Here is a 56,724-nt window from a genome sequence, read left to right as displayed (position 1 = left end):
TGGACAAATCCTATCTTCTAAAAATGTAGGTGCTGCACTGCTGCAACAAAACATTCAATTTACCGAATTCCGCATATCTCCTAACTTTGCACTTGATAGCACCATTTTAGGTGTTACACGAACGAGCACTTACATTTCAACCGACAGAGGATCGACCTGGGCGCTTGCAGGTAAAGTTGAATGGTAGTGTCAATCCTAAAAATGTTATTTCCAAGTAAATTTTCAGTTAAACCGAAACAGTGTGATTGCAAAGTTTAAGCTAGTGTTGCCTTTTCTAGAGCCGCAAAAGCCACTTGTGTCAAATCTCGACAATCAAGATGACGACTAAGGTTTAATAAATTACCCACGGCGGCATGGTTCTCCAAGAATTGCTGAGCCTGTTCCGTCAATTTGAACCGATACCATGGCTCGTTCACATATTCGAGTTTATTGGTGAGAAAGCTCAGCGTAATTGCTGATGTACTGAGAAGTGATGTGAATCGTTTCAGGGAGAAATCTACGGTGGGTAATATCGTAACCACTCAATTTATCCCAGATTTCCCATTAGGTTTGATTTCTAATGGTTTCCATTAGAAATCAAACCTAATGGGAAATCTGGGTTAAAGGCAAGAATTCCAGCGTTGGATGCGCTATGAAAGCTAACTTGGCAGTACCTTCATGATGCATCCAGGCGGTTGCTTACAATCCTTCTAAATGTTAAATTTACTCTAGATGTATGTACTAATTTGGATGGAGGTAATCTATGAACCCAGTGGTTTTGGGTTGTTCCTTTCATAACTAAAAGGCTGCCATGACCAAGCATAAGCGAAATCGTCTGCTTGTCCTTTTTATGCTTAAATGAAAATTTCCTTACCGCTCCGAAGCTTAAGGAACCAATTGCACCATCTTTCTTTAAATCCTTTTCCTCATCACTGTGCCATGCCATCCCTTCAGAGCCGTCATGATAAAGATTGAGCAAACATGAATTGAATTTCTCACCACTAACCTGTTCGACAATAGCCTTCAAATCAAGTAAATCCTGTGTCCAAGGCAAAGCCCGCCTGGTAATTTTCGAATAGGTATATTTAAACGGCAAATCCGCATACCATGCGGCAAGACGTTTGGTGAAAATGTGTTTGCCCATAATAATCGCCTCATCAGGCTTCCAAGCGATATTTTTCAAAAGCGTCGATAAAAAATTATCCGATTCCTCTAGTGATAAAATCGGCCCGTAATAATTCACCTCACCGTCTTTGGGTAAAAGGTTTTCTGGAGTAACTGGAGCGTGTGTAAATAAATCCATATCCTTATATTCTTCGGTGGGTATTGCCAAATTAACTCTAGCGGGATGACTGAGATACTAAATTTACTGAACTTAAGCTACCGTTATCTTTTTCCAACACGCAAAAACACCTTGTCTCAGATTCCAGTAATGACTAAACAACGGTCAAGATTAAATAGATTGCTCACAGTCGCATGGACGACCAATAATCGTTGTGCCAGTACCATAGACTTGAATCAGCGCATACTACTTTCTCTCAACCAGTCATACTGGGTACTGAATAACATCAGATGGGAATCGATGGCATTTGTATAGAGTCGATGAATTTTTCATTCCTCTATTATCGCTCAGGTACAGTTAACTTAGCGGGGCTCTCGCATACACGCTAAACACAGCAAGATATATTGCAGCATAATTCTATTTCCTATGAATCCCATCGCATCGCCGCCATTAATATCTGGGATACATAATTCAATATGAGACAAAGACAAAAATTAGTTGTCAGTTACCGAAGAGTGGGTTAGTTCCAGTTCTATCAACAATGATAATGAGAATTGTTTGTAGTTAGGCAATTTCTCTTGTAATATGCCAACTGTTCATCAATTATGTGATTTGCATATCGCAGCAGTCGCATTCCTTACGCGATCCGGGTGATTGTAAATTTCAGTTTTGCTCTTCCTTGCGTAGAAATAAGCCCTCACGCACCCTCACCCAGTACATTTGTCTCTCTTACTTTTAAATGTACTGGGTTTCTTTTTTCTGATATCTGCTTTTCAATGCCTAATCTTAGGCAAGAATATTGCGATTCTCCTAAGGTTTTATGCTGCCGAATCACAACATCCACCTGGACTCATCTTGCCTGCGCTTACATCTTTACGTTCAGGTGTTCATGAAGACTACTTACTGTAAACCATAGAATTTCGGATGTAGCAAATTTACCGTTACGATCCACCATATTGCGCGATCTTTTTTCGCGTTTCCCCAAGTCATATTAGTTAAATCTCACAGAATGGTTTCCCGCGATACTTAAAGTAGAAGTGTGAATGTTTTTCGATTTGCGCTTCTAATGCGGCTATTGCATTATATTCATCGAGAAACAGCTCGGCGTGTCTTTTTAGTACGATTCAATCATGCAGTGCGCCGCGTTGCAATGACGCGGTTCCTTCGACTCCGAAAATCTCACATGCCCGGTAATCCGTTGTCGGGGTAAAACGTATCAATGTAGCCAAATGATCCGGAAAAGCGTCTATCAACTGATCTGCTTCTTTCCCTGACTACGAGCGATTCCGTTTCATTTTTACATCGCTATTTGCAAGCTGCACTCAAAATAGCATATTATATATCATCAGCTGAAATAATAGCTTATGTCGCTTGATTAAAGATAAAAATCCCAAAAAGAGCCGTGGTGATTAAATTCCTGAATTTAAAGTAGACTTAGACAGGCTCTTAGGCAAAAAAACTTTTAATTAGGTCTGATTGGGTATCTATGACATCGATTCTCAAGAGCACGCTGACTTGTCAGTTTATGTTCCGTTTCTTACGCTTACTTATACCCTTAATTTTAATTTTGGTCGCTGTGTTATGGTATCTTTATCGTACTCATATGACTGCAACCCTGATGATAATGCAAGTCAGCGAGCAGCAATCGATACAGCTTGCAAGCCAGACTGTCGATGCTGTATTCAGTGTATTACACGGCGACGCATTGTATCTTGCGGAAAATTCGTCACTACAGCAATGGCTGGATACTGGAGATTCTATCTCTCGATCCCATCTAAACGCCGATTTTCTGGCGTTTACCCAAAGTCGGAAATTGTATGATCAAGTTCGTTTCTTGGATGAACACGGACAAGAAGTTGTGCGCGTCAACTTGAATGAGGAGCAATCTGAAGTTGTTACAGAAGGAGAACTCCAGACAGAAAATGATCGTTACTATGTAGAAAATACACTTGCTCTGAATGAAAGAGACGTCTTTATGTCATCATTCGATCTTAATATTGAACGCGGCACCATAGAACATCCAATAAAACCGACGATACGTTTAAGCACACCGGTATTCGACAACAAGGGTCAAAGACGCGGTCTTATCGTGCTTAATTATCGGGGTCAACGTTTGCTCAACCATCTGCGCGTGATCGCAGATAAGAGCCCCGGCAGTCTATGGCTCCTCAACAAAAAAGGCTATTGGCTACTTGGCCCACACCCGAACATGGAATGGGGGTTTATGTATCCGGATCGTCAAGAGATGCGTTTCGATCATGAATATGGAGAAACCATTTGGCTGGCTATGCTGAATGGCCCTCAAATTAGTCACTGGTTGGACGAAAAAGGATTGTTTACCTATGCTCGAATAACGCCGACCACATCTAAGCTAGCGTCGAAAGAACCAGAAAATTTTGTAGGGAACGAACAATGGATAGTTGTTACTTATATTCCGCCTTCAAACATTAATGCAAGCACAATTGGACACGTTCGCAATCTGATCAACGCATTCGTAGTGTTGGCGCCTTTGCTTGCGCTATTGAGTGGAATAATTACCTATCACGACATACGCCGACGGCAAGCTGAAGCGGATGCGCGAAGCAGTGAAGCACGCTATCGCGGACTGCTCGAATCAGCTCCGGACGGCATTGTCATCGCAGATGAAGACGGACACATTACCATGGCTAACGTCCAGGCCGAAAAGTGGTTTGGTTATACTCAAAATGAATTGATCGGACAACCAATAGAAAAATTGATACCCGAGCGATTCCGTGCAACACATCCCTGTCACCGGAAAAATTATCTTGCAAATCCAGTTGCTCGCCCCATGGGGGCTGGCCTTGAATTGCATGGGAGACGCAGCGATGGTAGTGAATTTCCAGTTGAAATCAGCTTAAGTCCGTTGGAAACGAATCAGGGGTTGTTGGTAACAAGCATTATTCGAGATATTACTGCACGCAAGCAAGCTGAAAAAACACAAGAACAGACCAAGTTGCGATACGAAAAACTGGTTAACAATCTGCCTGTGGGCGTATATCGTAACAAACCCAATAAGGAAGGGAAGTTCTTAGAAGTAAATCAGGCCATGGCGGATATTTTTGAAGCAGAATCTATTGAACAATTGCTTGCTCACCCCTTCAGCGAATCGTATTGTAATCCTGTTGATCGAAAAACATTCATTGACACGGTGATATGTCATGGCCATATCCACGATCACGAAGTACTTTTGAAAACATTGCAGGGACGAGAATTTTATGCTTCGCTAACTGCCGTAATGAAGAAAGATATCACCGGAGAGATCTATTTTGACGGCATTCTGCAGGATATTAGCGAACGTAGAGAAGGTAAGCGTAAAATTGAACAACTGAATGAAAATCTGCACACTCGCTCAATGAAGCTGGAGGCAATCAATCAGGAACTCGAAGCGTTCAGTTATTCTGTTTCTCACGATTTGCGTGCACCATTACGGGCCATTGATGGTTTTAGCCGCACATTACTCAACGAATATGCTGATCGTCTAGATGGCAAAGGGCAGGATCGGCTTTCCAGGATACGCGCTGCCGCTCAGCGCATGGCGAATCTCATTGATGACCTGCTCAAGTTGTCGCGGGTTACCCGCACAGAACTCAAATGGAAATCAGTTGATCTTACGCAACTGGCAAGCGAAGTATTAGAGGAATTGCGTCAGGATGAGCCAGAGCGTATGGTGCAGTTCTCAGTGCAGCCTGGAATGATTGCTCATGGCGATGCTCATTTGCTGCGTATAGTTATGGATAATCTACTGAGCAATGCCTGGAAATTTACCAATCGACACTCCGACTCCGAAGCTAGGATTGAAGTGGGCTTTAATCTGGATGACAATTTAACCTATTTCGTACGTGATAACGGTGCTGGTTTCGACATGGCTTATGCGGATAAATTATTCGGAGCTTTTCAACGATTACATGATAACAGCGAGTTTTCTGGTACCGGTATCGGGCTAGCAACTGTGCAACGTATAATCCATAAACATGGTGGGCACATCTGGGCCAACAGTGCTGTCAATCAGGGCGCGGTTTTTTATTTTACATTGAACGAGAGAGAGATAGCAAATGAGTGAAAAGGCGATACTGCTGGTAGAGGACAATCCAGATGATGAATTGCTGACACTGGAGGCGTTGGAGGCAAATCGAATCGGGAATAATGTAATTGTAGCCCGTAACGGAGTTGAAGCACTCGACTTCTTATTTGGGGAAGGCGCTTACGCAGGACGCGATGTTATGGATTGGCCAGCAGTCGTGTTACTGGATTTAAAACTTCCCAAGATTGACGGACTGGAAGTGTTGCGTCGTATTCGGGCTGATGAACGCATCCGGCAGTTGCCGGTGGTCATCCTGACATCGTCCAATGAGGAAGAAGATCGGCTCAAAGGTTATACGCTCGGAGCCAACAGCTATGTACGAAAACCAGTTGATTTCGATCAGTTTGTAAGAGCAGCAGGGCAACTGGGGCTCTACTGGTTATTGCTGAATGAAACGCCGCGTGGCTAACATAAAACAGGAAACGTATTCATGTCGAATACTCAGAATCACGTGACGCCCTTGCGTATATTGCTCATTGAAGATATGGAGGATGATGCGCAATTATTGATTGACCATCTTCAGTCAGAAGGATTGATGCTTGAATGGAAACGGGTTGATACTGAAAGCGATATAAATATGAGGCTACAGGAATCATGGGATATCATTGTCTCGGATTTTTCAATGCCGAGTTTGATCGGGACTCGCGCACTCGAAATCGTTCGTCAGCACGATCCCGATGTTCCTTTTATTTTCGTTTCTGGAACTATCGGTGAAGACACCGCTGTAAAAGCCATGAAAAGCGGCGCACAGGATTATATCATGAAAGAAAATCTGAACCGTCTGCTACCTGCGATTGAACGTGAACTACGTGAAGCACAGGCGCGTCGAGAGCGCCATCAAGCAGAACAGATACTGCGCAAGCTGTCGTTAGTAGTAAAACAGGCAACTGACAGTGTTTTTATTACCGATTCCAAAGGACGTATCGAATATGTCAATCCGGCTTTTGAAAAGCTTACCGGCTATGCGGCTAATGAAATACAAGGACGTACACCTGCTGTTCTCAGTTCTGGCCGGCATGATATTGTTTTTTTTCAAAAGTTATGGCGCATCATTAACTGTGGTGAGATTTTCAAAGGCATATTGATCAATCGCCGCAAAAATGGAGAATTGTTTCATGAAGAGAAAGTGATTACGCCATTGAAAGATGTGCAGGGTCACATTACGCATTTTGTGTCCACAGGTCGAGATATCACTACCCGCATGCAGGTTGAGGAAGCAAATGCCCGACTGATTTCTATTCTGGAGGCGACACCTGATCTAGTTGCTATTTTTGAACAAGAAGGCTGTCTTCGCTATTTGAATCAAACGGGGCGTCGCCTTCTAGGTTTGAATTTCGAAGAAGATATCAGTACGTATTATATGCAGGATCTGGTGCTTAATGACGCATCGCAACGGCACATCTCTCAAGCCCTGTTAGTTGTCCGCGAGTATGGCATCTGGAATGGAGAAACAGTTTTACGGGGTGCTGGAGGAAAAGGATTGCCGGTTTCACAGGTGATACTGGCACACCGGAATACTGCTGGCAGTATTGAGTATCTGTCGACTATCATGAGAGATATCTCTGATCGGAAACATTTTGAGGCTGAACTGTGGCATCAGGCTAATCATGATCGATTGACCGATTTGCCAAACCGTTTTTTTCTTGTTGACCGGTTCACATCAGCGCTGGAGTATGCAAAACGGCAAGGCGAATACGTTGCCTTATTATTCCTGGACTTGGATAATTTCAAGAGAATCAATGATAATCTAGGCCATGCAGCCGGTGACTTCTTGTTGCAACAATTTGCTGAGCGGCTAAAGGGTTGCTTTCGGTCAAATGACACGGTTGCACGTCATGGCGGCGATGAATTCACCATTGTAGCCACTGATATCAAAAACACGGAAGATGTGCTTAGATTGTTACAAAAGCTACATACCGCTTTTGAGCGTCCAATAGTTATTGGATCACAAAACATCTATGTCACTTTCAGTGTCGGTATTGCCTTGTATCCTCACGATGGCGATCAGATAGAAGATCTTTTACATCACGCCGACATTGCCATGTATTGGGCAAAATCAAGCGGACCCAATCAATATCGTTTTTATGCATCCGAAATGAATGCGCGCGGCCATGAATTATTAAAGTTAGAGGGAGATTTGCGCCTGGCTTTAAAACGTGAGGAATTCTTGCTGTATTACCAACCTCAATTAGATTTACGCAGTGGTCGCATTATCGGCATAGAAGGATTGATTCGCTGGCAGCATCCATTGCGCGGATTCGTTTCACCTGTTAATTTTATACCTCTGCTGGAAAATTCAGGCATGATTATTCCTGTCGGCGAATGGGTGCTGCGTCAGGCTTGTAAAGCCCACCGCATTATCCGCGAAGCGGGATTTGATAATTTTCGTGTTTCCATCAATGTTTCTGCCGTCCAGTTTAATGATGAATATTTGTATGAAAAGATAAATCGAACGTTACAAGACGAACAGATGCCCCAACAAGCGCTAGAACTAGAGATTACGGAAAATATTCTCATCAAAGATCCGATGAGTGCCGCCGAAACGCTGAGAGCGATACATGCATTAGGTGTGAGGATCGCGATTGATGATTTTGGGACCGGGTACTCGTCGCTGGCGTACTTAAAGCGTTTACCGCTTAATGTGCTAAAAATCGACCAGACTTTCGTGAGAGATCTGATCAATGATCAAAGCGATGCTGCGATAGCGGAAGCAAGCATCTCACTGGCACATAAACTTGGTCTTGAGGTGATTGCTGAGGGTGTTGAAACCGTGCAACAATTAGAGTTTTTGCGTACTCATGACTGTGACTTGGTGCAGGGATATTATATTAGCAAACCTTTACCCTGGCATGAATTGATGAAATTTTTACAAACAAAATTGCTTCAACATGAATAGAAATCTGTTACAAATAATAACGATGTTAACGTTGTAGTAGCTGAAAATAATTACTGCATAACATGATTTCTGATAGCTATCTCATTTGAATCGGCCTGGCTTTTCCAGATAATTTTTAGTTTGAGTCAGGCTGCATCAACTGACTTCTCCAATAAACGATCGTATCCCGTCAGCACAAGTTGGACAAAATGGGCTAATTGTCTTAGTGAAGATACCAGGTCAGCGTTCTTGTTACCATTTTTCCTCCAGTTAAGACTATTTTCTCTTAACTGAGTTGTCCGAGTCTATTAGACCATGCCAGCCGGGCTAGGCTAGTGTCATGTTCAAATACAAAAGGAGATTTCACTCACTCTGATCCAGAAAAGCACAGTATTCTAACTAAAGACCTTAAATGGATTATTAGGTATAATGAAAAGCCAGTGAATGTACATTTTATTAATTGATTTCAAGAGAGATTGTTATGCTTGCTAAGTTTAAATTTAACGCGATTGCAATAGCATTTTTTGCTTTTTCGTCGACTACTTACGCAGCTGATTATGTCTACCAGACGAGTCAAGATCCATGGGAAAATAAGACAAACGATAGCGCGATGTCAGCAGTATTCGGTGCGACCAACTGGAGTAAGTCCGGGTATAACATCGCTGATTTCAGTGGGGCGAAATTTGTATTTCTTGATGGAAGCGACAACAATGCAAACGAGCTTTCGTCATTTATTGGGGGCAATCAAAGCTTCCTTGAGAACTATGTTGCAGGAGGTGGCCATCTATTTATCAATTCTGCCCCTAACGAAGGAGAAACATTTTCATTAGGATTTGGTGTTACTCTGCATTATGACTCTGCTCAGTCTACTCACAGTTCTGTTGCAACTATCAATACCGCTGGTGTATCAGCTGGGCTCACATACGGCGGTATTGCAACCGAATACACAGGAAGCTTCTTTTCTCATGCAACGGTAACCGGTCCTCTCACAAGTCTAATTGACGGGTCTGCAGGAAGTATATTTAGTGTCATGGATTGGGGTAGCGGATTCGTTGCCTTTGGCGGGCAAACAACAACAAACTTTCACTATCCCGGAGTTGATGCAAGGGGGCTGTTGGCCAACGAGCTGGCATACGTTGCCTCCGTTCCTTTTGTCTCTCCGCTTCCTATTCCTGAACCAGAAATTTATGCCATGTTATTAGCTGGACTGGGGCTGTTGGGTTTCGTAGCGCGACGCAGAAAAGAATCAGCCATTTAAATTAGTTTCAGATTTAAACCAGAATGGAGGTTTAGGCCCCCGGTTATATTAGTTATTTACGCTCATTCCGATACAAATGCTTTAGAAGGTCTTGCAAGCGTATGCGAATTATTATTTTTTATGCTACCGCTAGAAATTTAACAGACCACTGCGACGTTACTGATAAAACAATAGCTTTTCCTCGCAGTATTATTCAACGATCGAGCTAGATCCATTATTAGTTGGGCAATAAGTTAAGACAATACCAAGCTATCTCTCGCACGATCGCTATGCAGCACAGCATGAATATTGCTGCAAAAACTATTTTAGGAATCGCCCTCTTCGACTTTTCTAAACGATTGGTTGCAATATTAAAGAAATAAAGAAATCTTCCGATATTTTTAAATTTGGCAAAAGGTGCTTCAATGAAAATTATAGTCAACGCGGTAGTCATAATAGTAATAGTCGCCTTAAGTGGTTGTTCAGGTATGTCAACACGGGATAGAAACACAGCTTTAGGAGCGGGTGTCGGAGCTGTCGGTGGCGCCGTCCTTACTAATGGTAGCACTCTGGGAACGATTGGAGGTGCAACTGTAGGCGGTGTTATTGGTAACCAGATGGGTAAGGGCAAGCACAAAAAGTAACGATTTCAATCAGTATTCGCAAGGTTGCTTAAAGGATCAAGGTTAAAGGTGTCCGCTTTTCGGAGACTATGTAAGATATAGATAGAGCGCCCGTAGCTCAGTTGGATAGAGTACTTGGCTTCGAACCAAGTGGTCGTGGGTTCGAATCCTGCCGGGCGCGCCATTCTTTCTTAATGCTTTAGAAGAAGTCACACTGAGAATTCCATTTCAAAGTGATGCCCTGGGCAAATTGACTAGGGATGCTAATCTTATTTCATGACGTACATAAAATATCCCACTCTCGATTTCTCAATTTCATCAGTAAAGCATTGATCTGCCCCCTTTGGTTTACGGTGTTTATTTGCGAGAAGTGATTGCACCGGTGATGATTGTTTCAAATAATTGGCAGGTGACTTTATAGGTGCATCCACGCAAGTATTAATTGACACTAAAATTACAAAAGATTTTGTCGATAACATACTTCAATTTTATTCACTGAGGATTTGCTATGCGTTATCAGGGTAAGATAACAAGTTGGAATGACGATCAAGGATTCGGTTTTATTACTAAACATAGTGGTGTTGAGCAGGTGTTTGTTCACATCAATGCATGTACTAATAGAAAGCGGCGCCCTACCGAAAATCAAATTGTGTCCTACGAGTTAAAAACTGATCAAAAGGGTCGCATGCGAGCTGAGAATGTAGCATTCGTGGTTGGCCGCTTGCCTGCCACCTCTTCTACGCAAGACAGAAGGTCTATTTCGCTTGTGTGGGTCATTCTTTTTGTTATTTTGGTGGCAGCCTCGGTGTTTGCTGGAAAGCTACCTACTATCGTTCTAGGTTTTTATCTTAGTGCAAGTATCATGGCATTTGCGGCCTATGCACTGGACAAATCAGCAGCACAGAATAACCATTGGAGAACCCCAGAAAGTACCTTACATCTTCTTGGACTAATAGGCGGTTGGCCTGGAGCATTACTTGCTCAAAGGTTTCTGCGCCATAAGTCAAAGAAACAGTCGTTTCAAATCACTTTCTGGGCAACCGTCATAATTAACTGTGGTGGGCTTATTTGGTTGCATACAGTTGAAGGCTCTGTTGTTCTGCACTCCATTCTCAATGTCAAAGTGTAGTAATAATTTGGCGGAAGATGAAGTCAACACATTTCCAAGGCAGTTAACACTCGATGGAGTTTCTGACTATTAATCCGCAGCTCACACTAAATAGAGAGTCATTTATAAATCATGTCTTTATATCAATGGCTTAGTTATTTTGATCCAAAAATGCTATTTTCTTGGCTTTGGTGACAATTACCTTCAGTATTCCACGAATACTCAACCAGCTACCTCTACGATCTTTACCCAATTGCTGAACTCAATTATGCAGAACTGCTTACAGATTGATTCACAGTATCACTGTGCAAATGGAATTGCCACCCTGGAGTGTGTTGACTGGTTCAACAATCGCCGGTTACTGGAACCGATTGGAAATATTCCACCGGCAGAATTTGAAATGACATATTATCGCCAATTAAAAGGGTCAGTTGATGCAGCCTGACTCAAACAAAAAAGTTTCCAGAAATATCGGGACGATTCGTTATCTAGTGAAACATCAGCTTATTACTTTTAATCTTTTATATTAAGGAAAGTGTTATGGCAGATCCAATTGGTGAATTATTAATTAGAGAACGACTCATATCAGCGGCACAATTAGTTCAGGCAAAGATCAACCAGAAACAGAGTGGTGGAAAATTAGAAGATAGCTTGGTTTCATTAGGCTTTTTAACCCCTGAACAGATAAAGAAAATACTTCATCCGGTTCCGCCTATACCGTTAAAAATCATCAGTACAGGATTAAGTGAGGCGTTTCTTAGCGACCTTTTATTAAAGGCTGTTTATCAAGAAGCGGGGACTTTTACCTTGCGTCAAATTATTAAGAAGCTCTGCCTCCCCTTTAGTGTTATCGATGAGCTCATTGAACTACTTAAGGCCGATCAATTGATTGCTATTCGCTCAGCGACGAGTTATGGACGTGAAAATGTTAATATCTTTGTTTCAATTAGAATTAGAACCTTTTGCGAAATTGATAACTCTCGCTTTTTTGCAAGTGATATGCTGATTAGATCGAAGCTTTTACAGGGAAGACAGTCAATAAATTTTGTCAATACACAACAAATTGAACAAATTGAACAAATTGAACACACAATTTATCAATTTTCTTTATCAGAGTCTGAATATGCTATTACAAGGAACAACTTCAATAAATAAGATACTACTTTTTCCGAATCAATAGGTAGCACTGTTATCTGCCAGCTGGCGATTCATTCAATCTCAGCTACTGTATATAAAGCACTACCACTAAGCACTTCGATATCGTTCGGGATTGCAGGCACTCATTTCATTATTTCTGTATTTAAAAACCTCTCGATCTAATTGGGTATTCAATGCAACTTTTGCAACAAATTAGAAATAAAGTATTAAAACCAATACCTTTAAAATAAAATTATTTTTCTTCTTTTGTTCTCTACGAAATAATTGTTGGATTTTCTCCAGACTCCCTTAATTGTAATCATTTAACGATTTGGTTACAGAGGATTCTAATTGTTGAAAATGCTGCTTAGCGTAAGCAAATAAGCTGAATCGATTTTTGACCCCCAACTTGCTAAAAATAGAAGTTAAATGGTTACGCAAAGTATGTTCACTCATACATAATTTTGCAGCAATTTGCTTGTTTTGTTCTCCACCAGTGCCATCTGAGAATGCTCTAAGAATCATACATTCCTTACGAGTAAGCATTGTAATCTTATCAGTGCTAGTATCGGGAGGCACCTTCCCCCTCATACGTGAGCTTTGGAGAAAAATGCGACCAGTTGTTATTCGATCAAGCCATAACTCTCCCTCATGAATTTTTTCTATAGCTCTGAGCATCGTTTCCATCGATTCTTTTCTGTGCACAATACCTCGTGCGCCGCTTAATACAGCGCGATCAATTACTTCTTTATCTTGTGTATCGGTGAATATCATCACTCGCGCATTCCCTTCACTAGAAAAAAATGGAATATGCTTTACACATTCAACTTCATCCAAGTATATATTTAATATAATAATATCCGGCATTTTATCAACGACAAGTTGTTTGGCATCAGAAATATTTGTGGCTGTGCCAATAACTTCCATTCTTGGATGCTTGCTATTTATTAATTTCTCTAAGCCCCACAGGACAATTTGCTGATCATCAACCAATAAAACCTTGATAGGTTGCTCTGCAGGCAGGTTAACATTATTAGTAATATCAATACCGAGACGTTGACAAAAACAAGACTCAAAATCAGCATATTGCTTCTCTGTATTATATTTATTAATATCACATCCTATCGCAGAAGCAAGCATCGTTGTACGTTGTACAATTGAATCACTAGCATATGCTGTAAAATATATGCAAAGATTCGAATTGTCTGATTGCAAATTCAAGTGTTGTGTAAAATATATTCCATCACAATCATTTAATTCAATGTCAGTAAGAATAAGATGTGGCTTATCTTCATTTATTCTTTCCAAAGCTTCTTGACTTGATGTGCAAATTCCAGTGATATTGTATTCCCATTCTTGAAGTAGATTCTTTAAGGTTTGACCAGAAACATATTTGTCAACGACAACCAGAACTCTGGTAACATCCGGACGTTTATGCGCAATTCTCGCAATTACATGTTCTGCTTTGTTGGCCATTATCTTTACCTTTAGACAGGTTTACTACAAATTATCTTTTAACATACTACCTTTCGGCTTGCTGCAAGAACAATTTAATGAACTTATTGAATTAAGAATAATTAATTATGCTTACGTGAACAAGCTTTATATAAAATTCTTAACCGCAAATGTATATTTATTTATAGAAATATAACATAATATTCTTCAATTACTTATCATGTAAAACTTCATGAATGTGCATAATCAAGTTTATATGCTTAGATATGACTCCATAAAAAAATAATCATTAAAAATTTTCTTTTCTACCTCGTATCAAGTCAGTGTTCTATCCTCTAATAAAGCAGAGTTATATTCGGATTATTTCTAAATAACTTTAAATATTTTTAGAATTATTTAAAGTGAATTGTAAGAATCTCTGCAGAGATTAATGTTAGGCACAAATTCTACCGCAAGATCGCGTTGGTACAATTTCCTCCACCCTACAGTTTATTTTAAGACCAAAAATATCCAAGAATAAAATGGAAAGATCACTTATAATACATTAATTATTATATTATTTATTCACTTCCTATTTACATAGGGATCGTTCATCAACTTAATCGATTCGGTTACAGCCAATAAAATATAATCACGATCAAACTCTCTTATTTCATTTTATATTACATCAAAACTTTAAATTGCTGATTAATTCTTACAAATTTTATGCTTAATTTCATTTCGATATTAACAAAAAATATACAATTTATATGTGACAAAATTCACATAATCAAACCATTCCAGATAATACTTAATGCTTCACTCAAACATTAGAAATTTGTTGCATAAATCACAACTTCACGAAATAGTGTCTCAAAATTGGACACGAATTAACAAACACTTTCTTTTCAGGCTTTAACTGCTTGTGCCACTTCTGAATTTACATCCAAACACCTATCATAATCATTTTTAAGTCTTACTCCGGATTATCAAATGTGCATCGTTATTATCCATATTTCTTCCGATTCCGCCGCCTCCGACTATGTGCGCGTTTTGCTTCTGTCTCAGTAGGAGGAGCTGGTTTTTTATCAGCATAAGGATTATGCCCAACTTTAAAATCAACCCGTAATGGAGTACTCCATAATTTAAATGTTTCCCGAAATGTATTTTCCAGATATCGTCGATATGTTTCTGGCACATGATTCAGCATACTTCCATGCACAATAATCAATGGTGGATTGGATCCGCCTTGATGAGCATAACGCATTTTGGGGCGTGACATACCGCCGCGAGGGGGTGGGTGTTTTTCAACCGCAGCAATCAAAACACGCGTCAGCTTAGGGGTCGACAAATCGGCCATAGCAGCCGCATAAGCTATATCAATCGACGGCAATAAATTATTCACCCCCGTGCCATGCAATGCAGAAATATAGTGCAATTGTGCAAAACTCAGAAAAGCCAATTTGCGATTCAAGTCACTCTTAATAATAGTACGCTGATATTCATCCAAGCCATCCCACTTGTTGACCGCAATCACTAACGCGCGTCCTGTTTCCAGTATAAATCCAGCAATATGCGCATCCTGATCGGAGATCTCATTTCTAGCATCTAAGATCAAAACCACAACATTAGAATCTTCAATAGCTTGAAGTGTTTTAATCACTGAGAATTTTTCAATAGTTTCGTGCACTTGACCACGACGCCGCAATCCAGCTGTGTCAATCAGTGTGTACTGTTTATCTTTGTGCGTAAAATCGATATAAATGCTATCTCGGGTTGTGCCAGGTTGATCAAATGCGATTACTCGCTCCTCTCCAAGCAACGTATTGATAAGTGTAGATTTTCCAACATTTGGACGCCCAACAATGGCAATTTTTGGATATTTATTTAAGGATTCTTCTACGATTTCTGGAAAATCAGTCAATGCTAAATCAGCTAACTCTCCGATATTATCGCCATGCATCGCCGAAATCGCGCAGGGATCACCCAAGCCCAGTTCAAAGAATTCTGCTGTGACAACGGCTGTCGCCATACCTTCGGTTTTATTTACGACCAGTAGAATTTTTTGCCCAGACTTGCGCAACTGCTCGGCAATAATTTTGTCATGCGCGGTTACGCCCTGACGACCGTCGACAATGAACAATACTTTATCCGCTTCGTCAATTGCCTGCATTGTCTGCTTGGCCATAGCATGCAAAATGCCTTCTTTAATAACAGGCTCAAAACCGCCGGTATCCATGACCAAATAAGGCTTTTCTCCCACTCTGCCCGTACCATAGTGCCGGTCTCGCGTCAAACCTGGGATATCTGCAACGATAGCGTCACGAGTACGCGTCAACCGGTTAAACAAAGTAGATTTACCGACATTAGGCCGGCCAACCAAAACAAGTGTGGGTTTCATGAATTTTTGCAGCTATTGTTCACGCAAAGTGACATTAATTAAGAATATCGCCGAATCCTTAGACTCTAGGCAAATTTTGAAAACCTCTAAAAGTTTGTACTATAAGCGTACACGCCACCCTTCGCCGTTTGAACTGCAAATCCGTCCGGCAATGGAGAAGCAGGATTCTGAATCATACTGCCATCGGTAGCAGAGCGGGCGATTAAAACGCCGTCATAGTTTCGCAGCAAATTAACATATCCTTGATCATCTCCAACCACTATATACTGCCCTTTGATAGTGGGCCGTGTTAATCTCTTGCTACCAAGTCTACTTTGTTTCCATACACTGGCCCCACTGAGCAAATCATATGCAGCAACGATGCCTTTATCTTCAGTCACATAAACATAGTCATTATCCATCACCAGTCCCGCGCTGCTAGAAGAGTCACGTGCCCATATTTGGGTGCCATCATTAATCGCAAAGCAAGTAACACGTCCTTGATATGCAGCAGCACAAACCAATCTATTATTAACCACAGGTGCGCTTGTAATATCTGTCATGCGCTCAAGCTCTGTGACACCCCGTGGATGCGAAACAGCTGCTTCCCAACCAATATTGCCATTAAACAAGCTCATCGCCACCATTTTTCCACCAGGGAAGCCCGCAAATACAGCACCATGAGCGAGTGTTATGCCTGCTGTGCTTCGCACCGTCAACGAAGGAGTTGCGCCCTGATAAATCCACTTACGCTTTCCATCAATGGCATCCAGTCCAAATATCCGACCATCGACAGTTCGCACAACCACAATATTATTCTGCGCTTGTGGTGGACTTAGAATTTCACTAGTTGCTGATGCTTGCCATAACATGTGCCCAGATTCGTTATATGCAAGCACTTCCCCTTTAAATGTTCCCACCAGAATAAGCCCGTCTCCGACACCTACTCCAGCCGAAAACTTATGTTTAGTTTTGACCTGCCACAACTCCTTACCGGTTGCCACTTCATATTTTGTAAGCTTTCCGGCCTCATCTGCTACATATAACGCTTCATTTTCATATACAGCATAGAATGAAGCAATTTCATTTTCACTGACTTTACCTTTCCATTTTAATGGAATGCTATCAACCGATTTTAAGGCATCTAGCTCTTCCTTCTCATAAACGACGACGTCATCAGCAACAAACATATCAGACAATTGCGTACTCATTGCTTCAATAATACGCATATCAAATGGATTCATCGTACTACCACAGCCTTGCAACAAAAAAATAGATATTACCCAGAACCCTAATAATCGTCTGAGTTCAGCAAGATTCGATATAACAATAGTTAAAAGATTATTCAGAATTGCCCAGTCCATCCAATTTCATTTGTACAATATTGTAGTAATTATTACCTTTATTAAGCTTATCAATGGCTGCCTGATAGCTTAAACGCGCTTCAGAAATTTTCTGGGCAGCTACCTGAATATCTCCTTTGCGATCCAAATACAATCCAGCAAAAGTTTCACCATGCCCCACATCCAGAAGCCTTAGTGCTTCGTCATATTTTCCTTCATCTAACAAAATTCCTGACATTCTCAATCGTGCCAAATCATGCATCTCGGTTTCTTTTGCATGATCAAGAATCCATTGTAAATTCTGGATCGCACGCTTACTATTCTCGGCATAAACATCAGCTTGAGCAGCAATCAATGCCGCACGTGGAGCATATCCACTGGATGAATATCCTTGCGTAAGCAACTGTGCTGCGTCGTTAATTTTTTCCGAATCATTGCTCGATTGCACCTGTTTTAACAACGTATATAAATCTGCCGCATGCTGTGCTTGCTGCTGTTGATAATACTTCCAGGCTTTCATAGCCCCGAACGTTGTCACCATCACTGTCAGAACGATAGTGATTGCAGTACCATATTTGCTCCACCAAGCTTTAAGTCCATCGACTCTGTCTTGATCTTCATGATTATAAGTTGCCATGGTATTTTCCTGGTTAATTCTGAATTATTATTAATACGAATTGATTATTTCAGTAACACTGTCTAGTTTTACGCTTGCCTGTTCAATCAGTTCACGCAATGGTTTAATGCTTACTTCTTGTGCTTTAAACTCATCATCCCCGATAATCAGTGCATAAAGTGCACCAGATACATCGGCTTTTTTCATCTGTGATTTAATGCTGCCACCACCACAATGCAAAATGACGTCAAGCCCTTCATCGCGGAGAAATTCAGCACACTTCCAAGCATAATTCATAACCTGCTCACTGCCTTGATGCACGATATAAATATCAGGTACAGGCTGCTTGATTTCTCTTCCACACTCTTGCATCAATGCCAGCAGCCGTTCTACTCCCATAGCAAAACCACAAGCTGGAATAGATTTCCCGCCCACCTGCTCAACTAAGCTGTCATAGCGTCCGCCTGCACAAACTGTTCCCTGTGCTCCTAATTTATCGGTGACCCATTCAAATACAGTACGGTTGTAATAATCCAACCCCCTTACTAATCGCAAATTAATCTCAAAATTAATGCCTTGCTCGCGTAATATCCTTTGCAAAGATTCAAAATGATTGCATGATTCAGCATCCAAATCATCAATCAATTTAGGTGCATTCTCAATAACTTGCTGCATTCTCGGATTCTTACTGTCAAGTATGCGCAGTGGATTGGTATACAAGCGCCTTAATCCATCTTCATCCAATTCACTACGATGCTGTTCAAAGTATTTGAGCAATCGCGAGCGATGCAATGCACGTGACTCGACGTTCCCTAATGTACTAATTTCCAGACGCAAACCCGAGATTCCCAATAATTTCCATAAACGGACACACATCACGATTAGTTCAGCATCGATATCGGGTCCCGCATAACCCAACGCTTCTACACCTACCTGATGAAATTGCCGGTAACGTCCTTTTTGTGGACGTTCATGACGGAACATCGGACCGGCATAATATAGTTTCTGCGGTCCTGCATACAAAAGATTGTGCTCAATCACAGCGCGTACGCATGAAACAGTGCCTTCTGGACGCAATGTCAAACTATCATTATTGAGATGATCAACAAAAGTATACATCTCTTTCTCAACAATATCAGTTACTTCACCGATAGAACGAACAAACAAATCGGTTTGTTCAACGATAGGGGTGCGGATATTCCGGTATCCATAAACCGCAAGCCATCGCTGCACCGTTTGTTCAAAATATTCCCAGAGGTAAGATTCGTTTGGGAGGATATCATTCATCCCACGAATTGCTTTAACACCATTAGTCATCAGACAACTTTTCTTGGATACTTTTCACTTACATATTGATCGACAATTGCACGGAATTCGTTAGCAATATTATCGCCTTTTAAGGTTACTGTTTTTTGTCCATCAACAAAGACTGGTGCCACCGGAGTTTCACCAGAACCTGGCAGACTAATACCGATATTAGCGTGCTTACTCTCTCCTGGCCCATTTACCACACAACCCATGACAGCCAGTGTCATATTTTCAACTCCATCATATTGTCCTCGCCATACAATCATCTCGTCACGCACATACGCTTGTATACTTTCGGCTAATTCTTGAAAATAAGTGCTAGTTGTGCGCCCGCATCCTGGGCAAGCTGCTACTAATGGAACAAACGCACGCAACCCCATGGTTTGTAGAATTTCCTGGGCAACAATCACCTCGCGAGAACGGCTTCCTCCTGGCTCCGGAGTTAATGAAATCCGAATAGTGTCGCCAATGCCTTCCTGTAACAGAATAGCCAAAGCCGCTGTAGACGCCACAATGCCTTTAGAGCCCATACCAGCCTCAGTCAATCCTAAATGTAACGCATAGTCGCAGCGTGCAGCCAAATCTCGATATACCATAATCAAATCCTGCACACCACTTACTTTACAAGACAATACAATCTTATTGCGATTAAGCCCAATTTCTTCTGCTTTTGCTGCACTTTCTAAAGCTGATGCAATCAGTGCTTCTCGCATTACATACTTAGCATCTTGTGGATTACTAGAAGCCGCATTTTCATCCATAATACGCGCCAACATTTCGGGATCAAGACTCCCCCAGTTCACCCCGATGCGCACAGGTTTATCATATTTACAAGCTGTTTCAATCAAGGTAGCAAATTGTTCGTCACGTTTCTTGCCATGGCCAACATTTCCGGGATTGATACGAAATTTTGCCAAAGCTTTTGCACATTCGGGATAACTAGTAAGCAGTTTATGGCCATTGAAATGAAAATCACCTACCAAAGGCACATGACATCCCATCTCATCCAAACGCGCGCGAATTCCCGCTACCGCTTTTGCAGCTTCCATTGAATTGACAGTAATCCGAACCAATTCAGAACCAGCTCGTGCTAGCTGTGCAACTTGTTCTACAGTAGCGACCTCATCAACCGTATCGGTATTAGTCATTGATTGCACAACGACCGGCGCACCACCACCCAGCATTATAGAACCAACCCGAACACCCACACTGGATCGGCGATTTATCGAAAAATTATTCTCAGACATAATTAGTTGTATTAAGATCTAAAGGTTGTAAACAAGCTTATTCGAGCGTAAAACGCGCAGTTCCGTCTTGCTTTTTATAGGAAGATATATCAATTTTCTTGTCATTATATGTGAGAATAACCCCTGATGTATTACCTATAACAATCGATAGCGGTCTTTTGCCTACGATAATTTGCTCACTACCACCCTTCAAAAGTTTTTCAATCAAAGAAACACCTTTAGCATCTACTACTTTCACCCATGAATCTGCACTCAATTTAAAATATAAATTCCCTGAATCTTTGGAGATTGCATTCTTCATATCAGAAGATTGCGCAATAAGTTTCGCATCTGCTGGAAAATCTTCAGTTTTTACTTCTAGCTCAGCTGCGGTATTAGACTGATTATTAACCTCATTGTTATTTTTCGGTGTTATTATTGGCAAGTTAGCTGTAGATGTCGACATCGGCAATTGAATTTCCATGGATGCTGTGCCAGATTCTGAATGAACTGCACTGCTCATCGAGTCGGTATCAGAATTCCTGTTCCATCCACTATTTTCAAAAACAAAATATGCGCCCAAGACAATGAGAACCAAAATAACTATAATCACTAATGAGTTATTGCCAGAACTTTCTCGACTCGAAGAAAATGATAGTTGCTTATTTTTAAACGGCGTACGTTCATATGTTGATATTATTCGAGTAGATTCTGGAAGCAATTGCAGCAACGGCATTGGATCCAGTTGCACCAGATTGGCATAGTTGCGGATAAATCCACGTAAAAATGTTGTTCCCGGCAATTTCTCAAAATTCTCGTTTTCGATTGCTTCAATCTGCTGTACTGAAAGTCGCAATTGCCGTGAAACATCCTCAACGCTCATATTTCTCATAATTCTTGCCTTGCGCAGCAAATGTCCAACACTTTGCACAATGCCCATCGAATCAATATCATTCAATTCATTCTGAGTTTTTATATGTTCATGGCCATAAACAACAAAGCTATCTTGGGGATCACCTGTTTCGATATGCTCATGCTGATGTATGTTTAAATTAGATGCAATAGAATCGAGTTTGCCGTGCTCAGATAATTTATTCTTTGCTAGTGCTTTTAAATCCTGAATAGCGGGTTCAATATTCTCAACAATTTTATTTACATGGTTTTTATTCTCTTCATTATTATTCGTCATTTGATCCTTCCTTCTCGAATCGCCGCGGCCTCTTTGGATTCAGGAAAATGCTTCTGCAATTGAAAATTATAACTGTCAACAGCTAATTGATTACCCAAGGCTCGCTCAATTTTTATTGCCATCAATAAACTCTCAGCTGTAGATGTATTATTTTGCAGAAACTGTGAAAGTTTAGATTTTGCATCCGTTAAATTTCCTCGCTGAAAATCAATATCAATTAATCCGATTATCGCAGGCGAATAACTGGATTTAATCGATAATGCGTTTTGAAAAAATAACTGTGCTTCAGTATATTTTTGACGTTTGGTTTCACAGACCCCAGCATTGGTGAAAGACATTTCAGGCGTTGGATAGAGTGGATCTTTAGCAGCCACCATAAAGTGACTGATGGCATCATCCATGCGCTGAGGAAAGCGCTGACACAAGAACCACCCGTAATTATTATGAATTTCAGAGTTTCTCGGTGCCATTCGAATAGCTCGTTCAAAATTTTCCAGAGCTTTGCCGTCTTCATTTAAATTCATATTAATAAGTCCTAACACACTATATGCAGGCGCATAATTTGATTGTGCTTTTAACGCCTCATTAACCTCCTCAATTGCAACTTCTAATTGTCCCCGATAATAATATTCAGCTGCTAACTCGGTATGGATTCTCGCACTTTGAAATGCGCGATCTGCCCTATCTTGAACCGGCATTCCATTCTCTGCATGTTGCTGTACACAACTGCTCAGTCCTGTAAAAGATAACAATAAAAGAAATCGTGACAAATGATTTTTCACTGGATTGTATCTATTTTCAATCGAGTCAAGCGACGTGTTTTATCTTTAACCTGACCGGCAAGCTGACCACAAGCAGCTGCTATATCGTCACCACGTGTTTTTCTGACAGTAGTGACAACTCCTGCCTGAATTAACACATCACAAAATACCCTTATAGCTTCAGTTGATGAACGCTTAAACCCGGAATCTGAAAAAGAATTAAACGGAATCAGATTAAACTTACAGGGAACATCCTGTACTAATTTTACAAGCTCGCGCGCATGGACCACACTGTCATTTACACCATTAAGCATGACATACTCAAAGGTGATAAAATCTCTGGGTGCAGCCGGAAGATACCGTTGGCACGCGGCCAACAACTCTTTAATCGGATATTTTTTATTGATTGGCACCAGTTGATCACGCAATGCATCATTCGGAGCATGCAAAGATACGGCCAATGCAACTGGACAATGCTCGCGCAACCGGTCAATAGCTGGCACTAACCCTGAAGTACTCACCGTTACACGACGCCGAGAAAGACCATAAGCATGATCATCCAGCATTAAATTTAATGCAGTTACAACATTTTCAAAATTGGCTAGTGGCTCACCCATACCCATCATAACAACGTTAGTAACCGCTTTTTTTGTATGCGGCATAATATCATTGCCAGCATGGGTTTGAAGCAACTTATTTGCGATCCATAACTGCCCAATAATCTCAGCAACTGTTAAATTTCGATTAAACCCTTGTTTCCCCGTCGAACAAAAGGTACAAGCCAATGCGCAGCCAACCTGACTTGAAACGCACAAAGTGCCACGGCTCGTTTCGGGAATGAAAACAGTCTCTATGCTATTCCCCGCATCAACCGATAACAACCACTTACGCGTTCCATCGATTGCCTCATGATCAGAGATTATCGATGGCAATTCTATAATTGCCTGTGTAGCCAACTTCTCGCGCAAACTTTTTGCCAGATCACTCATTAAATCAAAATCAGCTATGCCAAACTGATGAATCCAGCGCAATAATTGCTTCGCACGAAAAGGTTTTTCGCCTATTCCAATGCAATAATCAACTAAGCCTTTACCATCGTAATTCAGCAGATTAATAGTCACGATTTAGATACAAGTAATTATTAACGAGAATAAATATTAAGTGTGGGAAAAAAACAAGCAATTTCAACTATCGCAGTCTCCAGCGCATCTGAGCCATGCACCGCATTAGCATCAATACTATCAGCAAAATCAGCGCGAATAGTTCCTGTTTCCGCTTTTCTTGGATCGGTCGCCCCCATTAAATCGCGATTCTTCTTAATAGCTTCCTCTCCTTCCAGAACTTGCACCATTACAGGTCCGGATGTCATAAACTTAACCAAATCGTTAAAAAATGGTCGTTCACGATGCACTGCGTAAAATTGCTCTGCGTCAGATTGTGATAAATGTATCATACGCGCGGCAATAATCTTCAGCCCACTTGATTCAAAACGAGAATAAATTTGCCCAATCACATTCTTTGCAACAGCATCCGGCTTAATAATTGATAAAGTTCTTTCAATTGCCATTAAATACTCCAATAAATTAGTAAATTAAAAACTATATATTAACAAAATACTTACCCGCTTCGCAAAAACACAAAGCTTCTGCAATAAGATAGCCAGATTAATTTTGATAAGATTTGTTTAGAAAGATTCTCTTAATCGATGGAAAAACTATGGTTCTAATGCAAACACTGGATAACTCTTTTGCTTCCAATCTGTTATACCTTCACGGTAATAAAAAATATTTGTCCATCCCCACTCAATTGCTTTTTTTATCGCAATTGAACTACCTAGACACGAGGAACCATTACAATAAATTACAGCAGGCTGAGCTTTGTTTAATATTGCACTCAATTTCTGCTCATCAAAATCACATCTTACTGAAAGATGGTACGCGCCAGGAATATGTCCCACGCTATAATCTTCCAAGCCCCTGACATCAATAAATAAATATCCCTTATTGAAAAATAATTTAGCAGTTTCAGTGCTAATTGTACGGGCACCTTTTACACTTTCCGGCGCCAAATCATCCGCCCGTGATGTATTGACGATAACAAATGATAAGATTAATAACACCAACAAGGTTTTTCTCATTCTAATTCCTAGTACTAGTTGTAGTATATGCGATTCAGAATAAAACTGTAATTCTCATCATATTTACTTAGATTTACAACGCTCGCGAAAATATTTCTTATTTTCATAATAAGACTCACAGCAATTACCCGCGTCCCATCCTGGGTAACCTAGTACTGGAACTGGTGTCAAATCAGTACTTGTGGATAATGCACAAAGCAAAAATTGCTCTAACATTACATCGACTGAATTGAGTTGGCCTAATAATTCTTGCAAAAAGAATTCTTTCCTCACTTTGAAGATAATTGCTTTACCAGTCATACCTACATAAGGGTTTAATGCTTTTTCATACATTCCATGGCCAAAAATAATAAATCGCATTGATGATAATACGGCAGTACGCTGCCGCCAAAACAATTCTTTCCATTCAAAGTCTTTTATCAACTGGATCAAAAACTCCTGACTGCTGATAATAACTACGCCAGACTCATCAAACAGTGTGGCCGCATCTCTTAACGGAGATCTATTCAAAGCTTCAGTTGTCAGCTCGAATAATTGCGCTTGATAATGCAATTGATTGAGCGCCGATTTAGCACGTGGAAATAGTTGCCAAACTAAGGCATTAAAAAAATCATGCCAATTACTTGCTCTAGTTTGCACTTGACCAGTCAAATAAATTTTCGATTCATAATCCTGTGTTTGATGACGTTTTCCAAGAACCTGCGGTATAAAGCAAATAGATTTACCTGAACGAGTATAAATTTGCTGATGTCGTAAGGAACATAACTTATTAAGTTCTTCATGTTCTGGCCAATGTTGAAAATTTGAGAACTCCTTTTTTAAATACAACAATGGCTCGAACAAGGGTGAAAAATCCATAAAGTTCGAATCCCAATTGCACATGCTCACGATTGATTAAAAAACTTGATCACAAGAAGAAATTTGCTTGAATATTGAAGACTAATTTTTATTGATTGATAATTTATTTTGCCACTTCTTCCGTGCGCAAAAGCTTTAGATGCTCTAAGCCAAAATGAATAAATGCAAGGGCGGTGAAAATTGGAGCCAATAAATTAAGAAAAGGTATAAATTGTATCAAACCTGTTAACAGCCCCAATCCCCATAATGAGTATCTGTTTTCCGCACAAATTCTTTTAATTTCATGCTTAGTAGCATGCTCCGATAATGCATCATAACGAAATAACTGTTGATTCATAAAAGCAGCTGCCACGAATGGAATGACGATTCCTACACCAACTGCCCATAGTGGCAATGAAACCACCCAGATAAGTACAAAAGTAACACTGGCGATTATTGCATTGATAATACTCCCGGTAATAGAACCTCCATTTTGGCGCTTCAAATCTGGATAGAAACGTCCTGCTACCAGGTTGATTAATGCCGGCATCACAAAAATAGCGGTAATTAACAGTGTAGTAACTATTACAAGTGGAATAAGCACTAAAAGATCAAATAAACCTAGAACTATCGATGCAATCCAATCTGGCTTTAAATTCTGCAACCACTCTCCAATACCAATCCTGTCCAGAATCTGGTAAATTATTTCAGAAAATTTATCCTGAAAAATGAATCCGACTATCAACCAGAACAGAAAAGAAACCAGGACTGGCCAAACTATAGTCCATGCGATTCTTAAACGGAACAAATCACGAAATGCGCTCACTATTGCTCTTAATATTATAGACATATAACTATTAACAAAAAGTATACATATATTCAGGATGGGAGATAATAGCAACATGGCTAACGAGAGGCCAGTTGCAGTTGAATGGACACTAACACTAAAAAATATATTTGCGTTAAATTTCCTAAGATTCACACCAGCGAGCGCCGTAATAACCTAAACTAAGTCATCATGAATTATTTATTCTAATAATACTCCAGTGCCCAAGCAAAATCTTTTTTTCTAAAGTTCTGACTAAAGATGTCGATAAAGCACTCCATGAATTCGTTATGAGGTAAAAAAATGAAAATAGATAACTCCTTACAGTCAGTATCAACTGTATCTGTTAATGATGGAAAAAGGCGTGCAGATATCACCCCGAACCCAAGCACAAAGCAAGAAAATAGCGTCCATTTAAGCCCTAATGCTGCGAAACTACAATCAATTGACAGTAGTTTTGCAAGTGGCTCGATTGTAGATACAGCACGTGTTCAGGAAATAAAGCAAGCGATTAGTGAAGGAAATTTCCACATTAATCCGGAAGTTGTTGCCGATCGACTGCTAGAAACAGTTAAAGAGTTGATTCAATCCAAGAAAGGTGCTGCGTAATGCCTTTGCAACAAAATATTGCAAGCTTCATGGAAGAATTGGAAGCTGAGAGAAACGCATTACATATTTTTGTAGAAATCCTTAAAAAAGAAGAAAGCGCTCTCATTCAAGGAAAATTAGAAGAAATAGATTATCTTGCTTCCGACAAAACAAAATTAATTCACGAATTAATACAACGTGATGATCGTCGCAACGTTTTTTTTCAGAAATTAGGCCTATCTTTAGAAAAAAAAAGCATAAACTCTTGGCTTAATGAATTGACTGAACAGAATTCCAATTTGCACGAAGTAAAAGCTTTGTGGAATGAATTGTTAGATCTTGCCAAAACGGCACAACAATTCACTCATTCTAATGGATTAATTATTTCAAACCTGCTGCAGCACAACCTGAGGTCTTTTGCAGCTCTCCATGGAGCTGCGGGTAATGTCGCTCTCTATGGACCTAAGGGCCAGACTTATATTTGATGGCAAACTCTCACAATGTTATTCTAATTTTCAGCGATTGGAATTTCAGTTACTTTGCCTGGATCTGCTGATAAAATCAGAATCGACACGCGACGATTTCTTTTTCTTCCTTCAAATGTCTCATTGCTTTCCATTGGTCTATTTTCACCATAACCAATCGCAGTAAGTCGATGAGCATCAACGCCCTTTTCGATGAATAACCTGATCACACTGCTTGCACGTGCAGATGACAATTCCCAGTTTGATGGAAAATTTTCAGTGTTAATAGGTAAATTATCTGTGTGGCCTTCAACATGAATTTCGTGTTCGTGTCCCTTGATTACATGTGCAACCGCCTGAAGTGACAAATTCGAGCTTTCAGCAAGCTTGGCTTGTCCTGGTGAGAAAAGAACACTGGCATTAATTTCAACGGTAATTCCCAAAGAATTTTGGGTCACTCTCACCTGACCATCCTTAACTAATGGTTCCAGCGCATGTAGAATATTCTTAGCCATGCCTTTCATTTTCTCTTGTTTTATTGCTTTCTGAGAACTGAAATTATCTATCAGCTTGATCGGATTAGCCTGATTTGAATACTCATTTTTAAGCGGTAAAAACTCCGCTGTCTGTTGAGATGCGGAAGTAGCTGGGCTATTACTTTTAAACGCGCTAACCAATGAAGAGCTTAGAACACGATACTTACCTTCATTTACCGACGAAACAGCATACATTACTACGAACAAAGCGAACAGCAATGTTATAAAATCTGAGTATGAAACAAGCCAGCGCTCGTGATTTTCATGCGGCTCGTCATTTCTTTGTTTTCTTCTTTTTATCATTCAATGAATTAACAGTGAAATTAATACTTGATGAGACTAAATATAGTATCCCTTCAATCGGCTTTCTATTAACCGGGGATTTTCACCATTCGCAATAGCAACAAAGCCATCCACCATCATCTCTTGCATTACAACATGCTCGCCAATAATATTTTTTAGCTTATTTGCAATTGGCAAGAAAACGAGATTGGCCAAACCAACGCCATAAATCGTTGCAACAAAAGCCACCGCAATGCCGCTACCCAACAGACTGGGATCCGATAAATTTTCCATCACATGAATTAAACCTAGCACTGCACCCAGAATGCCAATGGTTGGAGCATAACCACCAGCTGCTTCCCAAATTCGAGCTGATTGCCGTTGATGTGTTTCTAAAGCTAAGATATCAATTTCCAAAACTTCACGTAATTTTTCCGGAGTACTTCCGTCAGCAAGCAATTGCAATCCTTTTTTTGAGAATGGGTCTTTAGCCGTCGGTATATGTAATTCAAGAGCCAATAATCCTTCTTTACGTGAAATATGAGACCAGTTAATAATTTGCTTAATTAAATTTTGTGGAGAATTCTCAGGTGGATAAAATACCCAACTGGCCATTCTGACTCCATTGACAAAAATTTTGACCGGACTTTGTAACAAAACTGCGCCAACAGTACCTCCCATAACGATCAGAAAAGCTGCTGCTTGCAATAAAGAGCCGACATGCCCACCTTCAAGAACTTGACCACCGATAATTGCAACAGAAGCTAATAAAATACCGGTAACACTATTCACATCCATTTTTGTTCTTTTATTCATCTCAAAATCCAATTAGATCACTGGATAATCAGCACTTCTTGCATCTCAAAGATTTCTCAAACGACTGCGAAGCCTTGCAATGGCTTGAGTATGCAGTTGGCAAACGCGGGATTCACTGACTCCGAGCACTTCGCCAATTTCTCTTAAATTCATCTCCTGTTCGTAATGCATCCCCATCATCTGTTTTTCCCGAGGAGGTAGATTATCAATCGCAGCAATCAATTGACTGCGAAAATTTTCATCCAACAATGCATTTAAGGGATCTCCCTCAGAATCGATGAATAATCGATCCAAGAAAGGCTCTTCGTCATCTTGTTGAAAATCCTCATAATAAATTAATTGTGCGCCCCGTGCATTCTGCAAAGTCTCATGATATTCATCCAGTGACATATCTAATTCTTTAGCCAAATCCAGTTCGTTGGGCGCACAGCCATTGCGCTGCTCTAATAAATTAACAGCTGCTTCAATACGGCGCATTTTCTTTCGTATACTGCGCGGCAACCAATCCGCCTCGCGCAACTCATCCAAAATTGAACCTCGTATCCGCTGCGCCGCATAACTTTCGAATTGCCGTCCGTATGAACCCTCGTATCGATTGATGGCATCCATCAAACCAATCATGCCAGCTTGAATTAGATCATCAACCTGAACACTTGCTGGCAGTCGAGTCATCATGTGGTACGCAATGCGTTTCACTAGTGGTGTAAATTCAGCTATAAACTGATCTTTATCAATTTCTTTAGTTCCGGTCGCAGTATACATATCAATCACACCATAAAATTAGCCATACTAAGATGGCTTGTCTGAATTAATCGTTGCATAAAATTATCGATACCCCCGTGATATTTATCTGGACAAGTAGATCGTAAAATATTCTGCGCCACCTGCCCAAAGCAAGTTGCAGCCTGTGAAGACGGGTATGCTTCCAGTACAGGCATGCACAATTGTGTTGAGCTATGTAATTTTTCGTCGCTCGGAATATAACCAGCATATTCAAGCGTCACCGACAAATATTGACGGGCCACTTTGTATAAATTCTGATAGATAGCAAACGACTCAGCTTCCGAGCCAATGTTATTCACCAATATGAGAAAATGCCTCCTCATATACTCCTGACTCATGATTTTAATCAACACATACGCACCCGTAAGAGATGCGGCTGATCCTGAAATCACCATCATGATTTGCTCCGAAGCCAAACTTAGCGGCAAAACATGTGTTGTACCTGCCATTGCTGTGTCTATCAGAACAATATCAACAGACTTAGTTAACTCTGAAAAACTTCTGACTAACCAATCTTGTTCGAGTGGATTCAATTTGTTAAGCGCATGAATACCCCGCATGGCGGATAATATGGCGATATTTTCCGGGCCCCGCAAAATTACCTGGTCCAGTCTTTTATCCTTATTAATTACGTGGAGTAAATCGAAGCGCGCCTGCAATCCGAGGCTGGTACAAATATTGTTATGGCAAGGATTTTCGTCAATCAGTAATACGCGCTGACCTTTTCGGGCCAAGGCAACAGCCAGATTCACAACAATACTGGTTTTTCCAACCCGGGATTTCCCTCCCGCGATAGTAAAGACACGCGCAGAATCAGGTGCCTGGAAAGCGGCCAGACTACGCAGGCCCGTCGCCTGATCGTGCAGAATCAATTTAGTCATAAAAAAGCCCTGTCGATGATTTTTTCGCAGATTGCTCAATATCAGTGCTATTTTTGGTCGCCATTACCAAAGCAAACTCGGCATCCTGCAGAGTAAAAGCAGAATCGCCCGAAGTGGGTTTAAAAATACGATGCATTAAATAACGTGCATTTGCTGCATGAATATCTTCTGGAACTTTCTGTCCGTTTGCGACGTAGTGCAGCACTAACTTCCTGCGGATAACAGCATCCAGCGCCACACCCAAGCTAGCAGCTTCATCCATCTTTGTAATAATACAACCGCAAATACCGTTCATCTGGTATGCGGAGATCACCTCATCCAGAGTTTTTCCATTGGATGCTGCACTTAATATCAACATACGTTTTACTTCGGCCCCACAATTACTTAACATCGCAATCTGTTCCGCAACCATTTGATCACGCTGACTCATTCCGACAGTATCGATTAGCACCAGATGCTTATTTCTAAGCTCTGACAGCGTCAGTTGTAGATCTTCCGTATCTTTAATTGTGCGCACAGGAATACCTAGTAATCGCCCATAGATTCTCAGTTGTTCATGACCACCGATACGATAGCTGTCGGTGGTAAGTAATGCCACCCTATCAGCGCCATGCCGAATCACACCACGAGCCGCCAGTTTTGCAGTGGTAGTAGTTTTACCAACGCCGGTGGGTCCGATCAATGCATAAATGCCACCTTTTTCTATTATTTCATCGCTGGCAGCAGTATGTAGATTAGAGACTAATGCAGACATTGCCTGTTTCAGGCTTTTCTCATAATCAACCTCATTGGTGAGCTTTTCTACCAACCGGCGGGATAATAACGGGCTAAAACCTGAATCCAGCAAAGTGCGAAGCAGCTTTAATTTTTCCGGTCTACGTTGCGTGAAATTTCCCCAGGCAACAGCATTCAACTGATCTTCCAGCGTGCTTTTCATGGCTTGAATTTCGGCAATAATGTCGCGAGCAAATGAAGCAGTCACTCCTTCATTTGTGGTTTTCCTGACCTCTTCCTGGTCATTCGCTAACGAAAGTAGGTTTGAGTATGACTCAACAGATCCGGCTTCTTTATTCAGTTTTTTATTCTGCTCATAATAAGCGGCACTCGCTGAGTTTGATGTAAGCAATGGCTGTGATGGCACTAGATTAGACATATCAGAATCGGCCAACGCCATGATTTCCACACCGTCTCTGGTTTTTCTATTCGACAGTATGACGGCATTGTCACCCAACTCTTCTTTAACCTGACGCATTGCTTCTCTTGATGTAGATGCAATATAACGCTTTACTTTCATTTGTTACCCCCAACAACGGAAGTGATTTTGATTTTTCTTGAATCGGGAATCTCAGAATGAGCTAATACTCTTAATTGAGGCAGTGCTCGACGCAAAAATCTTGCCAATAAGAAGCGAATAGAACTCGGAGCAAGCAATACCATCGGCAATCCGAGTTTTTCTTGCTGCTGTGCAGCGCTGTGGGCTTCTCTTAGCAACGTATCGGCAAGCCCGGGTTCAATTCCAGCACCTTGCGCCCCGCCAGTTTGCATCACCTGAGTAAGAATATTTTCCAAATCTTGATGCAAACTCATCACTTGCACTTCAGAACCTGCAGGATAATATTGATCGACGATGGCACGCCCCAGGGCTGTTCTGATGATAGCAGTCAGCTCGATTGCGTCCTGCGTTTGCGCAGCGTACTCAGTCAATACATCGATGATGGTGCGCATGTCCCGAATATGTACACTCTCTTCCAGCAAGTTATGCAACACCTTTTGTACTGTGGATAGTGGTAATAATTTTGGAACCAGATCTTCAATAAGTTTGGGAAATTGTGTATTAAGATGATCCAGTAGTTTTTGTAATTCTTGTCTGCCCAATAATTCGGCAGCATGCGAATGAATCAAATGGTTGATATGCGTAGTAACCACAGTACTGGCATCAACCACGGTATAACCATGCAGTTGGGCCTGTTCGCGAAGTGCGGCTTCAATCCATACTGCTGGCAATCCAAATGCCGGATCACTGGTTGCAGTGCCAGGCAACTGCATCGTGACTTGTCCTGGATTTATAGCCAGATACATACCGGAATATGATTCGCCCTGACCAATCACAGAGCCTTTTAGCGTGATGCGATAAGCGTTTGGTCGTAACTCCAAGTTATCTCGAATATGTATTACAGGTGGTAGAAAACCGATTTCCTGCGCAAATTTTCTGCGTATGCCATTAATTCTTTTTAGCAGATCTCCTTGCTGAGCTTTATCAACCAAAGGAATCAGCCGGTAGCCGACTTCTAATCCCAATGTGTCAATTGGAGTTACATCATTCCAACTGGCATCCGTTTTTTCGATAGATGGTATTTCCGGAACAATGGGTGCATCTGGCTGTGCGACTGGACTTCCTTTCTTCCAATAGGCTATCGCACCTAAAGCAGAAGCGATAAAAAGGAATACAAAATTTGGCATACCTGGAATTAATCCCATCACGGCTAAAATTCCAGCAGTAATTACCAATACTTGGGGTTGACTAAATAACTGACTTAAAACTTGTTCACCCAGATCCTGATCGGTCGTCACGCGACTCACTACCATGCCCGCAGCAGTAGAAATAATCAGCGATGGAATTTGCCCAACCAAGCCATCACCAATTGTTAACAAAGTGTAATTCTTCGCTGCCGATGCTAATTCCATGTCGTGCTGCATTACACCCACGATCAATCCACCGACAATGGTAATCAGCATAATCAATATACCGGCTATCGCATCACCCCGTACAAACTTACTGGCACCATCCATAGACCCATAGAAATCGGCCTCTTGTGAAATGACCTGTCTACGTTTCCGCGCATCTTCCTCACCGATCAATCCAGCATTCAAATCAGCGTCAATAGCCATCTGTTTGCCTGGCATGGCATCGAGCGTAAAACGTGCACTGACCTCAGCGATACGTCCTGCGCCTTTAGTAATCACGACAAAATTGATCACTACCAGAATGATGAAGACCACTAGCCCGACGGCATAATTCCCACCCACCAGAAAATGGCCAAATGCTTCGATCACTTTACCCGCAGCATCGGGGCCAGTATGTCCTTCAAGCAAGACAACCCGAGTTGAAGCAATATTTAACGATAATCTTAATAAAGTTGTAATCAGCAGAATTGTCGGAAATACTGCAAAATCGAGTGGATTCCTAGTGTACAAGCTCACCATGAGCACGATTATGGCTATCGCAATATTGAAGGTAAACAGCAGATCCAGTATAAATGGCGGCAATGGCAACACCATCATGGCCAGGATCATAATAATCAAGACCGGCCCCGCCAGAGTCCTGAAATTATTGATATCCGCTAAGGATGACAACGTAACCGCATTATTCATAGTTTCGAAATATAAAACTTAGAGAAGAATTCATTTAAAAGTCACCCGCACAGCTATACCGCAAACTTGACCTGATCCAGTTCAGCCGGAACAGGCACATCAATCGGAGGCTTCGGCTCTGAACCACCATACTCGTTATATCTTCGTAACTGAAAAACGTAAGCCAGTACTTCAGCCACTGCGGTATACAGCTTTTCCGGTATCTCACTTTCCAGCTCCGAATGATGATACAAAGCTCGCGCAAGCGGCGGTGCTTCAAGGATTGGTATACGGTGCTCTGTAGCAATCTCTCGAATTCGTGCAGCTAGTAAATGCACGCCTTTGGCAACCACTTTGGGTGCACGCATACTGTTACTCTGATATCGCAATGCCACCGCATAGTGTGTCGGATTGGTAACAATGACATCTGCCTTTGGAATTTCAGACATCATGCGACGACGTGCGGCTTCACGTTGCAGATTACGGATACGTGATTTGACGTAAGGATCACCTTCGCTTTCCTTATGTTCTTTACGAACTTCATCCTGAGTCATGCGTAATTGCTTCGCATGCTGCCAGAGTTGAAATGGCACATCGATCCCAACAATCATGATCATTGCACCAATGATCAGTAGAAAACTCGTTGCCAGAAAGTCGCCGGTACGGCTAATTCCCAAATCAATCGACACTGTAAGCAGCGCCATTACAGATTCTTTGTTATGCCAAATAACCCATACTGCGACTCCACCAATAATTATGGTTTTAAGAATGGCCTTAACAAGTTCAATCAGACTGCGCATTGAGAAAATACGACTGAAACCTTTAATAGGGTCAATGCGCTTGAAATCGGGAATAACCGCCTTTGCACTGATAAGCCAGCCACTCAACAGCATCGGAGCAAAGAAAGCCACGACCAAAAGCAGAAATAACATGGGTGCCATCGATATCAAACCTTCGATAGCAAGCTCGTAAAAACGATTGATCATTAATTCAGGCTGAAACGCCAATTCTCGTTCCATTTGCATACCGGATTGCATGATTTTTACTAGCTTATCCATAAGAGCTGCGCCCATCATCAATATCCCGACAGCTGCCGACATCAATAGGGTAAATGTGGTAAGTTCTTGAGAACGCGCAACCTGCCCCTCTTCCCGCGCCTTCTCCAAGCGCCTGGGCGTAGCCTCTTCGGTACGTTCTAAATCACTTTCTTCAGACATGGCAAACTCCAAATTTCTATAAATGAATTATCATTGGAATTATCTGAATCCGATATTGGGAATAAAGAAGGAATCATCCCCTTTATTACTGGAACACTAGAAGTAGCCATATATCAGTCTTATTACCAATAAGTTAAATAATTTTTAGTGAAGTTGCTTTAGCAAAGTTGAAGCGTATTAATATATGATTCGCTCATTTATTATTGTGATGACTCAATGCAGTTTACTTTACGTATTACCCGACACATTCTTGTAACAATGCTGCTTATCGCTGCCTTCTTGGTTCTTACTATCGGTTTATTGCTGCGCGCAAGCCTGCCGCAATATGATGGCGAAGCACCACTTTCTGGACTGTCTGCACCGGTCTCTATCGATCGGGATGCGCTTGGCAGCGTAACCTTTAAAGGTGAAAATCGATTGGATTTGGCTTTGGCGATGGGCTATGTACATGCACAGGAGCGCTTCTTTGAAATGGATCTAATGCGCCGGCAAGCTGCGGGTGAATTGTCCGAATTATTTGGTGCCGCATCGCTCGTGCACGATCGCAAAGCTCGTGCATTTCGCATGCGTGCTCGCGCTAGAGACGTTTTACAACAGTTGCCTGCAACTCAACTGCAATTGCTTGATGCTTATCAGAACGGTGTCAATCGAGGCATTACAGCGCTGACTGTGCGTCCTTTTCCATACCTGTTGACACAAACCCAGCCTGCGGCGTGGCGTAAAGAAGACAGCATCTTAGTGATTGCCGCCATGTTTTTTACTTTAAATGAATCCAATATCTATCGTGAACTGGCATTGTCTAGCCTGCGCGCAGCACTACCAGAATCGGTGTATCGATATCTGAACACTCCTGCAGGCAATTGGGATGCACCGCTGATTGATGAACCCATCACATTACCAAAACTCCCGTCAGCGTCGCACATCAATCTGCAAGCAATGGACAAAAAACTATTCAATGGCAACCCATTAGCTGCCGAACAATCGCCGGGCAGTAACAGCTTTGCAGTTGCCGGAGCGCTGACTGGCGGTCCTGCCATCATCGCTAATGACATGCATCTAACATTGCGTGTACCCAATCTTTGGTTTAGATCGCGCCTTATTTATCCTGATGCAGTATCTGCGGATCAGTCTCACGACATTACCGGCATTAGTCTGCCGGGCGTTCCTTCGATTGTGATCGGTTCAAATCGTCATATCGCTTGGAGCTTCACCAATAGCCATGGAGATTTTGCCGATTGGGTACGGATAAAAACTGATCAAGACGATCAAACACGCTACCTCGCTTCAACCGGCTGGCAACCGATGAAAATTCACCATGAAACCATTCGGATCCATAATGCTGTAGATGAAATTCTGCAAATTTCAGAAACCGAATGGGGCCCTATTCTGGCACAAGATCGCGATCAAACTCCTTTGGCGTTGGCCTGGACAGCATTGCGCCCTGAAGCCATAAATCTTAAATTGATCGAGCTGGAGCATGTCAAATCGGCGCATCAAGCTGCAAAAATTGCACCATTGCTTGGCATTCCGGTACAAAATTTTATCGTCGGTGATCGTCACGGCAATATCAGCTGGACACTTGCAGGTCGTATCCCCATTCGATCCGGAACTTATGATCCGTACATACCCGCCGACTGGAGTTCTGCGGATACCGGATGGAGTGGATGGCTGGAACCTGAACACTATCCACTCATCAATAATCCGACAGCACAGCGATTATGGTCAGCGAATTCACGCCCTGTTTCAGGTGAATGGCTGGATCTCCTGGGTAACGGCGGTTATGACTTGGGCGCAAGAACCACGCAAATTCGCGATAGCTTATTTGCGCGCAACCAATTTACCGAGAAAGACATGCAAGCCATTCAATTGGATCAGCGTGCTCTCTTATTAACACGTTGGTATCAGTTGCTGAGCAATATATTGGAATCGGCAGATAATAAGCTGCCGTGGGTTTCAGCAATGAAAGCCGCATTAACTGATTGGGATGGACAGGCTTCCACGGATTCTAGCGCCTATCGGATTGTACGCGCGTATCGCTATGAAGTAACAAAGACTGTGCTAAACGGTTTTGCTGCCCCAGTGCGACAGCACGATGCAGGTTTTAAACTACCCAGACTGAGCCAGGCCGAAGTAATTGTGTGGCAACTGATTGATCATCAACCTCAGCATCTGTTGCCATCACTGTATAAAAGCTGGGAAGAATTGTTGTATCTTTGCGCACTCCATGTCGCCGAACAATTGGAACAAGATGGCGGCATCACCGAGCGAACCTGGGGAGAAGTCAACGCAGCCCGTATCAGGCACCCGCTCAGTCAAAAACTTCCACCGTGGGTTGCACGGTGGCTTGATATGCCGAGTGACCCGCTACCCGGCGATCACAATATGCCACGTGTGCAATCCCCTAGCTTTGGCGCTTCGCAACGCTTCGTGGTGGCTCCAGGCCAGGAAGAACAAGGCTATTTTAATATGCCAGGAGGACAAAGCGGACACCCGTTTTCGCCATACTACGGCCGCGGACATGCCGACTGGGTTAATGGGAACCTCACGCCTTTTCTTCCGGGCACAATAGAAAGACATATGAAGCTTATTTCAGCCAAGTAGCAAGAATATATTACAGTGATGCGATTATCTTGGCTTAATTAACTTGATTGTTAAAAACTGCGTAGCAATATGTGCTTTTACAAAGTATGTGCTGTTCAATAAGTCATTTCTTTGGCTTTGTATGAGGTGCTTCGCTTTCTTCAATAATTTGTGCATCTTCGATGATGACGGTTTGATCCGTTCCGGACTGTCGGTTTACATCACCGGAAGCTTGCATGGTCTTTTCATATTTCCGGCGCAGCCACCAAAAACGAATACCAACGGCCACAACAGCCACGGCAACTAATGCCAGGAAAGCGGCAAAAAAGAAAATACCGGCGAACACCATAATCACAACAACGGGAATCAGCATTGCGTAAGTCAGCCATCGATTTAAAGGCGATACCGGCGCGCGCTGATATTCTCCCGATTCATTCTGATGATAATCAGCAATCCTGCTGATTATAATTTTTTTTTCCTCATCATTCATTGCATCAACTCCTCGATTGCAGCAACTGTTTTGGGTGCTGCTAAAGTTAAAAGTTCATGGTCCGTTTGAGTAACCACTACATCATCCTCAATGCGAATGCCAATATTCCAGAAATGTTCCGGAACATTATCCGCCGGACGAATATAGCAACCCGGCTCAACCGTCAGCACCATGCCGGGCTGCAATAAACGCCACTCACCTTTTTGTTTGTATTCTCCAACATCATGCACATCCATACCCAGCCAATGTCCGGTCCGATGCATATAAAAACATTTATAGTCGCCTGACTCCAGCACAGACTCGACGCTACCCTGACATAACCCCAGATCAATAAAACCTTGTGCCAATACATGGAGTGCGGCCAGGTGCGGATCATTCCAGCTAGTTCCCGGCTTCACCTTCAAGATGGCGGCTGTCTGGGCAGCCAATACAAGTTGATACACATCTCTTTGTGCGGCAGTGAATTTTCCATTAACCGGAAATGTTCGCGTAATATCCGAGGCGTATCCATCCAGTTCACAACCCGCGTCAATCAATAATAATTCACCTGACTTCAGCTCGGCATTATTCTGCACATAATGTAACACGCAAGCATTCGCGCCACCGGCAACAATCGAGGCATAAGCCGGTGCCTGCGCTCCTTGTCGATAAAAGGAATAAAGCAGTTCGGCTTCAATCTCGTATTCTCGCATTCCCGGGCAGGTAGTTTGCATCGCGCGCTGATGTGCCTGAGCCGAGATATCTGCTGCACGCTGCATAATTTGCAATTCGTCGGTACCTTTAATCAAACGCATCTCATCCAATAATGCGCGGTAATCATGAATCTCGCGTGGTGTCGCCACGCCTGCACGTGCCAGTTCACGCACCCGATTTAACCAACCGACAACACGCTGATCCCAATTTTGATCCAACCCCAATGCGGTATAAACAGCTTTCTGATCAGCAAATAACTGAGGAATCAATTCATCCATTTTAGCTAACGGATAGGTCTCATCAAACCCAAAAACCTCTTTGGCTGCCCCCGGGCCATAGCGAAAACCATCCCAGATCTCACGCTCTGAGTCTTTCTCACGACAAAATAAGATATGCTTAGCCGGTGTATGATCAGTCGCGTTAACGATCACCAACACCGCTTCAGGTTCGCGAAAACCAGTCAGATAATAAAAATAGCTATCAAACCGATATGGATAATGTGCGTCACCATTCCGCACCTGCTCCGGTGCCGTTGGAATTATTGCCACACCCGCTCGCATTTGAGCTGCCAGAAGCTTACGGCGAGCGATATAAGGTTGAATATATGTCATAGCTACGTTTCAAGGTTATGGCAATCACTTATTACTTGATCTCTGATTGCGAATTAAGTTGCTTATCCAATGCTTCCAATCGTTCCGGCGTTCCCACATCGATCCATTGTCCGCAAAAATATTCACCACTCACTTTGCCTTCCTCTATCGCTTGTCGCAATAACGGAGCCAGCTTTACCGCCAAGCCCGGTTTAATTGTGCTAAACAATTTCGCTTGATAAATGCCAATGCCACTAAACGTTAGACGATTGCTTCCTGTAGAGAGGAGTTGATTATTCTGCAACGCAAAATCCCCTTCTGCGTGGTGCGGCGGGTTATCCACCAATACCAGATGAGCCAACTGTGCTCTTTCCAATTGCATCGCTTTCATTACCGGTAACAGCGATACATAATCCATTTCACAATAAATATCCGCATTGACCACCAAGAATGGTTGGTTACTGGATTGATCCGTCAAAAGCGGCAAAGCATTGGCTATCCCGCCCGCTGTTTCCAAAACCACTTGCTCCGGTGAATACTGAATATTAACACCATAGCGCTCACCTGTACCCAAAGCATTTTCGATCAGTGCACCCAGATATGCATGATTGATGACGATATCGATAAAACCTGCACGCGCCAGATTTTTTAGCTGATGTTCAATTAAAGTCACCCCACCGGCCGTTAACAAAGGCTTGGGTAAAGAGTCTGTAAGCGGCCGCATGCGCTCACCGCGCCCTGCGGCAAGAATCATAGCCTTAAAGAAAACACTTTTAGAAGGTGTAACCAATCTTCTGGCCTGATTTAGCAGGATGCAGTTCATCCAGTAAATTCAGCAAAGGGTGAAGTTCCCGATAACGCTTGCACGCTGCACGCAAATATTCCATCACCAGCGGCATATCGCTTAAATAAGCTGCTTTGCCATCACGATAGTTTAGGCGAGCAAAAATTCCTAACACTTTTAGGTGGCGTTGCACACCCATCCATTCAAAATCCCGATAAAATTCCGCGAAATCAGCAGCTACAGGTAGTCCGACTTGGCGTGCTTTTTCCCAATAGCGAATAGCCCAATCCAAAATGCATTCTTCGTCCCAACGTATATAAGCATCTTTTAATAATGACACCAGATCATACGTAATCGGTCCATATACCGCATCCTGAAAATCCAGAATACCCGGATTCGGCGTCGATACCATCAAATTACGCGAATGATAATCCCGATGTACCAATACCTTGGCTTGTGCCAGATTATTTTGTAATATTTGTCCAAAAACATGGTGTAAAACCGTTTGTTGTGCCTCTGATAAATCCATTTGCAAATGCGTCGCAACATACCAGTCAGGAAACAAATCAAGTTCTCGCTGCAATAGCGCTTGATCGTAACTTGGCAAGGGTCTGATCCGCTGCGTCAATTGCATTTGTATCAAAGCATCCGTCGCATCACGATAAAGTTGATTAGCTGACTCAGGCGATTGATTGAGCGCTTGCAAAAAAGTGGTGTGACCCAAATCAGATAACAATATAAAACCTAGTTCCAGATTTTGCGCCAGAATTCTGGGCACATGCACTCCGACTGCAGCCAGAATCTCCGCTACGTTCAAGAACGGCGCGCAATCTTCATGCTGTGGCGGTGCATCCATCACGACCAACGTCTGATCATCGAAGGAAATCCGAAAATAGCGTCGGAAGCTCGCATCCGCAGAGGCTGGATTCATGGTAAACAATCTCCCCGGAAATTGCTCTTTTATCCAATTCTCAAGTAGTTGTATACGTTCCATTCATATATCCGGATAATTAACCATTCTCAAGATCTATAATGTCCAAAATTCTTTTCATTGAAAGTGCGTCACAACTTCACCCTGCGAGTTAAAACTGGAACCGTTCTCAATAACAGTGGATAATTCGATCTTGTAAGATATCTTACAGTATTAGATTTTATCACGTCACTTGCGTGGCCAGCTGATCAACTGGTAGATCAATCAATAAGGAGGACAATCATGATTAATAAAAATGTAATTGACGAAATCAATGCAAAAGTCAGTGAAATTATGCAAAACAGCCCGGCCAAAGACATCGAAAAAAATGTTCGGGTTTTATTATCAGGCGCATTTTCCCGGCTTGAACTAGTCACGCGTGATGAATTTGATATACAACAAGAGGTTTTACAGCGCACCCGTGAAAAACTGATGATTCTTGAAGCCAAAGTTGCTGAACTGGAAGCTCACTTGAATACAAGCGAAATACAATCTGAACCCGAGAAATAAATAAATTTTTACCCACGCTGTTACGCTTGAGTTAATTTTCTCTCGTATCAGCAACCTAAATCTGCGATAACTCTGATGTCACTCGCCGTACTATATAGCCGCGCGCTCTCAGGTATTCAAGCACCGTTGGTGACAGTGGAAACACACATCGCCAATGGCTTACCCAGCTTTACCATCGTCGGACTTCCCGATACCGAAGTTAAAGAAAGCAAAGACCGTGTCAGAGCGGCGCTGCAAAACGCTCAATTCAAAATTCCTGCGCAACGTATCACCATCAATCTGGCCCCTGCCGATCTACCCAAGGAGAGCGGACGGTTCGATTTACCCATAGCATTAGGGATACTTGCGGCCACTGGGCAAATCCCCAAAGATAAACTGGACCAATATGAATGGGCCGGCGAACTTGCATTAACCGGTGAATTACGCCCGATTCATGGCGCACTGGCAATGACCTACAACGCATCGCAATCCGGCCGCAGTTTCGTGCTGCCGGAACAAAATGCCGCTGAAGCTGCGTTAGTCAAAAAAGCCACAATCTTCGCAGCAAAATCGTTATTGCAAATCTGTGCGCATTTAACTGGGCAAACAGCATTACCCATTTTTGCAGGCTTAACTGAGCACAAAAATGAAGACTCCACTTTCCCGGACCTCGATGAAGTCAAAGGACAAACGCATGCCAAACGCGCACTGGAAATTGCCGCTGCAGGCGGCCACAGCTTATTGATGTTGTGTACAATAAATCTATCGCAAATAATAAAACTCTTTAGAGTTTACATATAGTTAATTTTACCTTTATATCGATTTAGCTAATAATCTTAAACATAATAAATAAAAGGGTGTATCGCAAATTAATTTTTACTATTTGTTAAGGTGATTTAAAAAGAGAAAACAAAGAATTGATAAAAAACCATAGAATAAAATAGAATATGATATAAATTTTTATATCTTATATTAAATCTTATCTACCATCATATTATTTATTTATCAGAGCATCATGTCATATAAATTCAAAATTGCCCCCTACACATCAATAACAATATATTTCATTTAACACTTAAATTTAGGAAAATTTCGCAGAACTGATTTGTTGATAAGGAATACTACAAAATTTAGATACTTCAATTATTCTTAACAGAAACTTTGCTTTTTTGTAGCACTTATGGGAATCTAGATAATTTAATTAAAATTGAGAATTTGATTTGAATAGTAATGATATAAAGCTAAGATTCTTAAAGGTTACTAATGACAGGACAATCATTAACATTGAATCTATTTCAAATATCATTGATAGCATAAAAGAAAATGGCTCTGTTTCAAATCTAGTTAATAGTATTAGAAAAAGTACTTCTATAGAAGCAAAGAAAAGGTTAAAACTAAGATTACCTGCATTCTTTCCAAACTTATTATTTCTTGATGGTGATACTAATAGCACCATAAGACCATCTGGAATTATTGGTTTTGATATAGATTTACAAGACAATTCAGATGATTTTGATATTGTTAAACTTAAGCAAGAAATTATCAGTATTCCTTCTTGTTTCTATGCTTACATCTCACCTTCTGGTGGATTAAAGTTTGCAATTAAAACTGACTTTACTGATTTGGATGGTGAAGAATCAACAAAACCAAGATTTAAGGCTGCATACAATCTAACTTTAGAATATTTATTAGATAACATTCATACTGAATTTATCTGTGATAAAAGTTCTGCTTCAATCATGCAAACCAGTTTTATTTCAAACGATCCCCAGGCATTTATCAATATAGACTGTGATATTTATAGGATAAATGATCAATGTGTTTATATACCAAATGTATTATCCATCTCAACTGAACCAAGACAAGATAGTGAATACATTTTAGAACTTCTTAAATACATTCCCAAATTGAGTTATAACGAGAGACTTCCGATTAATTATTCGGTGTTTCAATGTTTGGGTTCTTCAGGCAAGAGCATTCTTATTGACCACTGGGTGCAAACTGGCATTCCCTTATCAAAAATAAAACCCCAAATTGAAAGTCAGTCAAAGAATATAAAATTTGGTTCTATTGGATGCTTGGTTAATGCTGCCAAGAGGTATGGATATGAAAAAATAGTTACAGGCCGAGCTAGAAATAAACTTCGAGCAAAGAAATCTGAAATTCAGTTGAAATCATTACTTACCCCAGAAGAAGGTACGGCAAAATTAAGTGAAATCGTTAAGGATTTTTTCACACAAAATCATAATGTATTTGTAAATGTATCTGCTGGCGGAGGGAAATCTAGCGCTGTATTGAATGTTCTTGCAAAAGATATACCTTACAATAAAAAAATCCTATTTTTAGTTCCATCACATGCTTTAGCTGATGAATTAGAAAAGAAATTTAAAGTTGCTAGAAATAATCCTGAATTAAATGAGTTCGAGAAAAAACATGGGTTGGGAGAATCGATTCAAGACAAAGAATTTGATTCGATGATATTACATCTCAAAACTTTTAAAAAACCAATATCAGGCATTGTGCATCTGAAGGGAAAGAATAAATTGTGTGTAAATGAATCTGCAAGAAATGAATTTGATGGTGTCAGTAATATTCCCATGAAATACTGTAGTACATGCTTTTACGTGTCCGAATGCGGATATATAAAACAGTTTCAAAACAGATTTGATAATATTCGAATTATGACTCATAACGAATGGATGAATAATCAATCTGCTTGGTTTAATGGATATGAAGAAAAATATGGCAGGTATAAAAAAATTAAAGGTGATTTTGTTAGAATCAAAGACGAATTCGTATTAGCAAATCGAAGCACGAAAAATGACAGCTTTGTGTCTGTAGTAATAAATGGTAAAAACATACCAATTATTGATGGGAAAATTAAATTAAATGATGAGTTTTTAGATATTTGCGGGGAATATATTGAGGAAGATGGCAAATTCCTTGATGTCACTAACGAGTATCTAGAAGAAAGTGGTGACATATACCCTAGCGATATTAAATGGATCCCTGACTATATTATTATTGATGAAAATATAATTTCAGTTGCCTTAGAGAAAATTAAAAGCGATGACGGAAATAAGCATCAATCTATTCGTAAGATAATTAATACTGTAAATAATGGAAAGTCACTGAGTGAAGCGATTGATGAGAATATCCATCTCCTATTTATAGATAATGTGGAAAATACAAAGCCAAAGTTTCCAACCTTTGACAACGATATTCCGAAGTACTGCAATCTTCTCTCAGCTAGGAAAGATCAACTAAAATCCTATTCAGAAATTCTCGAGCATTTAATAGATTATTTAAAAACAAAAGATCAAAACTATTTACAAGGAATGTGGGTAGCAGATAACAAGATTCACTTTGCTCCAGTTTCGCAAGCATCACAGCATTATCAAAATATCCCAACACTTTTCTTAGACGCAACAGCCAATGCTGAAGTCGTTCAAGCTACTCTAGGGAATCTAAAATTTCACTCGATTGCAATCCAGTCTAAAAATGACATTAACCTATATCAGCTTGCAAATTTCACTGTCACTAAGTCATATGTAAATGAAGCTGATAATCGAACAAAGTTGGTGTCATGGATTAAAACCATTATAAATAAAGGGCAATATGACAAGGTCGGGATAATTACATATTTAAAAGCTGAAGGCATTAACTGTAACTTTGATGAATTCCTCGCTGCTGAGACCGGTGCTGCTGTACACGGTCACTTTGGTGCAATTCGAGGGATAGATAAATTTGATGATGTAGATTGTTTATTAATTGTAGGAAGGCACTTTATAGGAACAGATTCAACAAGTCGGATCTCAGCTGCAATTTTTGGCGAAATTGAAGAATATGAAACAATCTTAGCGGACATGCCTGTTAGGATGAAAGATGGCTCAAAATATTTTGTTAATAGTGGTAGTCAAGTAAATGGAAAACATTTAGCAATAAACGAGCATTTTTCTTTAGCCGAAACAAAGCAAGCTATTGGTCGCTCAAGAGCTATTCATGGCAATAAGAAAGACGTTTACATTTTTAGTAATGAAAGTTTAGGCCTTGATATTGAAGTGACGGATTTCTTCTATCGAGAATGTGAAGACTCGGTTACATGCTCAGATGATGTAATTCAAAGAATTAAAAGTATCGGATATGTCTTAAATACCCCAAAAGCGTTATTGGATATGGGTTTGAATAAAAATGATATAAAAAGCCGGAGAGAAGAACTTATCGAGAAGCTTGCTGAAAAAGAAATTATTCTTATGAAATGTAATATGGTTGATGCAACATATCGTAAAAGTGTAGTGGAATATTTTATTGCAGATAAATCTAAATTTATTGTTGACGAAAAATTCGATAATAAGAAATTTAAATCTTTCGTTATAGTAGAAAATCACATACTCAATTGATGAGATTTACAGATACTAATCAAGAAGATTCAAAAAAAATGTTCATTTTTTAAATAATTATAAGATAATTTTAGATTTCTCAGCTGTAGATTTTTTTGAAGTAATAGAAGATTTTCTTCTAAGTAATAATCATATTTTTTCTAGGCATCAATGTTAAACGGTGCTCCACTGATTGGATTTCAATCATTACAAAACGCCCTAGTATCTTTTTGATTAATTCATAAAATTTACGCTGCCTTCTGTTGATACAAATATTTCTGAAACTCAATAAACAAAGAACTTATATTTGCAGTATCGACTAAACTTGTTCGTGAATTCTGCTTATTTATATTTTAGATTTCATGGAATTCTCTAAATAAAAGTGTTTACTCTGGAATTTTCAAAATCAAAATGAAGTAATTTCTTGATTCATTTTGTCAGTTCTAAGTATTTCATTCTCCAGCTCATTTATTTCATTCATAACCTGACTATTCTTGATTTTTACAGATATATACTTGACCAGAGCTCTACTTCTTTTCACATTAGTTATATATGTGAGCAAATTGAGAATAAAAGCGCCATCTGACTCTTGATAATGCTCATATTCAGAAACCTCACAAAACATTAAATAATCAGCTAGAGATGATTTTTCATCAGTTAAAAAATTAACCATTTCGGTTCTAATAAACTCAATAAATTGCGGAAATGTTGATGAAGAATACGTATCATCCCAGTAAACATTTATCATATTCCCATTCTCATCAATACGTACTTTCGTTTCTGACCCGATTGAATTTTCTATTTGAGAGTAATTCAGCATCAATTTATCTTTATTATTTAGGCCAATAGACTTTTTTCGGAGTGGAAGAAGAAAATACCTTTGATAATTGTAAACATCTATTGTAGATAAGAAATTTATAACATTTTTCCACTTCTCATATTCAGAATAACTTGACACCAGATGATCATAAAATTCAAATTTTCTATCATCAGTTAGGCGACTAATGAACACAGATGAGAAATACTCTTGAATACTTTTATGAACGTAAGAGTAATTATCATAACCATCCTCAATAATAAGGGCTGTGATAAGTGTAATGTCGTCAATCAATTCATCTTCTAAATTCTCTTTTATACGCTCATGCTCTGTAGATTTATTTAAATAATTTTTGAAATCCAAAGTATTAAATCTTATTTTTCCCGCTTTTAAAGAAAGGAAACATAATGTTTCAAAAATTCTTTGTATCTGATAGTCGGAAAGCTTTGATCTTCTTTCTCTTTCAAATCCCAGTTTCATACGATCATGTCTATAAAGCATGGTTGGAAAAATAATACTATAAAATTCTGAAATACTATCTGGCTTAAATTGTCTCGCTTTATAGGTAATAGCAAATAATGTTAAAAGTAGGGGTGTTCTAGTCACATCCGACAAAAATTCATTTTCCTTTAAAACTTCCTCAATCGGACGGGATTCTTCTTCATTGCCAAATAAATGTTTTAAGAATTTTTCCTGAATATCTTTTGATAAAAATTTAATTTTAAATGTCTTGAAATATACTGAAGCTCCAAGACCTGCATCTGGTCGAGATGAAACCACTATTCTAAGATTCTTATATGTTTTTGCAATTTGTTCCAATTCTCTTGCAGTTTTTATTCTTACATTTGAAGGAACTTCATCAAATCCATCTAAAATAAATAAAAGTTTTTCTGATTTTGCCAGATAGTCAAACAATTCGACTTCAATCTTAATACCAAAATTTTGGATTGCTATTATCAACTCTTCTTTTAGTGGGCGCTCAAAGCTAAGATTCCGAAATTCTATGAAAATTGGAATAAAATGGCCGTTTTTAGCTTCTTCTAAGCATAAATATTTAAGATATATCGATTTACCCTGACCAGGACCTCCTTGTAATAAAACCTTTTCCGTATTGAAAGATCTGATATCATGAACTATTTCAGGCTCATCGAATGTTACAACACCCTCACAATAAATTTCCCCTAAATCAAGAATTTTGTCAGGGTTGAAAATAGTTTTCACTTTTCCTATCTGAGATATATTTTCTATTAGTGCTCTAATTCTTTCAATAGAAAGCTTTTCCCTCACTTCATTTCTAATGACACCTTTTGCTGACTGATAAAGATCTGCGGCAATTTTGTCTAATCCACCAGTTGCTAATTTTATTAGTTCTTCAAACATTTTATTTTTCATAGTATTAGGCTTTTGAATATTTTAGCAAATCTCATCAATAATACAGCGAATTTCTATGCATCTATGTCATTTACATCATATTAATCAGTTAGGTTATAGGTTATTATCGATTATTTAGTGAAATCTTGTCTGAATTTGGTTTTCCAATTAGATTGAAACAATATTATCTGTAATCACCTATCATCATAGAAAGTTTGTTTAATTTAATAATTACTTAGTTTCTCTATTCCTTAAATAATATTGAATTTTTGTCATGATCTGCATTTCAAAGTCATAAAAAGTTATACTTTTCAAGGAGTCGATCTGACAAGATTTCTAAACATTTCATCTGCTTACCTCAATTCCTACAAATTAGTCTCAAAAAGTATAGTTTGCGATACATTGCTTTACACATGTCTTAAATAATGTCTTATAATTACATTCTTCTAATCTTATAGGAATTATAAGACATGCCATTAATTGGATATGCTCGAGTAAGCAGTACTGGTCAATCTCTTGACGTTCAACTTGATAGACTCAAAAATTCTCAATGTGACAAAATCTATCAAGAAAAGAAATCAGGATTAACTGCTAACAGATCAGAACTAAAAAAATGTTTGGATTACGTTAGAGAAGGAGATGTATTAATTATTACGAAGCTGGATAGATTAGCTCGGTCAACTCTTGATCTTCATAATATTCTGGAACAGTTAAATAAGAAAGGAGTAGGTTTTCGAGTCCTAGATCAATCAATTGATACCACAAGCCCGACAGGAAAATTACTTTTTGGAATTCTTGCTAGTATTGCTGAATTTGAAACAGAGCTAAGAAAAGAACGACAAATGGAAGGGATCAAAAAAGCTAAAGATAATGGAGTATCTTTTGGACGTAAAGCCAAACTAACTGATAAGCAAATTGAGGAAATGAGTCAGAAACGTTCTGATGGGGTTTTGATAAAAGATTTAATGTCGGCTTATAAATTATCTAAGGCTTCGGTTTATAGATTATTGGCGACTACCAAAAAACTTCACTAACACAAATAAGATTTAAATTTTAATTAGGTATTAAACGACAATTAAAATTGGATATTCATTAATTATTTGCTAAATCTTCAGCTCCAGTAATCGAGGTATGGATGAAGAACTTGCTTATCTTAGAAGGTGGGCTATGAGTGAATTCAATAATCGTCTTGAAGCACAGCGTGAATACTTCTTCATATTAAACGAGAATTTAATCGAAAGAAGAGTTATTTGGTCACTCTAGAGGTGCTAAAGACCGATAGATCAAGGCAACTAAATTCGATTCACAATCAAATTTAGTTGAATTAATTGGTGAAGCTGCTAATAAACCTTTTTCCTATCATATAATGCCCAAGAAAATGTCACTTAAGACACAAGCACTTATCAAACAGAAATTAAACCGGTAATTATCAATTTTGCTTGAATTTTTCTTAAACAAATAATCCGCTCAAGAGTTATTATTTTTGTTTTTATATTTCACTCATAAATTCAAACAAACATCTTCATACTGAATTCTATACCTTGATGAGTTTAACTAATGACATCATTGGCTAATCAATTCTCGAATTCTATCGCCAAATTTTTGAATTGACACATTCTTAATTAACCCATAACGATTAAGCATAAACGGAATAACTACCACAATTGTACCGTTCATATTAATAGTCCAATTGAGTTCTCGATCATCAATCATTTCAGTATGGAATGATAGTCCCTCATCTACAAAAGCTATTTTATAATCTGCTAGGTAGCTTATTCCAACACATACAATCAATTGTGGACAATAAGTTTCCACCCATTTTTTCATGATGGGAAATCGGTTTTTCCTGATCCACTCTTGATAGTCATTAAAACTTGTTGCATTTTGAAAAGCCGCTTTCCAACATTCATATTTAGTAGTTTTGAAAGCCAATGGATATAAATTTGCTTTGAAATAACCTTTTGCTCCTTTCACAAAAGGCTGGTTTGTTTCTGCAAATTTTTTGTAGTCGGTAACTCTGCCTCCGTTTATCGAAATGAGCAATTTTAACGCTTGCCAATTAAAATTAAAGCGAGGTTTAAGATTGTCTTTCTAATCTTCATAACCTTCAGGGGGTAATTCAACTTTATCCGAGAAAATAATACTTCTCAGCTCATGCTCATCAGAAGGATGTCCTCCTCCTCATTCAATCCCACAAAACCAAATACTTTTTCCTTGAGATGAACCAATATCACCTCCATCACACCCTGAAAAGCCACTTGCCCATCTTGCAAAGTCTTCATTTACCCGATCAACCATAAATTCTCTCATTTTTTAAATTATTCAATTAGAACAATATGCCTCTCTTATTCATAGCATTCGTCATCGAAAACTAATTTTCAACCAAAAATATCGGAAAAAAACATTACAAATAAAGAAAAAGAAAAAATCAAATACCATAATCGAATAGGAATTTCGTATAAACAATTAAATTTTCCGAGACCTTGATATATGACTTCAATACATAGTCGAGAAATTATATGTACTAATATAGCTAGTAAGTGATCCAAAACAGTTGCTGGCGGAGTAGACTTAGGAGGATTATTAGGTAATAATGCTGATGTGGGTTTGCCAATTGATATTCTCATCATGAACATGTGGTATTCCTATATTTAAAAAAACCCAGCTCTTACTAGGTTTTAGGTTCACTAAATGAGCAAGTATTCGTAAAACATACTTGCTCATTTCATTATGCACATTGCACTGGTATATATTAGCATTAATATCTGCAATCATTCCTTTTGCGATGACTCACGATATCGTTAGACAAAAAATAAAATTTGACAGGAAAGCATTCAATGCTGGCTTCTCTTTCTCAGAATATATCACCTATTGATCAGTCGATCATAACACCTCACTTTTCTAGTAATGCTTTCCAAGTTAGACAAGTTACCCAAGAAATATTGTGTCCTCGATGAAAAAATCTTTGAACAAACTACTGTTGTGACGCAATAGAACATATATGTATGTACTTTTGCCGGTGATTGATAAAGATGGATGTTACTTAAACGGATGTTACTTAAACTTACAATAATTAAAGGAGAAAGCCACATAGTTATAAGCTCATATCAGGAGACATACTATAATCAATCACCCAAACGCTTAACGAGCAATATATTGAAACATATAAGGCAGCAGTAAAATGCAGTTAAGAAAAAATGTGCTCAGCGAATAATTGGAATAGAATTAAATCCACTAAGTAACTTCATACTTATCTGTCTTGTTTTTATAATTCACCGATCAATCTTGACAATCACTTTTTCTGTTAAATTGTCTTCCTTGAAGTAAAAAATAATTGGCTTTTCCTTTAGTTAAGTAACTTCCAGTATTTTCATGTACTTCTGTGACTTTAGATAATTCAATGAAACAAGATGTAGAAAAAATATTCTTGAGGCTACTATATGAATATAAATCTCAATTTGAACCTATAACCATATTGATAGAATGGTTAATCAAGGTTGTTGCATCAGAAGCGTTCTAATGGTGTACTGATAAAGAATTAATGGCAACTTATAAGTTATCTAAGGCTTCGGTTTATAGATTATTAAATCCAATATAAACGCAGATCAGCTCATACATATTTCGGTACTATTCCGCACAGAAATTTTTTAACAAATAAAATAATATGTCGCACAAACTTAACATTAATTTTAATAAAACTTTTATTAATAAATAAGTTAGTCAAAGGTATAAAAAGAAGGTTTATCATGACTAAATATTCTAAAAAGGCTCAGGAAAAAGTTGAAGAAGCATTGCATGAGATGCATGAAGGAAAGTTAGAATCAGGACGAAGCCATAAAAAAGTCACAAATCCCAAACAAGCTATAGCTATTGGTTTGTCAGAAGCCAGAAAGGAAGGGGCTAAAGTTCCTAAGAAGAATAACAAATAATTTAGTACAGAGCTTTAAAAAACTAAATTCATTCGTTCTTTCAACACGCTTCTATAAATTATTATCCCAGGATGCCTAACAACATGAAATTTCACTTTTTAGTTTATATATCTTTATCTTGTTTACCTTTACTGGGTTGTAATTATTTTGATAAAACGCCCTTACATCCTGAAGGCCAGGACAAATCGCTGAAAACTAAAGTGCTAGAAACAGGTGCAACCTTATTTCAAAGTAATTCCCCTCCTGATTCGATGAATATTTATTTAGTAGGTTTTCATGCAGCAAAGCATGATCCTTTGCATCAAATGGAAGCACATCATTATTGTCATCAAGTAAATGAGGATTTCGCCCAATGTGTATTATTTGATGGGAATACTGCAAACGCTAATTTGATTGGTATCGAGTATATTATTTCCGAAGATATTTTTGAGTCATTACCAGACAACGAAAAACAATACTGGCATCCGCATAACTTTGAAATTTTATCGGGTCAACTAATTGCACCAAATATCCCAGATATTGCTGAAAAAGAACTCATGAGAAGCAAAATGAATAGTTATGGAAAAACTTGGCATGTTTGGAATTCTGCCCCATTTGGTCAAGTAGGAGATAAGCTACCATTAGGAGAGCCGGTACTAGAATGGTCATTTAATCGTAACGGAGAAGATCTCGCTGGTTTAATTGAGCAACGTGACGATCGTTTAAATGTTGATACTGGTATTAAGCGTCAATCAAGAAGTGATTTAACACCTCTTGCTAAACCACAGAATGGAGTCGATACTTTAAAAGATAGATTCAAAAAACCAACCAAGCCGATAATGGGTATAACAGATAAAACAACTAAACCATAACGCTAACTTTCGTGCTTCTCCTGAATTTATATATGGCTTTGATTAAATGCTATTTTTTTATTGTAGAAATACAATTTTAAGACTTAATGCTACTCTGAAAATATAAAGGAGCTTTAATAATGAATAATAGAGGTAAATTGCCGCCTCCTCTGTCGAATATAATTAACTATTTCGATATGATTACATCCAATTAATAATATTATAATTTTAGTAAAATTTCATTCTCGGAGGCTATATGCTTAAGAAGGTACAGATTATTGAAAAGTCTTCAGGTTGTGTAAAAATTCAATTCTCACTTAACCTGGCAGATGATGTTTTTACACAAGAAGACTATATAACAGACGCTTGGAATAAGGGAATAGTGAATGGAGTTTTAAATGCTGATCAACAAGAAAATTATAAAATTGAGGTTTTTGAAAATACCCCCAATAAATAAATTTGTTACGACTACTGGCGACTCAGGTAACATATAATCAGATAATAAGAAGATTTAACAACTAGCAAGTTGCCTAGGTTGTTTTAAAAATAATTAGTATGAGATGATGATTGTGGAATTTTGAAATGTATTTGAAACATACACGGAGATTTAAATGAACCTGTACATTTTCTCAACCCCATATCCCATACCTGATCCTATTCCTGATCCACTACAACCCCCACATATTCCTAGACATCCGGATCCCATACCCGAACCGGGTCCAGAAGAGGAATAAAAGAAGATTAAGCATAAATATAATTTTCTCAAAGAACTTGATTGAGTTATGCACTCATATTGAGTAAATTTATATTTATTTTCTTTAGAATTGGGATATTTAATAATTTACTGCACAAAAGTACTGCATATTAGATAACTTACTTGCTTATCTCTGCAGTTACAGAAATATCTCACAAATTAAAAATAGTGATTTATTAGCTTCTTCCTCAAAATCCTATCCGACTAATTATATTTCCTTATGTGGGTATCCCAACGGAAACTCAGAGTCGTGTTTAGCAATAGGACAATTCTTTTTAAGTAAATTTAGATGCGTTATATAAATGATGTTTCCTTATCCGACATTAATTAACCCGCATATCTTTGAAGGGCTTCAGCAAAGATAGCGGGAGAACCATTAACTAGTTAGGGAAGCTAATGGATCTGAAACAATGATGCTTATTTCCTCGGGACCGGTCTGTTAGACAACTCACATTCCATCAGAATATTATTTAGATCCACTCTAGACTGACAAATTAAAAAATATGAATTTTGTTAATTTTTTCTTCTTATGCGGACAAATCATCCGGAAATTATTTACTTAAGTTTCTTAAGCAATTCCAGATCTAACTTTTTATATCCGTTATTCTTCTAACGAAATAATATAGCAGGCTGATGATTCACTATAGATAATTCCCATTTATTCTTACAACCAAGAAATATCCTTTGACAAGTTTCATAAATAAATTACTATTAAGCTTGTTTATACTTCAGTTTCAGCAGATTTTTAAAATTGTGATACAGTTGATTTATAAACCTAAATACATCAACGAAAAATCATCAATAGACACCGAGTTAATTCCTCCTACAACACTTGCAATATCAATAGTAGCAAAGTGATGACTATCACCACTTACGAAGGCTGTCGGGTTGTACCAAAGGTATCCGTTTGACGTATCTAAATAAATGCCACATAAATTTAAAAAACCATTCCCTGTGAAACCATATCCCTGATAATACGCACTTGGTGCTAGTTTTTGATTTGATAACGCTAATTGGTCAGTGGAAATTGTACCTACTACAGGTATAAAATCAATTGTATCTTCTTGAGGATTGAAACCGTAAATTGTGTCAATTCCATCGTAAGACCATGGTTTCATTTGAAAAATATCATAACCTTGACCGCCATTTAATGTATCATTTCCCGTAGAACCAATCAGCAAATCATTACCATTGTCACCATAAAGGGTGTCATCACCTTCACCCCCACTTAAAACGTCATCTCCATATCCACCGAAAATTTTATCGTTGCCACTAAAACCGGATAAATCATTATTGCCAGCATTACCTTGAATGATGTTATCAAGTTTATTACCCTCTCCCTTAAGAGCAGACCCTTGTAATGTTAAATTTTCGACATGTTCAGGCAATTTGTAATTGGAAATAAAACTTGAAACAAGGTCAATTCCTTCTTCTAATTCTATTGTGACTATAGGTCCTAAAGTCGATGTTAATGTATTTCCTGAGGGTAATCTTATATTTAAAAAATATGTTTTCTCGATAACAACATCTAAAGGATTATCTACAATAAACACATCATTCCCTTTTCCCCCGTACATGGTATCAATACCGAGACCACCATCTAAATAATCATTTCCTCCATTTCCATAGATAATATCGTTCCCATTCAAGCCATAAATAGAATCTGCAGTTTCAGTACCATTTATTTGCGGGTTGTAAATCATAAAAAAGGGCCAGCTCCCGATGATGGAGAAAGTATTATTATCACTTGAGTTAGTCCCATATATATTTGCCATGATATTTCCTATACTTTTCAAATAAAAATATTTTATTATGACCTGCATCAAACTTTGTATATAAAAAAGATGTAAATATGGTCCTTTTCTTAGATTAAATCATTAAATAAGCTTAAATTTATCTTAATTTAGGATGAACAATAAAGTATTTTCTCTTTAAAATTAAATACATCATGAAAAATTGATCATTTTAACTTTAAATCGTATGGTAATAGTTATTGAAGAACTTATTAGGTATTTTTCAGTGGAAGAATATTTAAATGAAGCTTGGAAAAACTCTGTCGAAGAAGGATTTGTCGATGAAACTAATCGTGACAATTATTTATTGAAATTGTTGGCGATATCCCTTCAGACTGACAATAAATTATTAATAAATTTGGTTAAAAGTATTAAACTTTGGAAATGATTTTGTAACTTTCATTATGTTGGGTTTCGTACAGAATTATAACTATAAAATTAATAATATGTCCTTTTATATTGAGCTCAATATGTCAAATGAAAATCCAAAATCAAACCAAAAACGTTTTATCATTTCAATAATTTGGAGTTTAGTACTAGCTTTCGTTATTATTATAATTGGAGCATCAATTTTTTGGGGTTGGTAGAAGGCAACAAATAGTTTAGGAATTATTTTTAACCTATCATAGAGGGAAAATATGGTACAGCAGAAATCTCCCCTACAAGAACTACAAGAGAGAGCCACCAGAAAACGTAATAATCCCGACAAAAGAGACGCAGCAGAGAAATCTCCAACCGGCGAAGTATTTCATAATTCCAACAAAGATCCAAACGCCTATGATGAAAATCCTGGTGATGTGGGGCCAAACACTAGCGTTCCCTCAGGCAAGAACCCTGATAAACCAGCCATGTAGAGTTTTGATATTATATTTTTTTTTATAAGTACTGACAAAATGTGTGGACGTTTTGCATTAGATTTTCCTGCTTCTAGCATTTT

The 56,724-nt window shown here is 39.4% G+C and carries 50 protein-coding genes, 1 tRNA gene and 2 pseudogenes; 22 read left to right on the top strand and 31 right to left on the bottom strand.

Annotation, left to right across the window (positions count from 1 at the left end):
• The coding region (locus C7H79_RS17915; RefSeq protein WP_172592389.1) for a hypothetical protein at positions 1 to 187 on the top strand (187 nt) is incomplete at its 5' end.
• A 67-nt stretch (positions 188 to 254) separates the two neighbouring features.
• Here C7H79_RS17915 and C7H79_RS08735 read toward each other — a convergent pair.
• The 3 genes from C7H79_RS08735 to C7H79_RS19220 form a co-directional block, all read right to left on the bottom strand.
• Positions 255 to 521: a hypothetical protein gene (locus tag C7H79_RS08735; RefSeq protein ID WP_106706899.1), complete on the bottom strand. Its 267-nt coding sequence runs from the start codon at positions 519 to 521 to the stop codon at positions 255 to 257.
• 134 nt (positions 522 to 655) lie between these two features.
• Positions 656 to 1,312: an alpha-ketoglutarate-dependent dioxygenase AlkB family protein gene (locus C7H79_RS08730; RefSeq protein WP_242447218.1), complete on the bottom strand. Its 657-nt coding sequence runs from the start codon at positions 1,310 to 1,312 to the stop codon at positions 656 to 658.
• A 1,073-nt stretch (positions 1,313 to 2,385) separates the two neighbouring features.
• Positions 2,386 to 2,514, bottom strand: a complete 129-nt coding sequence (locus C7H79_RS19220) for a hypothetical protein (RefSeq protein WP_258577629.1) — start codon at positions 2,512 to 2,514, stop codon at positions 2,386 to 2,388.
• A gap of 365 nt (positions 2,515 to 2,879) precedes the next feature.
• Between C7H79_RS19220 and C7H79_RS08725 the strand changes: the two genes are divergently transcribed.
• The 9 genes and pseudogenes from C7H79_RS08725 to C7H79_RS08685 all read left to right on the top strand — a co-directional run bounded on the left by C7H79_RS08725 (position 2,880) and on the right by C7H79_RS08685 (position 12,361).
• Complete coding sequence (locus C7H79_RS08725; RefSeq protein WP_197714614.1) at positions 2,880 to 5,342, top strand: sensor histidine kinase; 2,463 nt, start codon at positions 2,880 to 2,882, stop codon at positions 5,340 to 5,342.
• A complete protein-coding gene (locus C7H79_RS08720) occupies positions 5,335 to 5,772 on the top strand; it encodes a response regulator (protein WP_106706897.1) in 438 nt (145 codons plus the stop codon). The genes C7H79_RS08725 and C7H79_RS08720 overlap by 8 nt, the downstream gene beginning before the upstream one ends.
• Before the next feature lie 21 nt (positions 5,773 to 5,793).
• A complete protein-coding gene (locus tag C7H79_RS08715; RefSeq protein ID WP_106706896.1) occupies positions 5,794 to 8,259 on the top strand; it encodes an EAL domain-containing protein in 2,466 nt (821 codons plus the stop codon).
• A gap of 460 nt (positions 8,260 to 8,719) precedes the next feature.
• Positions 8,720 to 9,496 carry a PEP-CTERM sorting domain-containing protein gene (locus C7H79_RS18860; RefSeq protein ID WP_242447217.1) on the top strand — a complete coding sequence of 259 codons (777 nt, stop codon included), beginning with the start codon at positions 8,720 to 8,722 and terminating at the stop codon, positions 9,494 to 9,496.
• A 404-nt stretch (positions 9,497 to 9,900) separates the two neighbouring features.
• Positions 9,901 to 10,119, top strand: coding sequence for an osmotically-inducible lipoprotein OsmB (locus C7H79_RS08705; protein ID WP_106706895.1), 219 nt, complete (start codon positions 9,901 to 9,903; stop codon positions 10,117 to 10,119).
• Positions 10,120 to 10,205: 86 nt separating this feature from the next.
• Positions 10,206 to 10,282: transfer RNA gene (locus C7H79_RS08700), tRNA-Arg, on the top strand.
• Positions 10,283 to 10,606: 324 nt separating this feature from the next.
• Positions 10,607 to 11,227: a DUF1294 domain-containing protein gene (locus C7H79_RS08695; RefSeq protein WP_106706894.1), complete on the top strand. Its 621-nt coding sequence runs from the start codon at positions 10,607 to 10,609 to the stop codon at positions 11,225 to 11,227.
• Between the two features lie 298 nt (positions 11,228 to 11,525).
• A pseudogene (locus tag C7H79_RS08690) lies at positions 11,526 to 11,651 on the top strand (IS3 family transposase); the annotation flags it as partial.
• Between the two features lie 95 nt (positions 11,652 to 11,746).
• Positions 11,747 to 12,361, top strand: coding sequence for a cyclic di-GMP-binding domain-containing protein, MshE-related (locus C7H79_RS08685; RefSeq protein WP_106706893.1), 615 nt, complete (start codon positions 11,747 to 11,749; stop codon positions 12,359 to 12,361).
• Between the two features lie 291 nt (positions 12,362 to 12,652).
• Here the strand turns inward: C7H79_RS08685 and C7H79_RS08680 are convergent, their stop codons facing one another.
• From C7H79_RS08680 to C7H79_RS08620, 13 genes are all read right to left on the bottom strand, one after another.
• Entirely contained in the window at positions 12,653 to 13,819 is a 1,167-nt protein-coding gene (locus tag C7H79_RS08680; RefSeq protein WP_106706892.1) for a response regulator transcription factor, read from the bottom strand.
• A 964-nt stretch (positions 13,820 to 14,783) separates the two neighbouring features.
• Positions 14,784 to 16,178: a ribosome biogenesis GTPase Der gene (gene der, locus C7H79_RS08675; protein ID WP_106706891.1), complete on the bottom strand. Its 1,395-nt coding sequence runs from the start codon at positions 16,176 to 16,178 to the stop codon at positions 14,784 to 14,786.
• Positions 16,179 to 16,264: 86 nt separating this feature from the next.
• The gene (bamB, locus tag C7H79_RS08670; protein WP_106706890.1) at positions 16,265 to 17,521 is read right to left on the bottom strand and encodes an outer membrane protein assembly factor BamB; all 1,257 of its coding nucleotides are present in this window, start codon (positions 17,519 to 17,521) and stop codon (positions 16,265 to 16,267) included.
• The gene (locus C7H79_RS08665) at positions 17,499 to 18,137 is read right to left on the bottom strand and encodes a YfgM family protein (RefSeq protein ID WP_106706889.1); all 639 of its coding nucleotides are present in this window, start codon (positions 18,135 to 18,137) and stop codon (positions 17,499 to 17,501) included. The genes bamB and C7H79_RS08665 overlap by 23 nt, the downstream gene beginning before the upstream one ends.
• Before the next feature lie 30 nt (positions 18,138 to 18,167).
• Positions 18,168 to 19,433 (bottom strand): histidine--tRNA ligase, encoded by a 1,266-nt coding sequence (hisS, locus tag C7H79_RS08660; RefSeq protein WP_106706888.1) that lies wholly within the window; start codon positions 19,431 to 19,433, stop codon positions 18,168 to 18,170.
• Positions 19,433 to 20,671 (bottom strand): flavodoxin-dependent (E)-4-hydroxy-3-methylbut-2-enyl-diphosphate synthase, encoded by a 1,239-nt coding sequence (gene ispG / locus C7H79_RS08655; RefSeq protein ID WP_106706887.1) that lies wholly within the window; start codon positions 20,669 to 20,671, stop codon positions 19,433 to 19,435. Before ispG ends, hisS begins: the two co-directional genes overlap by 1 nt.
• Positions 20,672 to 20,708: 37 nt before the next feature.
• Complete coding sequence (locus C7H79_RS08650) at positions 20,709 to 21,839, bottom strand: helix-turn-helix domain-containing protein (protein ID WP_106706886.1); 1,131 nt, start codon at positions 21,837 to 21,839, stop codon at positions 20,709 to 20,711.
• A complete protein-coding gene (gene pilW / locus C7H79_RS08645; RefSeq protein WP_106706885.1) occupies positions 21,836 to 22,621 on the bottom strand; it encodes a type IV pilus biogenesis/stability protein PilW in 786 nt (261 codons plus the stop codon). Before pilW ends, C7H79_RS08650 begins: the two co-directional genes overlap by 4 nt.
• Complete coding sequence (gene rlmN, locus C7H79_RS08640) at positions 22,618 to 23,721, bottom strand: dual-specificity RNA methyltransferase RlmN (protein ID WP_106706884.1); 1,104 nt, start codon at positions 23,719 to 23,721, stop codon at positions 22,618 to 22,620. The genes pilW and rlmN overlap by 4 nt, the downstream gene beginning before the upstream one ends.
• 20 nt (positions 23,722 to 23,741) lie before the next feature.
• Entirely contained in the window at positions 23,742 to 24,167 is a 426-nt protein-coding gene (gene ndk, locus C7H79_RS08635) for a nucleoside-diphosphate kinase (protein WP_106706883.1), read from the bottom strand.
• Between the two features lie 147 nt (positions 24,168 to 24,314).
• A complete protein-coding gene (locus tag C7H79_RS08630) occupies positions 24,315 to 24,737 on the bottom strand; it encodes a rhodanese-like domain-containing protein (protein ID WP_106706882.1) in 423 nt (140 codons plus the stop codon).
• 63 nt (positions 24,738 to 24,800) lie between these two features.
• Positions 24,801 to 25,595 (bottom strand): DUF3025 domain-containing protein, encoded by a 795-nt coding sequence (locus tag C7H79_RS08625; RefSeq protein ID WP_106706902.1) that lies wholly within the window; start codon positions 25,593 to 25,595, stop codon positions 24,801 to 24,803.
• A gap of 103 nt (positions 25,596 to 25,698) precedes the next feature.
• Positions 25,699 to 26,424, bottom strand: a complete 726-nt coding sequence (locus tag C7H79_RS08620) for an EI24 domain-containing protein (RefSeq protein WP_172592390.1) — start codon at positions 26,422 to 26,424, stop codon at positions 25,699 to 25,701.
• 279 nt (positions 26,425 to 26,703) lie between these two features.
• On the opposite strand from C7H79_RS08620, the gene flgM reads away from it, so the two are divergent.
• Together flgM and C7H79_RS08610 are read left to right on the top strand one after the other, a co-directional pair.
• Complete coding sequence (gene flgM, locus C7H79_RS08615; protein WP_106706881.1) at positions 26,704 to 27,009, top strand: flagellar biosynthesis anti-sigma factor FlgM; 306 nt, start codon at positions 26,704 to 26,706, stop codon at positions 27,007 to 27,009.
• The gene (locus C7H79_RS08610; protein ID WP_106706880.1) at positions 27,009 to 27,473 is read left to right on the top strand and encodes a flagella synthesis protein FlgN; all 465 of its coding nucleotides are present in this window, start codon (positions 27,009 to 27,011) and stop codon (positions 27,471 to 27,473) included. The genes flgM and C7H79_RS08610 overlap by 1 nt, the downstream gene beginning before the upstream one ends.
• 23 nt (positions 27,474 to 27,496) lie before the next feature.
• Here C7H79_RS08610 and motD read toward each other — a convergent pair whose 3' ends face one another.
• Genes motD through flhB form a run of 7 tightly spaced genes read right to left on the bottom strand, consistent with a single transcriptional unit; the run spans position 27,497 to position 35,318 of the window.
• On the bottom strand, positions 27,497 to 28,291 hold the full coding sequence (motD, locus tag C7H79_RS08605) for a flagellar motor protein MotD (protein WP_106706879.1): 795 nt from the start codon (positions 28,289 to 28,291) through the stop codon (positions 27,497 to 27,499).
• A 36-nt stretch (positions 28,292 to 28,327) separates the two neighbouring features.
• Positions 28,328 to 29,086: a flagellar motor protein gene (locus C7H79_RS08600; protein WP_242447215.1), complete on the bottom strand. Its 759-nt coding sequence runs from the start codon at positions 29,084 to 29,086 to the stop codon at positions 28,328 to 28,330.
• Positions 29,087 to 29,131: 45 nt separating this feature from the next.
• On the bottom strand, positions 29,132 to 29,848 hold the full coding sequence (locus tag C7H79_RS08595) for an RNA polymerase sigma factor FliA (RefSeq protein WP_106706878.1): 717 nt from the start codon (positions 29,846 to 29,848) through the stop codon (positions 29,132 to 29,134).
• A gap of 5 nt (positions 29,849 to 29,853) precedes the next feature.
• Positions 29,854 to 30,750, bottom strand: a complete 897-nt coding sequence (locus C7H79_RS08590; RefSeq protein WP_106706877.1) for a MinD/ParA family ATP-binding protein — start codon at positions 30,748 to 30,750, stop codon at positions 29,854 to 29,856.
• On the bottom strand, positions 30,743 to 32,044 hold the full coding sequence (gene flhF, locus C7H79_RS08585; RefSeq protein ID WP_106706876.1) for a flagellar biosynthesis GTPase FlhF: 1,302 nt from the start codon (positions 32,042 to 32,044) through the stop codon (positions 30,743 to 30,745). Before flhF ends, C7H79_RS08590 begins: the two co-directional genes overlap by 8 nt.
• A complete protein-coding gene (flhA, locus tag C7H79_RS08580; RefSeq protein WP_106706875.1) occupies positions 32,041 to 34,122 on the bottom strand; it encodes a flagellar biosynthesis protein FlhA in 2,082 nt (693 codons plus the stop codon). The genes flhF and flhA overlap by 4 nt, the downstream gene beginning before the upstream one ends.
• A gap of 53 nt (positions 34,123 to 34,175) precedes the next feature.
• On the bottom strand, positions 34,176 to 35,318 hold the full coding sequence (gene flhB, locus C7H79_RS08575) for a flagellar biosynthesis protein FlhB (protein WP_106706874.1): 1,143 nt from the start codon (positions 35,316 to 35,318) through the stop codon (positions 34,176 to 34,178).
• A gap of 216 nt (positions 35,319 to 35,534) precedes the next feature.
• Between flhB and C7H79_RS08570 the strand changes: the two genes are divergently transcribed.
• Positions 35,535 to 37,919 (top strand): penicillin acylase family protein, encoded by a 2,385-nt coding sequence (locus C7H79_RS08570; RefSeq protein ID WP_106706873.1) that lies wholly within the window; start codon positions 35,535 to 35,537, stop codon positions 37,917 to 37,919.
• 103 nt (positions 37,920 to 38,022) lie between these two features.
• Here the strand turns inward: C7H79_RS08570 and C7H79_RS08565 are convergent, their stop codons facing one another.
• The 4 genes from C7H79_RS08565 to C7H79_RS08550 are packed head-to-tail and all read right to left on the bottom strand — an operon-like array spanning position 38,023 to position 41,449.
• Positions 38,023 to 38,388 (bottom strand): hypothetical protein, encoded by a 366-nt coding sequence (locus C7H79_RS08565; RefSeq protein ID WP_106706872.1) that lies wholly within the window; start codon positions 38,386 to 38,388, stop codon positions 38,023 to 38,025.
• Positions 38,385 to 39,692, bottom strand: coding sequence for a Xaa-Pro aminopeptidase (gene pepP, locus C7H79_RS08560; RefSeq protein ID WP_106706871.1), 1,308 nt, complete (start codon positions 39,690 to 39,692; stop codon positions 38,385 to 38,387). Before pepP ends, C7H79_RS08565 begins: the two co-directional genes overlap by 4 nt.
• A 31-nt stretch (positions 39,693 to 39,723) precedes the next feature.
• Positions 39,724 to 40,425 carry an N-acetylmuramate alpha-1-phosphate uridylyltransferase MurU gene (murU, locus tag C7H79_RS08555; protein WP_106706870.1) on the bottom strand — a complete coding sequence of 234 codons (702 nt, stop codon included), beginning with the start codon at positions 40,423 to 40,425 and terminating at the stop codon, positions 39,724 to 39,726.
• Between the two features lie 19 nt (positions 40,426 to 40,444).
• On the bottom strand, positions 40,445 to 41,449 hold the full coding sequence (locus C7H79_RS08550) for an aminoglycoside phosphotransferase family protein (protein ID WP_106706869.1): 1,005 nt from the start codon (positions 41,447 to 41,449) through the stop codon (positions 40,445 to 40,447).
• A 219-nt stretch (positions 41,450 to 41,668) separates the two neighbouring features.
• Between C7H79_RS08550 and C7H79_RS08545 the strand changes: the two genes are divergently transcribed.
• The 3 genes and pseudogenes from C7H79_RS08545 to C7H79_RS08535 all read left to right on the top strand — a co-directional run bounded on the left by C7H79_RS08545 (position 41,669) and on the right by C7H79_RS08535 (position 46,314).
• Positions 41,669 to 41,935 carry an accessory factor UbiK family protein gene (locus tag C7H79_RS08545; protein WP_106706868.1) on the top strand — a complete coding sequence of 89 codons (267 nt, stop codon included), beginning with the start codon at positions 41,669 to 41,671 and terminating at the stop codon, positions 41,933 to 41,935.
• Positions 41,936 to 42,010: 75 nt separating this feature from the next.
• Positions 42,011 to 42,664 (top strand): annotated as a pseudogene (locus C7H79_RS08540) (magnesium chelatase domain-containing protein); the annotation flags it as partial.
• A gap of 470 nt (positions 42,665 to 43,134) precedes the next feature.
• Entirely contained in the window at positions 43,135 to 46,314 is a 3,180-nt protein-coding gene (locus C7H79_RS08535; protein ID WP_106706866.1) for a BT4734/BF3469 family protein, read from the top strand.
• Positions 46,315 to 46,699: 385 nt separating this feature from the next.
• On the opposite strand, the gene C7H79_RS08530 is transcribed toward C7H79_RS08535, so the two are convergent.
• Positions 46,700 to 48,490: an NACHT domain-containing protein gene (locus C7H79_RS08530; RefSeq protein WP_172592388.1), complete on the bottom strand. Its 1,791-nt coding sequence runs from the start codon at positions 48,488 to 48,490 to the stop codon at positions 46,700 to 46,702.
• A gap of 461 nt (positions 48,491 to 48,951) precedes the next feature.
• Between C7H79_RS08530 and C7H79_RS08525 the strand changes: the two genes are divergently transcribed.
• Positions 48,952 to 49,515 (top strand): recombinase family protein, encoded by a 564-nt coding sequence (locus C7H79_RS08525; protein WP_106706864.1) that lies wholly within the window; start codon positions 48,952 to 48,954, stop codon positions 49,513 to 49,515.
• A 529-nt stretch (positions 49,516 to 50,044) separates the two neighbouring features.
• Here the strand turns inward: C7H79_RS08525 and C7H79_RS08520 are convergent.
• Together C7H79_RS08520 and C7H79_RS19215 are read right to left on the bottom strand one after the other, a co-directional pair.
• Positions 50,045 to 50,524: a hypothetical protein gene (locus C7H79_RS08520; protein ID WP_106706863.1), complete on the bottom strand. Its 480-nt coding sequence runs from the start codon at positions 50,522 to 50,524 to the stop codon at positions 50,045 to 50,047.
• 104 nt (positions 50,525 to 50,628) lie between these two features.
• Entirely contained in the window at positions 50,629 to 50,763 is a 135-nt protein-coding gene (locus C7H79_RS19215) for a hypothetical protein (protein WP_258577628.1), read from the bottom strand.
• A 1,464-nt stretch (positions 50,764 to 52,227) separates the two neighbouring features.
• Between C7H79_RS19215 and C7H79_RS08515 the strand changes: the two genes are divergently transcribed.
• From C7H79_RS08515 to C7H79_RS19210, 4 genes are all read left to right on the top strand, one after another.
• On the top strand, positions 52,228 to 52,410 hold the full coding sequence (locus C7H79_RS08515) for a DUF6496 domain-containing protein (RefSeq protein ID WP_106706862.1): 183 nt from the start codon (positions 52,228 to 52,230) through the stop codon (positions 52,408 to 52,410).
• An 83-nt stretch (positions 52,411 to 52,493) separates the two neighbouring features.
• Positions 52,494 to 53,261 (top strand): OBAP family protein, encoded by a 768-nt coding sequence (locus C7H79_RS08510; RefSeq protein WP_106706861.1) that lies wholly within the window; start codon positions 52,494 to 52,496, stop codon positions 53,259 to 53,261.
• 235 nt (positions 53,262 to 53,496) lie between these two features.
• Positions 53,497 to 53,697 carry a hypothetical protein gene (locus tag C7H79_RS08505; protein ID WP_106706860.1) on the top strand — a complete coding sequence of 67 codons (201 nt, stop codon included), beginning with the start codon at positions 53,497 to 53,499 and terminating at the stop codon, positions 53,695 to 53,697.
• 154 nt (positions 53,698 to 53,851) lie between these two features.
• Entirely contained in the window at positions 53,852 to 53,974 is a 123-nt protein-coding gene (locus C7H79_RS19210; protein ID WP_258577627.1) for a hypothetical protein, read from the top strand.
• Positions 53,975 to 54,761: 787 nt separating this feature from the next.
• Here C7H79_RS19210 and C7H79_RS08500 read toward each other — a convergent pair.
• On the bottom strand, positions 54,762 to 55,769 hold the full coding sequence (locus C7H79_RS08500; protein WP_197714612.1) for a calcium-binding protein: 1,008 nt from the start codon (positions 55,767 to 55,769) through the stop codon (positions 54,762 to 54,764).
• Between the two features lie 181 nt (positions 55,770 to 55,950).
• Here C7H79_RS08500 and C7H79_RS08495 point away from each other — a divergent pair, with 181 nt between their 5' ends.
• Positions 55,951 to 56,175, top strand: coding sequence for a hypothetical protein (locus C7H79_RS08495; RefSeq protein ID WP_172592387.1), 225 nt, complete (start codon positions 55,951 to 55,953; stop codon positions 56,173 to 56,175).
• Positions 56,176 to 56,724: the final 549 nt, after the last annotated feature.

The sequence above is a fragment of the Nitrosomonas supralitoralis genome, from assembly GCF_003011925.2.
Taxonomy (GTDB): Bacteria; Pseudomonadota; Gammaproteobacteria; order Burkholderiales; family Nitrosomonadaceae; genus Nitrosomonas; species Nitrosomonas supralitoralis.
The sequence above is the reverse complement of the archived record's forward strand: the minus strand, read 5'-3'. Positions and strand labels throughout refer to the sequence as shown.

What these genes read in the sequence shown, in the direction of transcription:
- C7H79_RS08680 (WP_106706892.1), bottom strand. Translation starts at nt 13,819, where the DNA reads ATGGCCAACAAAGCAGAACATGTAATTGCGAGAATTGCGCATAAACGT.
- C7H79_RS08565 (WP_106706872.1), bottom strand. Translation starts at nt 38,388, where the DNA reads ATGAATGATGAGGAAAAAAAAATTATAATCAGCAGGATTGCTGATTAT.
- C7H79_RS19215 (WP_258577628.1), bottom strand. Translation starts at nt 50,763, where the DNA reads ATGAAGACTTTGCAAGATGGGCAAGTGGCTTTTCAGGGTGTGATGGAG.
- ndk (WP_106706883.1), bottom strand. Translation starts at nt 24,167, where the DNA reads ATGGCAATTGAAAGAACTTTATCAATTATTAAGCCGGATGCTGTTGCA.
- C7H79_RS08630 (WP_106706882.1), bottom strand. Translation starts at nt 24,737, where the DNA reads ATGAGAAAAACCTTGTTGGTGTTATTAATCTTATCATTTGTTATCGTC.
- C7H79_RS19210 (WP_258577627.1), top strand. Translation starts at nt 53,852, where the DNA reads ATGAACCTGTACATTTTCTCAACCCCATATCCCATACCTGATCCTATT.
- C7H79_RS08665 (WP_106706889.1), bottom strand. Translation starts at nt 18,137, where the DNA reads ATGGCAACTTATAATCATGAAGATCAAGACAGAGTCGATGGACTTAAA.
- C7H79_RS08620 (WP_172592390.1), bottom strand. Translation starts at nt 26,424, where the DNA reads ATGTCTATAATATTAAGAGCAATAGTGAGCGCATTTCGTGATTTGTTC.
- flgM (WP_106706881.1), top strand. Translation starts at nt 26,704, where the DNA reads ATGAAAATAGATAACTCCTTACAGTCAGTATCAACTGTATCTGTTAAT.
- C7H79_RS08570 (WP_106706873.1), top strand. Translation starts at nt 35,535, where the DNA reads ATGCAGTTTACTTTACGTATTACCCGACACATTCTTGTAACAATGCTG.
- C7H79_RS08685 (WP_106706893.1), top strand. Translation starts at nt 11,747, where the DNA reads ATGGCAGATCCAATTGGTGAATTATTAATTAGAGAACGACTCATATCA.
- C7H79_RS08725 (WP_197714614.1), top strand. Translation starts at nt 2,880, where the DNA reads ATGATAATGCAAGTCAGCGAGCAGCAATCGATACAGCTTGCAAGCCAG.
- der (WP_106706891.1), bottom strand. Translation starts at nt 16,178, where the DNA reads ATGAAACCCACACTTGTTTTGGTTGGCCGGCCTAATGTCGGTAAATCT.
- bamB (WP_106706890.1), bottom strand. Translation starts at nt 17,521, where the DNA reads ATGGACTGGGCAATTCTGAATAATCTTTTAACTATTGTTATATCGAAT.
- C7H79_RS08590 (WP_106706877.1), bottom strand. Translation starts at nt 30,750, where the DNA reads ATGACTAAATTGATTCTGCACGATCAGGCGACGGGCCTGCGTAGTCTG.
- C7H79_RS08500 (WP_197714612.1), bottom strand. Translation starts at nt 55,769, where the DNA reads ATGGCAAATATATATGGGACTAACTCAAGTGATAATAATACTTTCTCC.
- C7H79_RS08505 (WP_106706860.1), top strand. Translation starts at nt 53,497, where the DNA reads ATGCTTAAGAAGGTACAGATTATTGAAAAGTCTTCAGGTTGTGTAAAA.
- flhB (WP_106706874.1), bottom strand. Translation starts at nt 35,318, where the DNA reads ATGTCTGAAGAAAGTGATTTAGAACGTACCGAAGAGGCTACGCCCAGG.
- C7H79_RS08550 (WP_106706869.1), bottom strand. Translation starts at nt 41,449, where the DNA reads ATGGAACGTATACAACTACTTGAGAATTGGATAAAAGAGCAATTTCCG.
- C7H79_RS08695 (WP_106706894.1), top strand. Translation starts at nt 10,607, where the DNA reads ATGCGTTATCAGGGTAAGATAACAAGTTGGAATGACGATCAAGGATTC.
- C7H79_RS08600 (WP_242447215.1), bottom strand. Translation starts at nt 29,086, where the DNA reads ATGAATAAAAGAACAAAAATGGATGTGAATAGTGTTACCGGTATTTTA.
- C7H79_RS08515 (WP_106706862.1), top strand. Translation starts at nt 52,228, where the DNA reads ATGACTAAATATTCTAAAAAGGCTCAGGAAAAAGTTGAAGAAGCATTG.
- C7H79_RS08705 (WP_106706895.1), top strand. Translation starts at nt 9,901, where the DNA reads ATGAAAATTATAGTCAACGCGGTAGTCATAATAGTAATAGTCGCCTTA.
- C7H79_RS08625 (WP_106706902.1), bottom strand. Translation starts at nt 25,595, where the DNA reads ATGGATTTTTCACCCTTGTTCGAGCCATTGTTGTATTTAAAAAAGGAG.
- C7H79_RS08525 (WP_106706864.1), top strand. Translation starts at nt 48,952, where the DNA reads ATGCCATTAATTGGATATGCTCGAGTAAGCAGTACTGGTCAATCTCTT.
- C7H79_RS08720 (WP_106706897.1), top strand. Translation starts at nt 5,335, where the DNA reads ATGAGTGAAAAGGCGATACTGCTGGTAGAGGACAATCCAGATGATGAA.
- motD (WP_106706879.1), bottom strand. Translation starts at nt 28,291, where the DNA reads ATGATAAAAAGAAGAAAACAAAGAAATGACGAGCCGCATGAAAATCAC.
- ispG (WP_106706887.1), bottom strand. Translation starts at nt 20,671, where the DNA reads ATGTCTGAGAATAATTTTTCGATAAATCGCCGATCCAGTGTGGGTGTT.
- flhF (WP_106706876.1), bottom strand. Translation starts at nt 32,044, where the DNA reads ATGAAAGTAAAGCGTTATATTGCATCTACATCAAGAGAAGCAATGCGT.
- C7H79_RS18860 (WP_242447217.1), top strand. Translation starts at nt 8,720, where the DNA reads ATGCTTGCTAAGTTTAAATTTAACGCGATTGCAATAGCATTTTTTGCT.
- C7H79_RS08545 (WP_106706868.1), top strand. Translation starts at nt 41,669, where the DNA reads ATGATTAATAAAAATGTAATTGACGAAATCAATGCAAAAGTCAGTGAA.
- C7H79_RS08595 (WP_106706878.1), bottom strand. Translation starts at nt 29,848, where the DNA reads ATGTATACTGCGACCGGAACTAAAGAAATTGATAAAGATCAGTTTATA.
- C7H79_RS08610 (WP_106706880.1), top strand. Translation starts at nt 27,009, where the DNA reads ATGCCTTTGCAACAAAATATTGCAAGCTTCATGGAAGAATTGGAAGCT.
- pepP (WP_106706871.1), bottom strand. Translation starts at nt 39,692, where the DNA reads ATGACATATATTCAACCTTATATCGCTCGCCGTAAGCTTCTGGCAGCT.
- murU (WP_106706870.1), bottom strand. Translation starts at nt 40,425, where the DNA reads ATGATTCTTGCCGCAGGGCGCGGTGAGCGCATGCGGCCGCTTACAGAC.
- hisS (WP_106706888.1), bottom strand. Translation starts at nt 19,433, where the DNA reads ATGACTAATGGTGTTAAAGCAATTCGTGGGATGAATGATATCCTCCCA.
- C7H79_RS08510 (WP_106706861.1), top strand. Translation starts at nt 52,494, where the DNA reads ATGAAATTTCACTTTTTAGTTTATATATCTTTATCTTGTTTACCTTTA.
- C7H79_RS08715 (WP_106706896.1), top strand. Translation starts at nt 5,794, where the DNA reads ATGTCGAATACTCAGAATCACGTGACGCCCTTGCGTATATTGCTCATT.
- flhA (WP_106706875.1), bottom strand. Translation starts at nt 34,122, where the DNA reads ATGAATAATGCGGTTACGTTGTCATCCTTAGCGGATATCAATAATTTC.
- C7H79_RS08530 (WP_172592388.1), bottom strand. Translation starts at nt 48,490, where the DNA reads ATGTTTGAAGAACTAATAAAATTAGCAACTGGTGGATTAGACAAAATT.
- C7H79_RS08650 (WP_106706886.1), bottom strand. Translation starts at nt 21,839, where the DNA reads ATGACGAATAATAATGAAGAGAATAAAAACCATGTAAATAAAATTGTT.